The sequence below is a fragment of the Tritonibacter scottomollicae genome, assembly GCF_003003215.1.
In the GTDB taxonomy this organism is placed as follows: domain Bacteria; phylum Pseudomonadota; class Alphaproteobacteria; order Rhodobacterales; family Rhodobacteraceae; genus Epibacterium; species Epibacterium scottomollicae.
The window spans coordinates 1-55,047 of record NZ_PVUF01000017.1 but is presented as its reverse complement, the minus strand read 5'-3'; the positions used below and the strand labels follow the sequence as shown (position 1 = coordinate 55,047).

Here is a 55,047-nt window from a genome sequence, read left to right as displayed (position 1 = left end):
AATGCTGGGCATCAAGGACGTGGTTTCCAAGTCCGTCGGCTCTCAGAACCCTTACAACATGATCCGCGCCACCATCGACGGTCTGAAGAAAGAACAGAGCCCGCGCTCTGTCGCTCAGCGTCGTGGCAAGAAAGTTGCGGATATCCTGCCCAAGCGGGACGAGGCTCCGGCCGAGTCCAGCCAAGTGGCTGAAGAAGCGTAAGGAGACTGATCCATGGCTAAAACTATCGTCGTGAAACAGATCGGCTCCCCGATCCGTCGCCCCGCCGACCAGCGCGCAACCCTGATCGGCCTGGGCCTGAACAAGATGCACAAAACCCGCGAGTTGGAGGATACCCCCTCCGTGCGCGGCATGATCAACAAGATCAAGCATCTGGTCGAAATCGTCGAAGAGCGCGGCTAAGCCTCTTTCTCGATTGACCGAAGTACTGAACGCCTCCGGAGAGATCCGGGGGCGTTTTTTGTTGCACGCCTCGGCAGTCAGCCTGGATGGATGCCCGCGTGGGTCGCGGTGATGGCCAATTCAGATGCCACCGGTGCGGTTCAAAGACCTCCTGGCATTCTGCAGCCCGTGATGTTGCGCAGTATCGGGAGGGCGTTTCCGCGGTGCGGGTCTATGCTGCAGGTGCATAGCGGCTGTTCCGAACTGTCAGTTGTTAGCGCCAACGACCTGCCTTATCTCTCCAAGTGTCAAAAGAACACAACAGACAACAAGAGCCGCGGAAAACCGTCCCGGCTAGAGATTAAGGATCATACAGATGGCACATGCACTGAACACCACCACCACCGCGACTTCCTCCCTCATGGCCCGCCTGCGCGGCGTCGCCGAGAGCGCACGGACGTCCTGGGCGCTGCATCGTGAATACAAACGCACATTCAACGAGCTCGATTCGCTGACCGACCGTGACCTTGCCGATATCGGCGTCCGCCGGTCCGACATCGTGGACCTGGCCCGGACACACGTCTACGGCGCCTGATACCAACAGCAGACAGTGGCGCGACCCTTCCTCCTCCCTCGGGGTTTGTCGCAGGCTGACGAAAACGCCTCCACATCGTGGGGGCGTTTTTTGTTGCATGGGCAGCGGGCGCTCCGGCCACCGGATTTTCATGCCGGAATGGCATTGTGTTCGGCGAGTTGCGCAACTCGCGGGCCGGTGTGGCAAGTCGGACCCAAATGGAACAGGGCCTTGGGGGTGACGCCCCGGGGTGCGAAACAGATATCTGGTCTTCGCGGAGGGTGACGCCTCCAACCCATTCCGATCCGGCGGCGCCGCCATTCTTTCCATCCGTGAGGCAGGCAAGGCAGATCATCGAAATTGCGAAGACGTCATGAGCCGGCGGGGCAGGGGCCTCATCCGGGCCGAAGCGCGTGGCTAGATCCTGTGCCATTTGCGAGGCGTGGCGCTCGTTTGTCGCAACGCTGGCCTGCGTGTTGTCGCGATATGCGGCCAGTTTCCCGCACGGCAGGGCGGGGCAATTCCCCTGGCCACTTGATCCGGACCCGCATCCCGTCTATACGCCCACGGTGGCCTCAAAAGAGGCACAGAATCAAAGTCAAAAAGTGCCGTGTCTGACCCGCTTCGCTTCATGGGTCACTTCCGGCTGTAGGAGAAGCGATATGAAACTCAATGAACTGCGCGACAATCCCGGCGCAACCCCGAAACGCACACGCGTTGGCCGTGGCCCCGGCTCCGGCAAGGGTAAAATGGGTGGCCGTGGTATCAAGGGTCAAAAATCTCGTTCCGGCGTGGCCATCAAAGGCTACGAAGGCGGCCAGATGCCCCTCTACCAGCGTCTGCCGAAGCGTGGCTTCAACAAGCCGAACGCCAAGAAATACGCTGTGGTAAACCTCGGCCTGATCCAGAAATTCATCGACGCCGGCAAGCTCGACGCTGCTTCGATCACCGAAGACAGCCTGGTTGCATCTGGTCTCGTCCGTCGCAAACTGGACGGTGTCCGGGTTCTGGCCAAAGGTGAGTTCTCCGCAAAAGCGACCATCGCGGTGACCGGTGCCTCCAAATCTGCCGTTGAGGCAGTTTCCAAGGCAGGCGGCGCCCTGACCGTGGCATCTGAGGCCGCAGCTGAGTAACGGCTTGTGAGCGGCACGTAAGCCGCTTACATAAGTCATCAGTTTTCCCATACGCCGTCCGAGCCGGAAAACGGTTCCGGGCGGCGTTTTCGCAAGAAGAGACCTATTTCATGGTATCAGCAGCAGAACAAATGGCGGCGAACACCAGCTGGGCAGCGCTCGGCAAGGCCACGGATCTGCGCAACCGCATCCTGTTCACGATCGGACTTTTGATTGTCTATCGTCTGGGCACGTGGATTCCCGTGCCGGGAATCGACACCGTTGCGCTGCGTCAGTTCATGGACTCCGCAGGGCAGGGCATCGGCGGTATGGTGTCGATGTTTACCGGTGGCGCACTTGGGCGCATGGGCATCTTTGCCCTTGGCATCATGCCCTATATCTCGGCCTCCATCATCGTGCAGCTGCTGACCTCCATGGTGCCTGCGCTCGAACAGCTCAAAAAAGAGGGCGAGCAGGGCCGCAAGAAGATCAACCAGTACACGCGCTACGGCACTGTCGTGCTGGCGACGGCACAGGCCTATGGACTTGCCGCCTCGCTCGAGGCGGGCGATCTGGCCCTGGATCCCGGCCTGTATTTCCGCATGGCCTGCATGATCACTCTGGTGGGTGGCACCATGTTCCTGATGTGGCTGGGTGAGCAGATCACCAACCGCGGCATCGGCAACGGCATCTCCCTGATTATCTTTGTCGGCATCATCGCCGAGGTTCCCGCCGCCATGGCGCAATTCTTTGCCTCTGGCCGCTCCGGTGCGATCTCTCCTGCGGTGATCATCGCGGTGATCGTAATGGTGATTGCGGTGATCATGTTCGTGGTCTTCATGGAGCGCGCGCTTCGCAAGATCCACATCCAGTACCCGCGTCGCCAGGTCGGCATGAAGGTCTATGACGGTGGCTCCTCGCATCTGCCGGTCAAGGTCAACCCGGCGGGCGTGATCCCGGCGATCTTTGCCTCCTCGCTGCTGCTGTTGCCGACTACGATCTCCACCTTCAGCCAAGGCTCCGCGTCGAGCCCGGTGATGAGCTGGCTGCTGGCCAACTTCGGTCCCGGTCAGCCGCTCTACCTGCTGTTCTTCACGTCGATGATCGTGTTCTTCGCCTATTTCTACACGTTCAACGTTTCCTTCAAACCGGATGACGTGGCGCAGAACCTGAAGAACCAGAACGGCTTTGTGCCCGGTATCCGTCCCGGCAAGAAGACTGCGGAATACATCGAATACGTGGTGAACCGCATTCTGGTTCTGGGCTCCGGCTATCTGGCGCTTGTCTGTCTGCTGCCCGAGATCCTGCGCGCCAACTTCGCCATTCCGGTGTATTTCGGCGGCACCTCGGTCCTGATTGTGGTCTCCGTGACCATGGACACGATCCAGCAGGTTCAGAGCCATTTGCTCGCGCATCAGTACGAAGGCCTCATCGAGAAGAGCCAGCTGCGCGGTCGTAACAAGAAACGCACCAAACGGGGACCTGCTCGTCGATGACCAACATCATTCTCATGGGCCCGCCCGGCGCGGGGAAAGGGACGCAGGCGCGTCATTTGGTTGAAACCCGCAACATGGTTCAGCTCTCGACCGGGGATATGCTGCGCGACGCGCAGGCCTCCGGCACCGAGATGGGCAAGAAAGTTGCGGCGATCATGGCCGAGGGCAAACTGGTCACCGACCAGATCGTGATCGGGCTGATCCGTGAGAAGCTCCAGGATGGTTCCGAAGGCGGGTTCATCTTTGACGGTTTCCCGCGCACCCTGCCGCAGGCAGATGCGCTGGAAAAGCTGCTGGGCGAGATGGGCATGAAGCTCGACGCGGTGATCGAGATGCAGGTCGATGACGAGGCGCTGGTTGCCCGCATCACCGGCCGCTCCACTTGCGGCGATTGCGGCGAAGTCTACCACGACCAGACCAAGCCGTGGCCGGCCGATGGCAAATGCGCCAATTGTGGCGGCACCACGCAGAAGCGCCGTCCCGACGACAATGAGGACAGTCTCAAGACTCGTCTGATGGAATACTACAAGAAGACCTCGCCGCTGATCGGCTACTACTGGGCCAAGGGCGATCTGCAGCGCCTGGACGGTCTGGCCTCCATCGACGAGGTTCAGAAGTCCATCGGCTGGATCCTCGGCGATTGACATAAGGTCACGCTCGCAACAAAGTTGAATTGTCCTGCCGCGATAACAATCGTGGCGGGACTTTTTGTTTGACTTGGAGATTGCTATGTTGGGACGGCGCTTTACCTGCGAATTCTCGGTGGCGGAGGCCATCGGTCAGCTCATCATCTGGATCATTCTATCCATTGTTACACTCGGGCTGGCGCTGTTCGTGCTGCCGTATTATTTCCTCATGGCGCCGGTGAACCGAACCTATGTGCTGGACGCGGAGGGCGCAAAGATCGCCAAGCTCTCTGTCGAGATCGGCTTTGTTGATATCTTGGGGCACGCGCTCGTGTGGTTGCTTCTGACGATTGTGACTTTCGGACTTGCGTATCTGATATACTGGCCAGCGGTGATAAAGCGTATCCTGAACGCAGTAAAAACAACGGAGCTTTAGCAGGAGATCGGCTTTGGCGCATTGAGGGTTGACCCTTCGGTCAAATGCCAATACGAACCGACATCCCTGCTGGGAATCATTCCAGGCGGGCAATTTTTGTTGTCCACCTGACTACCTCGATACATGCTGGACCCTCGCGCCCTGTGCCGATGGTTGAGTGTTGTGAAAAAAGGTTCTGGAGTTACGGAACCGCAACCAAAAGGAAAGTGACACGTGGCACGTATTGCCGGCGTTAACATCCCGACTTCCAAACGGGTCCCAATCGCCCTCACCTACATCACGGGCATCGGCCCGTCCTCTGCCAAAGCGATCTGCGAGGCCGTGAACATCGACGAAACCCGTCGTGTGAACGAACTCTCCGATGCAGAAGTTCTGGCCATCCGCGAACATATCGACGCAACCTTCACCGTTGAAGGTGACCTGCGTCGCGAAGTGCAGATGAACATCAAGCGCCTGATGGATCTCGGCTGCTACCGTGGCCTGCGCCACCGTCGCAACCTGCCGGTCCGTGGTCAGCGCACCCACACCAACGCTCGTACTCGCAAAGGCCCCGCAAAGGCCATTGCTGGTAAGAAGAAGTAAGGGAGGGTCCTGACAGATGGCACGTGATAAAACCCGCACGAAGCGTAAAGAGCGCAAGAACATCGCCACCGGCGTTGCACATGTGAACTCTTCGTTCAACAACACCAAGATCCTGATCTCTGACGTTCAGGGCAATGCGATCTCCTGGTCCTCCGCAGGCACCATGGGCTTCAAGGGCTCCCGTAAGTCCACGCCCTATGCTGCGCAGATGGCTGCAGAAGACGCAGGCCGCAAGGCACAGGATCACGGCGTAAAGACCCTCGAGGTCGAAGTTCAAGGCCCCGGTTCGGGTCGTGAATCCGCCCTGCGCGCGCTGGCCGCGGTTGGCTTCAACATCACCAACATTCGTGATGTGACCCCGACTGCCCACAACGGCTGCCGCCCACCGAAGCGCCGCCGCGTCTAAGCGACAGTAAACTCACTGGGGCCTTGCCGCATGCAGGGCCCCAGTACGTCATTAGAAACCTCGGGCGTCTGATCCTTTGGACATGGGGTTCAGACAGGAATGGAGGGAACGCATGATCCATAAGAATTGGGCCGAATTGATCAAGCCCACACAGCTTGAGGTCAAGCCGGGCAATGATCCGGCACGCCAGGCGACTCTCGTGGCGGAACCGCTGGAGCGTGGCTTTGGCCTGACGCTCGGCAACGCGCTGCGCCGTATTTTGATGAGCTCGCTGCAAGGTGCGGCCATCACTTCCGTTCAGATCGACAACGTGCTGCACGAGTTTTCCTCCGTGGCCGGTGTGCGTGAAGACGTCACAGACATCATCCTGAACCTCAAGCAGGTTTCCCTGCGCATGGAAGTCGAAGGGCCCAAGCGCCTGTCGATCAATGCCAAAGGTCCGGCAGTCGTCACCGCAGGCGACATTGCCGAAACCGCTGGCATCGAGGTTCTGAACCGCGAGCATGTCATCTGCCACCTTGACGATGGTGCGGATCTGTTCATGGAACTGACCGTCAACACCGGCAAAGGCTATGTCTCTGCCGATAAGAACAAGCCCGAGGACGCGCCGATCGGTCTGATCCCGATCGATGCAATCTATTCCCCGGTCAAGAAGGTCTCCTACGACGTGCAGCCCACCCGTGAGGGCCAGGTGCTGGACTATGACAAGCTGACCCTCAAAGTTGACACCGACGGCTCCATCACGCCCGAGGATGCGCTGGCTTTCGCAGCCCGCATCCTGCAGGACCAGCTGTCGATCTTCGTGAACTTTGACGAGCCGGAATCCGCAGGCCGTCAGGACGAGGACGATGGTCTCGAGTTCAACCCGCTTCTGCTGAAGAAAGTGGACGAGCTGGAACTGTCCGTGCGTTCGGCAAACTGCCTGAAGAACGACAACATCGTCTATATCGGCGATCTGATCCAGAAGACCGAAGCCGAGATGCTCCGCACCCCGAACTTCGGCCGTAAGTCCTTGAACGAGATCAAGGAAGTGCTGTCTGGCATGGGTCTGCACCTCGGTATGGATGTCGAGGACTGGCCGCCGGACAACATCGAAGAGCTGGCCAAGAAATTCGAAGACAGCTTCTGAGGCTGACTTCGACAGGGGAGGGCCTAGGTCCTCCCCAATGAATTCCCGGACCTGCCGGGGAAAATTCGGGCCTTCCGCCCCAAGGTGAGCAGCCGACACGCATCAGCTGCCTGACAAAGCAAAACGCAAGATAAGGATTTAGAAAATGCGTCACGCACGTGGTTATCGCCGCCTGAACCGTACTCACGAGCACCGTAAGGCCCTGTTCTCCAACATGGCCGGCTCGCTGATCGAACACGAACAGATCAAGACAACCCTGCCCAAGGCAAAAGAACTGCGCCCGATCATCGAAAAGATGATCACGCTGGCGAAACGTGGTGATGTCCACGCCCGCCGTCAGGCCGCGTCCAAGCTGAAGCAGGACAAAGACGTCGCGAAACTGTTCGACGTTCTGGGCCCGCGCTACAAGGATCGCCAGGGCGGTTACGTCCGCATCCTGAAAGCCGGTTTCCGTTATGGTGACATGGCGCCGATGGCGATCATCGAATTCGTCGACCGCGACACTGCCGCCAAAGGTGCTGCCGACAAGGCGCGTCTGGCAGAGTTCGAAACCGCAGACGAAGAATAATATCTCGCGGTCAAGCGACCGTCAGACTTTACCCCGTCCTGGAAACAGGGCGGGGTTTTTGCTTGCGTACTGATGCCGCGCTGATCGGCCAGGCCGATGCCGGGTCAAGCCCGCGCGTCTCTGTGCCGATGAGAGCCTAGTTCTGGTCGGGAGCTTACTCCGTGACCTTCTTCACGAATTGGCTTTTCAGCCCCATCTGTCCGATGCCCGGAACCTTGCAGTCGATGTCGTGGTCGCCATCGACCAATCTGATGCCCCGCACCTTGGTGCCGACCTTCACGACGGTCGAGGACCCTTTGAGCTTCAGGTCCTTGATCACCGTCACCGTATCCCCATCGGACAGGATATTGCCCACGCTGTCGCGCACGGTTGCGGTGTCATCGCCTCCCTCGGCTGATGCGGACCATTCATGGCCGCATTCGGGGCAATTCAGCAGCGCATCCACCTGATAGGTATAGGTGGAGGAACATTCGGGGCAGGGGGGGAGTGTATCGCTCATGGGGCTCACTTCAGGAAAGGAATAGGATGCAGGGTGGCGGCGTAGGTTCTGTCGCCCAGACGAATGCCAAGGCCGGTGGCCGCTTCCGCCAGATCACTGCGAATCAACGCGTGACCAATGGTCGTGCCGACGCGCGGAGAGTAGGCAAACTCGGCCACATGTCCCACCTGCTCGTCGCCTTGCCACAGCGGGATGGGCTGTCCGGACAGCGGGGGGCGATCGGCGATCAACAGGCCGACCCTCTGGCGGGCAGGAGGATCCGCCGCCATCCGCTGCAACGCGGCACGACCAACAAAGTCATGGCCGCCCTGCAGGTCGATGAGCGGTCCAAAGCCCATCTCAAACGGGCTGGCGTGAAAATCCTGCCAGCGCATGTCGGCGCCATAGGAGATCAGGCCGGTTTCCAGACGCTCGATATCGTTTGGGGCGCCGGGGCCGATATCAAACGGCGCGCCAGCCGCCTTGACCCGATCCCAGAGCTCCACGCCCCGCGATCCGTCCTGCAAGTAAAGCTCGAACCCACCCTGTTTCGACCAGCCGGAGCGCGCGAGAACCAGCGGAATGCCGTCCAGTTCGGTTTGCCGGAAGCCGAAATAGCGCAGGTCCCGCACCCAGTCGCCAAAGAGCGCGGCGGTGACCTCCTCCGCTTTGGGGCCCTGAATGGCCAGAGGCGAGACATCCGGTTCGCTGACCTCGACGCTCCAGCCGCGTTCACGCCCGATGGCGGCGGCCCAGAGGTGAATGTCGCTGTCTGCCACCGAGAGCCAGTAGCAGTCGTCCGAAAGCTTCAGTAGCACAGGGTCATTGATCAGCCAGCCCGCATGGTCACAGAGCGGCACATAGCGTCCCTGACCCACCTTGGTTTTGGACAAGTCGCGCGGGGTCAGATATTGCGCCAGTCGCCCCGCGTCCGGCCCCTGCAGCTGCACTTGTCGTTGTGCCGCGACGTCCCACATGGCCACGCCGTTGATCAACCTGTCATATTCCCCATCCGGATCGCCGAAATTGCCCGGGATATACATGTGGTTGTAGACCGAAAACCCACGCACGCCGTCGCGCACGGTGGCGTCGAAATAGGCGGATTTGCGGATGTTCGGTCCAATGTTGATCGAAAATGACATGGAAGCCCCCGGTGACGACAGGAAATGTTGCTCCTGCATTCCACCGGGGCCTGCCAAGCGCAAGGGGTTTCGACGCGGTCTCAGACCTCGCGCGGGTCGTCGAGGTACATGCGCCAGTTGTGCTTCGGCGCAAATCCAAGCATTTCACGGGCCTTTTTGATTGAATAAAAGGTCTCACGCGGGCCCATGTCGCGGGCCGGAACGCCCTGATAATAGCGCGCGATCAGCTCTGTCGTCGGCCAGTTGACCGAGTGATCGGGATTGGCGACGTTGAAGATCTGATAGCCCAGACCGTCGGTCTCCAGACAGCACTGCACCATCTGGCCGAGGTCACGGGCGTCGATATAGGCAAAGATATTGCGTCGCCGCAAATCGGGGTCCGCCATATAGGCTGGAAAGTTCGCCTTGTACTCGTGCGGTTCGATCACATTGTTGATCCTGAGCCCGTAGATGTCTGCGCCCGTGCGCCGTTGGAAGCATTGCGCGGTGACCTCACCTGCGACCTTGGACATGGCATAGGAATCCTCCGGCACCACGGGGTGCTCCTCGTCGATGGGCAGATATTCCGGCTTGCGCTCGCCGCCCGCGAAGCAGACGCCATAGGTGGTCTCGGAGGACGCAAAGATCACCTTGCGCACGCCCGCCTTCAACGCCGCATCGATCACATTGTAGGTGCCGATGGTGTTGATCCGATAGCATTCGTTGTCTGATTTCATCAGCAGGCGCGGTACGGCGGCGAAATGCACCACCGCGTCAAAGGGGGGCGGGCTGCGGTGGTCGTCCATTTCGTCATATCCGGCCCAGGCGTGCATCACGTCATGCATCTGGCCCGCGTCGGTCATATCGGCGATGCGATTGTCGACGCCGGGCAGGTCCAGTGGCGTGAGATCGACGTTGACCACCCGATGCCCCTGGGCCAGCAGGTATGCGATGGCGTGGCGCCCGGCCTTGCCGGACCCTCCGGTGAACAGAATGCGCATGAAAATCCTCCTCGTTTGTCGTGCAGGATAGCGGTAACGGGCGCCGCGTCCAGCGCCGGTAGGTTTACTGGCTGTTTCTGGCAGGCGGGCTGACGGTAACGGGATGACGCGCCGGATGGCGATCGGGTTGCCGGGGGAGGGGAGATGTTTTTCCGGGTGACAGATGTGCGAATCTCCGCTAGCGTCCGCCCCATGACCCAACAGTTCGCCCAGTTCTGGTATTACTTTTATCCGCGCCACATGGCGGACGGAGGGTCTTCGCGTTTCTGAATTGAACTGACAGAAACACCAGAATACCGCACCAAACCGCCCCGGGACCAAGGGCGGTTTTTTGTTGTCCAGAGGTCCGACAGGGGCACCCGCCAAAGGATCCACGCCCATGACCACCCTGTCCCAGACACCCACCAATGACCTCCGGATTACAGATATGCAGGAATTGATCTGCCCCGAAGCCCTCGCGGTGAAGCATCCGCTCACCGATGCTGCGCGCGACACCGTTTTGAAATCCCGCGCCAGCATTCAAAAGATCCTGCATGGCGCGGATGACCGGCTGGTCGTGGTGGTCGGCCCCTGTTCCATCCACGACCCAGAGGCCGCACTGGACTACGCCCGCCGCCTCGCCCCATTGCGCGCCGAGCTGGGCGACCAGCTTGAGATCGTGATGCGGGTCTACTTCGAGAAACCCCGCACCATCGCGGGCTGGAAGGGTCTGATCAACGATCCCAACCTCGATGGCTCCTTCCGCATCAACAAGGGGCTGTCGACCGCGCGCAAACTCTGCCTCGACCTGAGCGAGATGGGCCTGCCTGTGGGGACCGAATTCCTCGATGCCTCGGTACCGCAATACATCAGCGACCTGGTGAGCTGGGCCGCAATCGGGGCGCGCACCACCGAGAGCCAGATCCACCGCGAGATGGCCTCGGGCCTAAGCTGCCCGGTGGGGTTCAAGAACGGCACCCGCGGCAATGTGCAGATCGCCATCGACGCGGTGCGCTCTGCCGCAACACCGCATCATTTCATGGCGCTGGCGCCCTCAGGCCTCGCGGCGATTGCGGCCACTGCGGGCAACCCCGATTGCCACATCATCCTGCGCGGGGGCGGTGGCACCAACTATGACGCGGCCAGCATCGATGCCGCCTGCCAGAAGGCCGACGCAGACGGTATTCGCCCGCAGGTGATGATCGACGCAAGCCATGCCAACTCCGCCAAGGACCCGGCCAAACAGCCCGAGGTGCTCACGGATGTGGCCGATCAGATGGCGCAGGGCGAAACCCGCATCACCGGTATCATGATCGAAAGCCACCTTGTGCATGGCCGTCAGGATCTGCCCAAGGACGGGGATCTGTCGAAACTCACCTACGGCCAGTCGGTGACTGATGGTTGCATTGGCTGGGAGGAAACGGAAATCCAGCTGCGCAAACTGGCGAAAGCGGTGGACACCCGTCGCACCCGCGGCGCGCGCCTCGCAGGATAACCGCGCAGGGGGCGGCGACGCACCGCCCCCTGCTCGTTCTGCCAACCACACATGCTTGCAATCACCCGCGCGCCTCCGCATATCATCGGGACCAGAGTAAATTGTTCGGAGGCCCCATGGTCCGCAGTCTTGCCCTTCCCCTGACCCTCGCACTTGTGACCAGCCTGCCGCTTGCGGCGCAGGCCGAAACACAAGTGCCGCAGAGCCAGGCCGAAATCTCGCTGGGTTTTGCACCATTGGTCAAAGAGGCCGCGCCAGCGGTGGTGAACATCTACGCCAAGATCATCCGTCAGGACCGCGCCCGCAGCCCCTTTGCGGATGATCCGTTCTTTGATGATTTCTTCCGCCAGTTTGCCCAGCCCCGCCCAAGGGTGCAGAACTCGCTGGGGTCCGGCGTGATCCTGTCCGATGATGGCATCGTGGTCTCGAACTATCACGTGGTCGGAGAGGCGTCCGATATTCGCGTGGTGACCAATGACCGGCGGGAGTATCAGGCGGAGGTGATCCTTGCCGATCAGGCGTCGGATTTGGCGATCCTGCAACTTAAGGACGCGGAAGGGCTGCCCTCCCTGGGTCTGCGCGACAGTGACGAGGTCGAGGTGGGCGAGCTGACACTGGCCATCGGCAACCCCTTTGGGGTCGGGCAGACGGTGTCGTCAGGCATTATCTCGGGCCTTGCGCGGACGGGCACCGGCGGAGGGCAGGGGTTTGGCTACTACATCCAGACCGATGCGCCGATCAATCCGGGCAACTCCGGCGGTGCGTTGATTGACGTGAATGGTGACCTCATTGGCATCAACACCCGGATCCTCAGCCGCTCTGGCGGGTCGAACGGCATTGGCTTTGCCATTCCCGCCAATCTGGTACGTGAGTTCGTACGCCAAGCGCGTGAAGGCGAAGGCGAATTTCAGCGCCCCTGGGCGGGGATGACAGGCCAGCCTGTGGATTCCGATCTGGCCGAGGCGCTGGGTCTGGGCCAGGTGGATGGCATGCTGATCTCCGAGTTGCATCCACAAAGCCCCTTTGTCGAGGCGGGCTTTGAGGTCGGCGATGTGGTGCTGGAGGTCGATGGTGAGCCGGTGAACTCCCCCTCGGAGATGGCCTTTCGCCTGTCAGTCGCAGAGCTGGGAGGCACCAGCGCTGTGACGCGGGTGCATCAGGGCGAAACAGAAACCGTTGAGGTCGCCTTGATGGAGGCGCCCAACTCTCCGGCCGCCGATCCGATCACGCTGAACGAGCAAACCCCTATGCCGGGGCTGGTGGTGGGGCAGGTGAACCCGCAGGTGATCACGAAGATGCAGCTGCCGCTGTCGACCGAAGGGGTGGTGGTGATGGACCCCGGCCCCTATGCGGGGCGCGGCGGCGTGCGCGCGGGGGACTTGTTGCTGGCCATCAATGGCGAGGAGATCGCCGCGCCTGAGGATGTGGCGAACCTCTTGATGAATAGTGGCCGCTGGATGCGACTGGATCTGATGCGACAGGGCCAGCGCGTGTCGCTGCGGTTCCGGCTTTAAAGCGATGGCGGATCTGTTTGACAGCGGGGATGCGGGCGCTCAGAGCGAGCAGGGCGGGCCCAATGACGCTCCGCGCCCGCTCGCGGACCGGTTGCGGCCCCGCACGCTTGCCGAGGTGATCGGTCAGGAGCAGGTGCTGGGCGAAGAGGCTCCGCTGGGTGTGATGCTGTCCTCCGGCAGCCTGTCGTCGCTGATCTTCTGGGGGCCGCCGGGGGTGGGCAAGACCACCATCGCACGGCTGTTGGCGCAGGAAACCGACCTGCATTTTGTGCAGATTTCGGCTATTTTTACCGGCGTGCCGGATCTGAAGAAAGTGTTCGAGGCCGCCAAGATTCGCCGTCAGAACGGGCAGGGCACGCTGTTGTTCGTCGACGAGATCCACCGTTTCAACAAGGCGCAGCAGGACGGGTTCCTGCCGTATATGGAGGATGGCACCATCCTTCTGGTCGGGGCCACCACGGAAAACCCGAGTTTTGAGTTGAATGCCGCGGTTCTGTCCCGTTCGCAGGTGCTGGTGCTGGAACGTCTGAGCCTTGCGGATCTGGAGCGGCTCACCCAGCGCGCGGAGCAGGCGCTGGAGCGCCGCTTGCCGCTTCTGCCTGAGGCGCGCGACGCGCTGCATCAGATGGCCGATGGCGACGGGCGGGCGCTCTTGAACCTGATCGAGCAGATCGCGGCCTGGAAGGTGGAGCAGCCTCTGGGGCGAGAGGCCCTGGCGACGCGGCTGATGCGGCGGGCGGCGAAATACGACAAATCCGGCGATGAGCATTACAACCTCATCTCGGCGCTGCATAAATCCGTGCGCGGCTCCGACCCGGATGCAGCGCTGTATTGGTTTGCGCGGATGCTGGAGGGTGGCGAAGACCCCAAGTATCTCGCCCGGCGTCTGACCCGGATGGCGGTGGAGGATATTGCGCTTGCCGACCCGCAGGCGCAGGCGATCTGCCTTCAGGCCTGGGAGACGTATGAGCGGCTTGGCTCGCCCGAGGGCGAGTTGGCGCTGGCGCAGGCGGTGATCTACCTCGCGCTCGCGCCCAAGACCAACGCGGGCTACATGGCCTACAAGGCGGCGCGACGTCTGGCCAAGGAGACGGGGTCCGAGCCGCCGCCCAAACATATCCTCAATGCACCGACCAAGCTGATGGAACAGCAGGGCTATGGCAAAGGCTATGACTATGACCACAACGCTGAGGATGGGTTCTCGGGGCAGAATTACTTTCCTGACGGGGTGAAGCGGCCTGTGCTGTATCAGCCGGTGGAACGCGGGTTTGAGCGCGAGCTGCGCAAGCGCACGGAGTTCTTTGCCAAGAAGCGCATCCAGCGGCAGGGAGAGTAATTCAGGCTTTGCGGGCAAAACCTGAAGGCCTCCGGCGGGGATATTTCGCTCAGAAGCGGAAAGGCTCAGGCGGTAACCCGCACCCATGTGCCCATGCCTGCGGCGTGATGCGACAGCATATGGCAGTGAAACAGCCAGTCGCCCGGATTATGGGCTTGAAAAGCGATCTCGCGGGTTTCGCGCCGCAGCATCAGGAGCGTGTCGCGCAACGGGCCGAGCGTACCATCCGGCAGGACTTCGGCGAAATGCATGCCGTGCAGATGCATGGCGTGCGGGAATTGGGTGTCGTTCACCATGCGGATGCGGATGGTCTCGCCCAAGCGTGCCGTCACCAGCGGTTCGATAGGGCGGCCGGCGGAGCCGTTGAAGGACCAGAATTGGCCGAGTTTGGCGAGTTCTTCGCCCGAGAGGTCTTCGCCTTTGAAGCTGGCGCTTTGCAGCCACGCCATCGCGCCGCCCTCGGTGATCAGATCGACGCTGCGGGCAGATTTCAGGTCGATGGGGAAGTCGGGGTTCGGCGGTAGCGCATCGGGCGTGGCACGGCGCGTGCGGGTGCCTGCGGAGACCGGAAAACGGGCCAGCTCGTAGCCACCATCACGTTCGAACTGCACGAGAAAGGCCTCTTCTCCCGCCGCGGCGGTCACGTCGACAAGCAGATCAATGCGCTGGGCCGGGGCGAGGACAAGCTGGTCCGGCAGCGGTTCCGGTGTGGCCAGCGGCATGCCGTCATAGGCCATCACCCAGCCCTCAAGCCCCTGTAGCCCGAGGGTGAAGATACGCGCATTGGCACTGTTGATCAGACGCAGACGCAGCCGGTCGCCGGATTTGACGGGGTGGTCCGCCACCATCTTGCCATTGCACAAAAGCACATTGCCCATCCGCCCCGCATGCGACAGGTCGTGCGGGGCGTTGAACCCCGCGTCCACTGCGGCATCGGACGTGACGCGCAGATCGTCGATCACGAGCGGCAGGTCCTGATCCACATCCGGGGTGTCCGGTTCCTCGACGATCAACACGCCCTGAAGGCCGCGTTCGACCTGTTCCACCGATTGCGCATGGGAGTGATACCAGTAGCTCCCCGCATCAGGCAGGGCGAAGTCATAGGTGAAGGTCTCATTCGGTTGGATCGGGTCTTGGGTGACGCCTGGCACCCCGTCCATGGCGTTCTCGATGCGGATGCCGTGCCAGTGCAGGCTGGTGGCTTGCGGCAGGCGGTTCTCCACCTCGGCGATCAGTCGCGCCCCCTGTTTTAGCCGCAGTGTCTCGCCGGGCATGGAGCCGTTGACGCACCACAGATCGGTGGCCGGATAGGTGGCGGGGGCGATCTGCTGTGTGGCGGGCGCAAGCGTCAGGCGGCGGGGGCTGGCGGCGCTTGCCACGCTGGGCAGGGCGGGGAGGGCCGAGAGGGCGGCAATCTGGGAGAGGACCTGGCGGCGGCTAAGGGGCATGGCGTTTGTCTTTCGTTGCTGTTGCCCGACCCTAGCCGGGGGACTTGGTCGCACAAGTCCTCCACCCACTGGAAGCTTGCGCGATTGTGATCGACTACTGCGCGATCTAGCGCGGTCCGTCCCGCGCTCTGCCCTGCACCCGGTGCAGAGCGGCCATGGGGCAGCAAAACTTGACATCCCGCGCGCTCCGCGCGAAGGGAGCGTGCATGTTGTTGAACGTAATGAATGTGGCGCTTGGAGGCGCGATCGGCGCGACCTGCCGCTATCTGGCAGGATTGGGCGTCATGCGCCTGATGGGGCCGACTCCGTTTCCGCTGGGCGTGCTGGGGGTGAACATCCTCGGCTCCGGCCTGATGGGCGTCTTCGTGGTGCTGGCGGCACACAAGGGGCTGACACCGATGGCGCCCTTCGTGATGACCGGCGTGCTGGGCGGGTTCACCACATTCTCGGCCTTCTCACTGGAGGCCGTCACCTTGATCGAGCGTGGGGCCATCGGGCATGCCGCGCTTTATATTGGCCTCTCCGTAGGCCTGTCCATTGCAGCCCTTGCCCTTGGCATGATGGCGGCCAGAGGAGTGCTGACATGAGCGGCGTGCAGATGATCACCGTCACCGAAGACGACGGCGGCCAGCGGATCGACCGCTGGCTGCGGCGTCTTTTCCCCCATGTAAACCAGGGCCGCATCGAGAAGATGTGCCGCAAGGGCGAGCTCCGCGTCGACGGAGGCCGGGTCAAGGCCTCCTCGCGCGTGGAGACCGGGCAAGTGGTGCGTATCCCGCCGCTGGCCGACAGCGACATGAAACCGGCGGAACCGCGCGCGGTGCAGGTTTCCGAAGCAGATGCCAAGATGATCCGCAGCTGCGTTGTCTACAAGGACGACGATGTGCTGGTGATCAACAAGCCAGCGGGGCTGGCGGTGCAGGGCGGCTCCGGCACCACCAAACACGTTGACGGCCTGTCCGAGGCGCTGCGCTTTGACGCTGAAGAAAAGCCGCGGCTGGTGCACCGGCTGGACAAGGATACCTCCGGCCTGCTGGCGCTGGCGCGCAATCGCAAGGCGGCGCAGGGCCTGACAGCGGCCTTCCGGCACAAGAACACCCGCAAGATCTACTGGGCGCTGGTCGCAGGTGTTCCCACACCTTACCTCGGTGAGATCAAGACCGGGCTGGTCAAAGCCCCCGGTCATGGCAAATCCGGCGAAGGCGAGAAGATGATCCCGGTCGAGACGCGCGACATCGATTCGACGCCGGGCGCCAAGCGGGCGCATACCTTCTATGCCACGCTCTACCGGGTGGCGAGCCGCGCCAGCTGGATCGCGATGGAGCCGGTCACCGGGCGCACGCACCAGCTGCGTGCGCATATGGCGGGCATGGGGCATCCGATCATTGGGGATGGCAAATACGGCGGTTCCGGTCAGGAAAACCTCGGCGACGGCTGGGGCGCGCAGATTGGCGGGCTGATCTCGAAGAAACTGCACCTGCACGCACGCCGCTTGCAGTTCGCACACCCGGTGACGGGCAAAGTAGTGACCGTGACCGCCGCGCTGCCGGATCATATGAAAGAGAGCTGGGACACCTTTGGCTGGACCGAAGATCTGGCCGCCGACGATCCCTTTGAGGCGTTGTTTTGAGCGGAGCCACCACCGGGCCCTTGCGGCTGATCCTGTTTGATGTGGATGGCACCCTGGTGGACAGCCAGGGCACCATCGTCGCCTGCATGACGGAGGCCTTTGTGGCCGAGGGGCTGGAGCCACCGCAGCGCGCGGCGATCTTGTCCATCGTGGGCCTGTCGCTACCGCAGGCGCTTGCGCAGCTGGCGGCCGCGCAGACCGTCCCGGTTCAGGAGGCCTTGGTCGCCGGGTACAAACGCGCCTATCAGGCGGCGCGGCTGCGCGAGGGGGCGGCGCATTCGCCGCTTTATCCCGGGGCGCGGGCCGCATTGGATACGCTGCATGCGGTGCCGGAGTATCTGCTGGGGGTGGCCACCGGTAAATCCCAGCGCGGGCTGGATGCGCTGATCGAAGGGCATGATCTGACGATGTTCGTGACCCGTCAGGTGGCCGATCATCACCCGTCAAAGCCGCATCCCTCAATGATCCTGACCGCCATGTCGGAGACCGGAATTCCACCGGCGGATACGGTGATGATTGGCGACACCACATTTGACATGGAAATGGGCCGCGCCGCCGGGGTGACGACCATTGGCGTCGACTGGGGCTACCATGCGGCTGCGCATCTGCGCGCCGATCACATGCTGTCGGATTTCGGCGCGCTGCCGGATCTGTTGCGCCGGATCTGGCCGGACTGACGCTGTTGCGACAGCGCCCGAGACGAAGAAGGACTGACCTAGATGAGTGAATGGAAACAGAAGCGATTCTGGAAAGAGGTGAGCGTCGAGGACGACGACGCAGGCTTTGCCGTGGCGCTGGACGGGCGACGCGTGAAAACACCGGCAAAAACCGCGCTGTTGGTGCCGACGCGGGCGCTGGCTGAGGCGATTGCCGCCGAGTGGGACGCGCAGGACGAACAGATCGACCCGCTGTCGATGCCTTACACACGGTCGGCCAATGCGGCGATCGACAAGGTGGCAGTACAGTTCGCCGAGGTTGCGGACATGCTGGCGGAATACGGCGACAGTGACTTGCTGTGCTATCGCGCCGAAAGCCCCGAGGGGCTGGTGCAGCGCCAGAGCGAATCCTGGGACGCGGCACTGGACTGGGCCGAGGCTGCGCTGGGCGCACGTCTGTTGCCGCGTGCCGGCATCCTGCATGCGCCACAAGACGGGGCTGCGTTGGAGGTCCTGCGCGGGCGGGTGCATCAAATGACGCCGTTCCAGCTGGCGGCGTTTCATGATCTGGTCGGGCTGACCGGCTCGCTGGTGCTGGGGTTTGCCACGGCCGAAGCCTGGCGACCACTGGATGAGATCTGGGAGATTTCCCGCATCGACGAGCGCTGGCAGGAAGAGCTGTGGGGCGAAGACGAAGAAGCCCAGGCGATGGAAGCGCAGAAGAAACAGGCGTTTGAACATGCGGCGGCCTTCTACGGGCGGGTCTGATTCCGCGCCACGTCTCTTGCGTCTGTCGGACCAATCGGCGGACCGACTGCTGGCGTGAGTAGTCCGCGTGCCTCATGCGAATATCGGCCAGTGTGAGTCGGGAAACCGGCCAACCCCTGCGCAATAATACTGCGGCGTCCAAGGCGGGCGCCGCATGTTATTTTTGCGACATGCAGAATCGCAAAGCCGATGCCACAAAAATACCAAACCCACGTCGATCTAGGTGAACTGCCCATTGAATTTGGTGATCCTGCACTTGACGTACGTTGATGAATCCGCCCAAACTCGACCTCGAAAACGGGGTGAAGCCCGTTTCAAACAGCCCGCACCGTGACGGGGTGGGTGATAAAGAACCACCAACTCAGGTGGATATTCAGGAAGAGGTAACTATGAACAATTCCGTATTCTTTGGCGCGCTAACCGTGGCCGGTCTTGCAGCTGGTGCTGCAGCTGCTGGCACGCTGGATGACGTCAAAGCACGCGATCAGCTGAACTGTGGGGTTTCAACCGGTCTGGTCGGCTTCTCCGCTCCGAACGCCAACGGCGAGTGGGAAGGCTTTGACATCGCAGTCTGCCGCGCCGTCGCAGCAGCCGTTCTCGGAGATCCGAACAAGGTCGAGTACGTGCCGACCACTGGTAAAACCCGCTTTACCGCGCTGGCCTCCGGCGAGATCGACATGCTGGCCCGCAACACCACCTGGACGTTCTCTCGTGACGTCGACCTGAAGTTCGAATTTGCCGGCGTGAACTACTACGACGGCCAGGGCTTCATGATTCCGAAGGAACTGGGTGTGTCCTCCGCCAAGGAGCTCGACTTTGCCACGGTCTGCATCCAGACCGGCACCACGACCGAGCTGAACCTCGCGGACTTTTTCCGTGCCAACAACATCACCTATGAACCCGTTCCGATCGAGACCAACGCAGAAGCGCGTCAGCAGTACCTCGCGAACGCCTGTGACGTTTACACCACGGACGCGTCCGGCCTGGCCGCAACACGTGCCACGTTCGACGATCCGGGCAACCACGTGATTCTGCCGGAGATCATCTCCAAAGAGCCGCTTGGTCCGCTTGTCCGTCATGGTGACAACGAGTGGGGCGACGTCGTGCGCTGGACCCTGAACGCGCTGGTTGGCGCCGAAGAGCTGGGCATCACCTCCGCCAACTTGGCTGAAAAAGCTGCTGGCACCGAAAACCCGGAAATCAACCGTCTGCTTGGTACCGAAGGCAACCTGGGCGAGATGCTCGGTCTGGACGCCGACTGGGCGCAGAACGCTCTGTCCGCTGGTGGCAACTACGGTGAGATCTTCGCCAAGAACATCGGTGAGGACACGCCGGTCGGTCTGGCCCGTGGTCTGAACGCTCAGTGGACCGATGGCGGCCTGCTCTACGCACCGCCGTTCCGCTAAGTTACGCAACCGGAAAGGGCGCGGGGAGATCCTCGCGCCCTTCTTCCCAGTAAAATAACGAAATCTGCGACCAGTCACAGAGCGAGGGAAAACCTTGCCGGGAGGATTGGAACTGCAGGCCTCGGGGATCCCTACATATGTCGACTTTGTCTGACCCGCCGAAACAGAGTTTTCGGTTGTCGATGCTGATTTACGATACCCGCTATCGTTCGGCGACCATTCAGGTGGTTGCGATGATCGGGTTTCTCATCCTCGTTGGATGGGTGATCAGCAATACCGTTCAAAACCTTACAGATCTGGGCAAAGAGCCTAGCTTCAGTTTCCTGTCAGAGCCCGCCGGCTATGACATCAACCAGCGTCTTCTGGACTATGACAACCAGGACAGCCACATGCGGGCCGCCCTGATCGGTCTGCTGAACACGCTGCTCGTTGCCTTTCTCGGCTGTATCACCGCGACCGTTCTTGGTGTGATCATTGGCGTGCTGCGCCTGTCCTCGAACTGGCTCGTCGCACGGCTGATGACTGTCTATGTGGAGATGTTCCGCAACGTGCCGGTCCTGCTCTGGATTGTCTTCATCATGGCGATCATGATCGAGACCCTGCCGGCCCCAAGCGCGTTCAGGGGAGACAACTCTGATGCGGCCATGCATGTTATGGACAGCGTGGCGCTGACCAATCGCGGCGTCTATGTGCCCGAACCGCTGTTCCACAACTCGCTGGGCAATGTCTCGGTGTTTGGTGATGCCGCCGTTCGTTTCGATATCTCGCTTGATCTCATAGCGTTTCTGATCGTGTTGGGTGGCAGCCTCTTTGTGTCCACGAAGATCCGTCAATGGGCCGATGCAAAGCAGGAGTCCACCGGGTTGCGTCCAACCATATGGCACATCCGTGCCGCGGTTGTTCTGCTGCCCTCTGTGCTGCTGCTGTTGGTCTTGGGTTTCCATCTTGGCTATCCGGAGCTGAAGGGCTTCAACTTCCAAGGCGGCACCCATATGCGCAACTCGCTGATTGCGCTGTGGCTGGCCTTGTCGCTCTACACGGCAGCCTTCATTGCCGAGATCGTGCGCTCTGGTATCCTTGCGATCTCCCAGGGGCAAACAGAGGCGGCTGCGGCCCTTGGCCTACGTCCCAAGCGGATCATGAACCTCGTGATCCTGCCGCAGGCGCTGCGGGTCATCATTCCGCCGCTGATCTCCAACTATCTGAACTTGACCAAGAACTCCTCGCTGGCGATTGCCGTTGGCTACATGGATTTGACCGGTACATTGATGGGGATCACCATGAACCAGACCGGACGGGAGTTGGAAACCGTCATGCTTGGTATGCTCGTCTATCTGACGATCAGCCTGCTGATCTCCAGCTTCATGAACTGGTACAACAATCGCGTTAAACTGGTGGAGCGGTAATATGAGTGACATTTCTTTCGTACGCACTGAGATGCTGCCGCAGAAGGATCCGCCAGCCAGTGCTGTCGGTGTGGTGGGCTGGATGCGCGCCAATCTGTTCTCCGGTTGGTTCAATTCGATCCTGACACTGGTTGCGTTGTACTTCGTGATCCAACTCTTGATGGGGCTGTTTCATTGGGCTTGGGTGCCGACATGGTCGGCGGCCTCGCTGCCCGAATGCCGCGATATCTTTGAGCAGCTGGGACGGACCGGGCACAATGCCGGGGCGTGCTGGGGCGTGATCGCCGAGCGCTGGCCGCAGTTGCTGTTCGGCTTCTATCCAAACGGAACGGAAGAGGGGACAGTGGATCAACGCTGGCGTCCGATTCTGGCCTTTGTGTTGCTGGCCGTGGCGCTGGCCCCGATCCTCTACTCGGACCGGGTTTCGGGCAAGCTGATCTATTTCTCGGGCGCCTATCCTTTCATCATGCCATGGCTGCTGTGGGGCGGCACGATCTGGACGCCAGTTGCGGTTGCTCTGGGGTTCGTGGTGGGCTTTGTGGTCTACAAGTGGCTCCTCAAGAGCACTTCGGAGTTGATCGCGCTGATCGTCGGTGTCGTATCGGCGGTGCTTTGGTGGATGTTTGCCGCGTCATTGCTGTCTTCGGGGCTTGCCTCGATCATGCCGCTCGCGTTGGAACCGGTGCAATCGCGTGCCTTTGGCGGCTTCATGCTGTCGATTACCATCGGGGTGGTGGCCATTGGCCTGTCGCTGCCGATCGGGATCGTGTTGGCACTGGGCCGGCAATCGGATCTGCTGATCGTCAAGACGCTTTGCGTGTGCTTCATCGAGTTCATCCGCGGCGTGCCGCTGATCACGCTTCTGTTTGTGGCCTCGACGCTGTTGAACATCTTCATGCCGCCGGGCACCAACTTCGACATCATCATGCGCGTGTTCATCATGGTGACGCTGTTTGCCTCCGCCTATATGGCCGAGGTGATCCGGGGTGGTCTCGCCGCTCTGCCGACGGGTCAGTATGAGGGCGCCGACAGTCTCGGTCTCAACTACTGGCAGGCGCAGCGTCTGATCATCATGCCGCAGGCACTGAAGATCTCGATCCCGGGCATCGTTTCTACCTTCATCGGCGTGTTCAAGGACACCACCCTTGTGTCGGTCATCGGTCTCTTCGACCCGCTGAACCTCACCAACGCCATTCGTGCTGACGCCGATTGGAACGGCCTCGTGTGGGAGCTTTACGGCTTTATCGCGTTCCTGTTCTTCGTCTTCTGCTTCGGCATGTCCCGTTATTCCATGTATCTGGAGCGCAAACTCCAGACTGGCCACCGATAAGGAGTTCAACAGATGTCTGAACTTGCTCTCGACCGTCAAATCGATCGCTCCAAGATGAAAGTCTCGGATGAGGTCGCAATCCAGATCTCCGATATGAACAAGTGGTACGGGTCTTTCCATGTGCTGCGCGATATCAACCTGACGGTAAATCAGGGTGAACGTATCGTAATTGCCGGGCCTTCGGGCTCTGGCAAGTCCACCCTGATCCGCTGCCTGAACGCTCTTGAGGAGCACCAGGCGGGGAATATTCTGGTGGATGGGACGGAACTGTCGAATGACCTCAAGAATATCGACAAGATCCGCTCCGAGGTTGGCATGGTGTTTCAGCACTTCAACCTGTTTCCGCATCTGACGATCCTGGAAAACTGCACGCTGGCGCCGATCTGGGTGCGCAAAACGCCCAAGAAAGAAGCCGAGGAGCGCGCGATGCATTTCCTCGAGAAGGTGAAGATTCCAGAGCAGGCCGACAAATACCCCGGCCAGCTTTCGGGCGGACAGCAGCAGCGTGTGGCGATCGCGCGCAGCCTGTGCATGATGCCGCGCATCATGCTGTTCGATGAGCCGACTTCGGCGCTGGATCCGGAGATGATCAAAGAGGTGCTCGACACCATGATCGAGCTGGCCGAAGAAGGTATGACCATGCTCTGCGTGACCCATGAGATGGGCTTTGCCCGTCAGGTGGCGAACCGTGTGATCTTTATGGATGCCGGGCAGATCGTGGAACAGAACGAGCCGGAAGAGTTCTTCAACAACCCGCAGAGCGAACGTACCAAGTTGTTCCTCAGTCAGATCCTCGGTCACTGAGGACCTGCTTTTGCTGCTGAATTGAGAAAAGGCCGGGCATTGCCCGGCCTTTTCACTTGTCTGGTGATGGCAAGGGGGCGCTGCCCCCTTGTCGGCCCCTGCGGGTCCGATCCCCCGAGATATTTTTGAAAAGCTGAAAGATAGGCCAAGCGCGCGCCCAAGAGTGGCACGGAAATGCGCAATGGCGCGGAAGCGGGCAGCACCACATGGATGCCACCCGCCTGCCGCCCTTGAGCCCGTTAGCAGCGTCGACGCATTACAATCTCTGGGTGGCCGAAGAAGTCGTTGAGCCGTTCCTCTTCCGCCTCAAATCCATACGCCGTATAAAAACCGCGGGCGGCGTGATTTGCGGAAAAAACGCACAGGCTTAGCTGTGCGCGGGATTGTGCGGCGTGGTTCAGCAGGGCACGGCCAAGGCCCTTGCCTTGGTGCGCTGGAAGCACAAAGAGCCCACCGACCTCCGTGCCGAGCAGGGCGATGAAGCCGACCGCAGTGCCGTTGGCTTCGATCATCCATGTTTCTGCAAGGTCGAGGAATTGGTCGCGGATCATGGCTTCTGCCTGATCCGTGTGTTCGGTGCTCAGAAACGGGTGAGCGATTGCGCTTGCGCTGCGCCAGATGTGGAGGACTGTCGGTTTGTCCGACGATGTGTAGGGTCTGATCATTGTCAGGGATATCCCGTCGTAGACCGCGCTGAGGCGGCGAATGAATTGAGTGTGAGAAGCGCACATTAACAGGAGCGGCCTAGGCAGCGACCGCTTGTGTGTGTTTAAAAGTGCGTCAGCGGCGCCGCAGCGCCCACATCAACGGGACATCAAATCTCCTGTTTCGATGTGCGATAGATTACGCGCGGGCAGGGGGGGGCGCAATCACTATTCGCCCAGAAGTTCGCGGGGCACCACGAAATCGAGCACCCTACCGGATGCGGTTTGCAGCTGATCCCAGGAGGCGATCTCGAACTGCACCATCAGTGTGGCGCCGGTCGGATAGTCCTCAAAGCGGGAATGAGCGGGCGGGTGTTTCACGATGTCATGGGCGAACTGCATCAGGCCGGGATTGTGACCGAGCAGTAGCACATTAGGTTTCGAGGCCTCGCGCAGGACGTCGAGAATGATCTGGGCGCTGGCGTGGTAGAGACGCTCGGTGAAGGTCGCAGGGGCGGGGAGTTCCATCAGCTCATAGGTTTCACGGGTGCGCTGTGCAGAGGATGACAGGACCTGTTGCGGCTGCACGCTCTGTTGGTGCAACCAATTGCCCAGGGCGCCGGCAGAGCGACGGCCCCGTTTGTTGAGAGGTCGTGCATGGTCGCTTGGTGCGTCGGTGTTCCACGCGGATTTGGCATGGCGGGTCAGAAACAAGGTGCAGGTCATGGGCGATGAAAATATCTCATGTGGTGGGTATTTTGCGCTGTTGGGCGCCCGGCACCGGCACTGAGCGGGCAGGCCCGGCGCGCAATGCAGCCCGATGCCATGCACTCCGCTCCCTGCGGCGTATCAAGGTGGTCGTGACAGGCTGCCAGCTTGTAGGGGCCGGCGTCAACCAGTGCGTGTGCCGGGCATGTAGCAAGGCAAGGGCGGGCGACACAGGTTTCACAGGGCGAGCGCGTGTGCCGGGGCGTCGGGAGGGCAAATATCTCGTCAAAGTGAAGCGCTCCTCGATAGGAAATCAGCATGCCGACCTCATCATGCACCAGCATTTGCGACGGGGATGTGAAAGCACGACCGGAGGCCAGCGCCCAGGCGACGAACGGCGCGTAAGGCGGCTCACCGAAGGGAAAATATACAGTGATCGCCTGCAGCTGCTCTGCCAGGGCGGTCAGCACGCGGGTGGAATAGCGATCAATGGGGTCGGGGGACGTGTCGGTGCCTTCGGGCGCAGCGCAAAACTTGTCCCAAAAGGTGCTGGCTGTACCGATCAGAAGCAGCGTTCCATTGGCAACTCCGGGCACCGGCACACGCTCTGGGTGAATGCCACCATAGATCATCAGGCCACGCCGGCGAAGCACAGCCAGGATGCGGTGGTAGCGATCTGTCGCGGCGGAATGTTCTGGTGGCGGGACATCAGTCATACCCCCAGCAGACGCGGAATTGGCCGCCCGTGGCAAGCGCGCAAACGACAGTCGGCCTGTCGTCTTTAACACTGGCAATTTTAGTTGCGGATCATGGATCCGGCGCCATGGTCGGTGAACAGTTCCAGCAGAACCGCGTTTGGCACCCGGCCATCAACGATGGTGCAGGCCCGCACGCCACCGCGTACCGCGGCCAGCGCGGTTTCGGTCTTGGGGATCATCCCACCGGCGATCACGCCCTCGGCGGTCATGGCATCCACATCCGCGGCCGTGAGCTCTGTCACAACAACGCCATCCGAGTTCTTGACCCCGGCGACATCCGTCAGCAGCAACAGCCGGTCGGCGCGCAGCGCGGCGGCCACGGCCCCGGCGGCGGTATCGCCGTTGATGTTGAACGTGCCGCCCTCGGCGCCGGAACCGATCGGGGCGATGACGGGGATGAACTCTTTCTCGAACAGGTTCTTCAGCATGTCGGCGTTCACCTCCGACGGGGTGCCGACGAAGCCAAGCGCGGGGTCGGTCGGCTCGCAGGTGATGAGATTGGCATCCTTGCCCGACAGGCCGATACCCTTGCCGCCCTGCGCATTGATCGCCTGCACAATGCGCTTGTTGACCATGCCGGACAGGACCATTTCGACCACTTCCATGGTGGCGGCATCGGTCACACGCTTGCCGTTGACGAATTCGGAGCGGATCTGCAGCTTGTCCAGCATCGCGTTGATCATGGGGCCGCCGCCATGCACGACAACCGGGTTCACCCCGACCTGACGCAGCAGGACCACATCGCGGGCAAAGCTCTCCATGCCCTCGTCGCTGCCCATGGCGTGACCGCCGAGTTTGATCACCACGATGGCGTCGTCATAGCGCTGCAGATAGGGCAGGGCGCTCGAGAGGGTTTCGGCAGTGGCAATCCAGTCGCGGTTCATGTCTTGGGTCTTCATCGCTGTCAGGTCCTGATGCCCCGGACTGTGCCGGGGTGGGGTGTTACAAGGGTGTTACGCATTTCCGCAGCATCTGCCAAGGATGATCTGGCACGGGATGGTCTACGCGGCATTGCCGTCACGGGTGCGGGTGCTAGTGTCGAGGGCATTGAGTCACCCGCGAAAGGATCCGCGCCATGCGTCGCAAAACCCTGCTTTTGACCGGCGCAAGCCGCGGTATCGGCCATGCCACCGTGCGCCGGTTCAACGCCGAGGGCTGGCGGGTCATCACCTGTTCGCGCCAGCCGTTTCCAAAGGAATGTCCCTGGGGCGGCGGCGAGGAAAACCATGTGCAGCTGGATCTGTCGGACCCTTCGGATACCATCAACGCCGTTGGGGTGATCCAGGAACGGCTTGAGGGCGGCAAGCTTGATGCGCTGGTGAACAATGCCGGCGTCTCACCCAAGGGGCCGGAGGGGGAGCGGCTGAGCACGCTCAACACCGATCTGATGGATTGGGCCAAGGTGTTTCACGTCAACTTCTTTGCCTCGGTCGTGCTGGCGCGCGGCCTGAAGGAGGAACTGGCAGCGGCGAAGGGATCGGTGGTCAACGTAACCTCGATCGCTGGCAGCCGGGTTCATCCCTTTGCGGGTGCGGCCTACGCCACCTCAAAGGCGGCGCTGGCGGCGCTGACGCGGGAGATGGCGCATGACTTCGGTCCGCTTGGGGTGCGGGTGAACGCGATCGCGCCGGGCGAGGTGGAGACCTCCATCCTCAGCCCCGGCACCGACAAGATCGTCGAGCAGTTACCGATGCGCCGTCTGGGGCAGCCGTCGGAGGTGGCGGATGCGATCTATTTCCTCTGTTCGGAACACAGCAGCTATATCTCCGGCACCGAGATCGAAGTGAACGGTGCGCAGCACGTCTGACGCGGCCTTTATTGGCGGGCCGCTGAAGGTCCATCGTGTGGGAGATCCCTCCGCAGCGGTGAGACTGCGGAGGGCAAACCGTCAGCTGACCACGCGCTTCAGGCGGGGCAGGTTCGACAGGATCAACACATCCAGTGCAAGCACCGCCAGCAGCGTCAGACCCACCAGCGGGAAGGCCAGTGAGGCAAAGAGCCCGATCAGGACTGCCCCTTTCCAGAACGGCAGATCCTGCGGTACCGGCGGCGCTGCAAGGCGACCGGCGCGCGTGGGGCGGCGTTTTAGCCACATGACCACGCCTGAGACACAAACAAAGATCACTGACAGGCAGAACACGGTGTTCAGCACAATATTCCACAGACCCATGTCGCCTTCGTGGAAGGCGATGCCCACGGCCATGGACTTGCCCGCCAGCGAATAGTCGGAGAATTGGACATCGGCGAGGATCTTGCCGGTGAACTGGTCGACATGCACGGTACGGTCACAGGTCGGGCAGGCGCTGTCGTTGCTCATGCTGTCCTGGTTGAGAGTGAAAACACCGGCGTCATCGCGCGGGAACACGATGCGGAAACGGCCCTGATAGCCAAGCGCGCGGCCAAGCGCGTAGATGCTGTCTGCCGTGGCCACGGTGCCTTCGGGCAGGCCTGTGATCCCAGCGTCTGATCCGGATTCGGGCATCGGAGTTTGCTCCAGCGCCCAAGGTACGTCCTTCATGGCGCCATGGTTCATGTGACCGGCATGGGTGTTGTCCGACAGGGGCACCGCGTCCCATTTCTGCGCGGGAAAGGTCGACCAGGCCTGCACGAACCGCTCGCCCCAGATGCCCGCCCAAGACAGACCAGAGACAAGAAACACCACCAATATCAGCGAGATATAGACGCCGATCACCGCATGCAGGCTCTTCCACAGGGCGCGGCCCTTCGCGGCAAGCCGGGGAACAAAGGCAGAGGTCCAGTCCCCACGCGGCCACCAGAGGTAGAGGCCAGTCAGCACCAGCACGATGGCCAGACCGGCCGCGATTTCGATCAGCCGGTCACCTGTGTCGCCGATCAGCAGGGTGCCATGGATGTCGGATAGGAAATCATACCACCCGGCGCGGCGATCCCAGCTTTCCACGACCTCGGTCGTGTAGGGATCGACGGCGACCATGCGGTTGCCGCCTTCCACGGCGACCCGCACGACGGCGGCGCGGTCGTCGGCCTTCGGGCCGATCCACTCAATCAGTGTGGCGCCGGGAATGGCATCCACTGCAGCTTGGGTTTGCAGCTCGATGGGCTGCACGGTCTCGCCGACAGGCACGGCGACATACTCGCCGTCACGCCCGTCAAAGACCGAGATATACATCATGCCGAGGCCGGTGAGCGCCAGCATGATGAGGAAGGGGATCACGTAGAGGCCAGCGTAGAAGTGCCAGCGCCATGCGGCGAAATAGAATTTTTGCGACAGGTTCGGGGCGGCAGGACGGCTGTCCATGCCTGCGGTTTGGCTCAGTGCCATTGAGAGAGATCTCCATACCAAAAAGGGGCCGGGCCCTGGGGCTCGGTGCAGTCAAGATGACGATGTTTTGGAATCAGGAGAGGGCGGGCGGACCGCGAGCATCATAGCGCCAGTGAAACCCGGCGGTGTGATGAGTGAAAGGGGCGCGGAACCATAGGTCCCGCTCCGGCCCCATCAGGGGCAACGGCAACTCGACCGCCTGATGTGCCGCCAGCGGCGGGTGTGAGGCGAAGGGGCAATGTCGATTGCCGTGGTCGTCCTCCTCATGCGCTGGCGTATCATCATCGAGTTCGACCCACATCTCCTGTGGGCCGTCCCCGGTACAGAGCACAAGTAGCAGCTTGCCGTCCTGCGCCGACATCGGCATCCAGCCCGCCGGAACCAGTCCGGCGATCAGGATGGCCAGCAGGCCCAAGTATGGCACAAGGCGGCGCAGAGGCTTAGTCCAGATGCGCGATGATGGATCGAAGGGTGGCGATGCCATCGCCCTTTTCCGAGGAGGTCAGCACGATCTCGGGATAGGCTGCGGGATGTTTGGACAGCGCCTCGCGCACCTGATCGAGGATCTTGGCGCGGTCCTTGTCCTTGACCTTGTCGGCCTTGGTCATCACCACCTGGAACGTCACGGCAGAGGTGTCCAGCAGCTTCATGATCTCTTCATCGACCTTCTTCACGCCATGGCGGGTGTCGATCAGCACAAAGGCGCGGCGCAGGGTTTGGCGGCCGGAAAGATACTGTTTCAGAAGGCGCTGCCATTTCTCCACCACCGCCAGCGGCGCATTGGCATAGCCATAGCCGGGCAGGTCAACGAGGTAGAGCTCGGGCCCTTGGGTGAAGTAGTTGATTTCCTGCGTGCGTCCCGGTGTGTTCGAGGCACGGGCCAGGCCCTTGGTGCCGGTCAGCGCGTTGATCAGCGAGGATTTCCCGACATTGGAACGCCCGGCAAAGCAGACCTCCATCCGGTCTGCAGGCGGCAGGCCGGACATGGCGACCACGCCTTTTACGAACTCCGATTGCCCGGCAAAGAGCTTGCGCCCTGTTTCATGGGCGATGGCTTCGGGCTCTTCAGCGAGGGGGAAGGGCAATTGCATCAAAGAACCTCTATGGTGTCGGCGAGAGCGATTTCGCCATCGCACAGGACCTTGGCACGGATGCCAAAATCGGTGTGACCCCAATGTTCGCGCAGGGCCTTGAGCGTATTGGCATCGCGCGCGCCGGTGTCGGGGTTTGTTTCCGTGGCGCGGCAGCGGGTGATCCGGTCGACCACCTGAAGACGCACTGCGCCGATTTGCAGCGTCTTGCCAATCCAGTCGAATTCGGCGAACGGCTCGGTGCCATCAATCCAGAGATTGCCGCGAAAGCGACGCGGGTCCAGCTCTTGCCCCAGAGCGTCGCCAAGGGCGCGCAGGGAGGCGAGAGACAGAATAGAGAGTGCGGGAAAGCTTGCATCGGCCATGCCGCCCTCCGGGGCGGAAATCAGGCTGTGCGGCTGCGGACGCTCCGCCGGGTAGATCGGTTGGAGCCATTCCACAAGCTGGTCGCTGTCGCTGGCAGGGTTCAGGGTGATCTCACCCTGTTTCGGGTGGCGCAGGGTAATCCTGGTGCCCTCGGCATCGGTGCGGGTCTCGGCGGTCACGGCCATCAGTTCCGGACCGAAACAGCCCCGCGCAAAGTTGCGACAGGGCTGCCATGCGCCGGTATCTTCTGCATTGCCCGTCAACACGGCCCAGGCCCTGTCCAAAGGCATGGGTCCGCCTGTTTCCAAACGGACCCCTGTGAGTGGTTCGGCCCCGATCCCCTTGATCGGGTGCCGCCACATTTGTTTGACAGTTGCTGTCATTCTTTCTCTGCCTTGGGCTTCTTCTTGAAGCTGGACTTGATGTTGCCAAAGACATCCGGCGAATACCCGTGCTTGCGCATGATCAGATACTGCTGGGTGAAGGTAATCACGTTGTTGGTGATCCAGTAGACCACGAGGCCCGACGCAAAACCACCCAGCATGAACATGAAGACCCAAGGCATCCAGGCAAAGATCATCGCCTGCGTTTCATCCGTGGGTGCCGGGTTCAGCTTTTGCTGCAGCCACATGGAGACACCGAGCAGGATCGGAAGGACGCCGATGAACACCAGCGCAAGGATCGAATCCACAGGCGGTGCCCCCCAGGGCAACAGGCCGAAGAGGTTGTAGAGCGACGTCGGATCGGGCGCAGAGAGGTCGCGGAAAACACCAAAGAAGGCCGAGTGGCGCAGCTCCAGCGTCACGAAGATAACCTTGTAGAGGGAGAAGAAGATCGGGATCTGGATCAGGATCGGCAGACAGCCTGCCGCCGGATTGACCTTCTCGCGCTTGTAAAGCTCCATCATCTCCTTCTGGACCTTCTGGCGGTCGTCACCCGCGCGTTCGCGCAGCTTTTCCATCTCTGGCTGCAGTTCTTTCATCCGCGCCATGGAGGCGTAGGATTTATAGGCCAGCGGGAAAACAAGGATCTTAAGGAGGAAGGTGAGCGCGATGATTGCGACGCCCATGTTGCCGATGGCAGCGTTGAGCCAGTGCAGCACCGCAAAGATCGGCTTGGTGAAGAAGAAGAACCAGCCCCAGTCGATCGAGTCGAGGAAGCCGTCGATTCCGCCGCGCTCGTACTCGCGGATGGTGGCCCATTCCTTGGCGCCGGCAAACAGCTGCGTGCTGGCAGCGGTGCTCTCGCCGGCGGCGAGCGTGACCGTCGGCAGCACCACATCGGTCTGATAGATGTCGCGGCGCTCGTCATATTTGGCAATGGAGCGGAAGGCGTCGCCGGGGCCAGGGATCAAGGTAGACATCCAGTAGTGACCGGTGAAGCCGATCCAGCCATTTTCGGTGACGGGCGTGACCTGAGCCCGCGAGCCGTCGCGCGGATCCGGGTCAAAGTCGGCCATGTCGTCATAGTCGATCTCGGCGAGTTCACCATCGGCCATGGCGACCACACCTTCATGCAGAATGAAGAAGTTTTCGAGGTTCGCCGGCAGGCCATGACGGGCAAGGGTGCCGTAGGGGGCCAGTGCGACAGAGCCGCCGGTCTGGTTGGTGACCGACTGGGTGATCGAGAACATGTAATCCGCGTCGATGGCGATTTCGCGGGTGAAGGTCAGCCCGTTGCCGTTGTCCCAGGTGAGGGTCACCGGGGTCTCCGGGGTCAGGGTCGCGCCGTCCTCTGCCTGCCACTCGGTATTTGCTGTGGGCACGTCTTCGATGCCAAGACCGGTGCCGGGGGCCCAGCCATAGAGCGCGTAGTAGGCATTTGCGTCGCCTGCGGGCGACAGCAGGGTCACGATGGGCGAATCATCGTCCAGCGTCTCGCGGTAGTCTTTCAGCTTGAGGTCATCGATGCGTCCGCCTGTGAGCGAGATGGAGCCTTCGACACGGGGGGTGTTGATCTCCACGCGCGGTGTGTCCGCAACGGTCTGCGTTTCGGTGGCGGCCGCGTCGACCTCACCGGTTGCCGCACCTGCTGCGGGCGCGGCCGCAGGGGCCGATGTCCCGTCCGGGGCCGCGATGGTCTCTGCCACCTGGGCCTCCGGTTGCGGAGCCTCTTCCGGGGGAGGAAAGAAGAAGTACCAGCCGAGAATCACGAGGAAACTCAGAGCGGTTGCGAGCAGTAGATTCTTGTTCTGATCGTCCATCTGGACAGCCACCTCATGCATGCAAAGACAGGGTGTGGTTCAACAGAGGTCGGTCATGAAGGTCAAGGGAAATCCGGGCACGGCAAGGGTTGCAAGGGGGCGAATCCCCAAAAAACATTGGGAATCACGCGTCGAGCCGCATCAAGGCAGGTTTAGTGGCTCTGGCGGCCAATCACTGGAGCGTCCTGCAGTTTCGCCTCATGCGCCACCACCCAGTCCAGTGTTTGGTCGAAGGGCATCGGGCGTCCGATGCCAAAGCCCTGCACATGATCGCAGCCCAGTTGCGCCAGCAAAGCATGCTCGCCTGCGGTCTCCACCCCTTCACCAAGGGTTTTCAGCTCCAGCCGTTCAGCCATGGTCAGAATCGCGGCAATCAGCTTCTGTTGTTCGGGGTCATGATCGGCCTTGGTCACGAAACTGCGGTCGATCTTGATTCGCGACACCCGGAACCGGCGCACGGATGCGATGGAGGCATGGCCCGTGCCAAAGTCATCGAGGTCGATCTGGCAGCCCATCTCTCCCAGCGCGGTGATGTTGCGGGCGACCACCTCGTCTGGTTGATCGGTGACCACGGTCTCCAGCACTTCGATCGTCAGCCGATCCGGGGTAAGGCCGAACCGGTCCAGCTCCCACCGGATGCGGTTTACCAGCGCCGGGTCACGCAACTCGTCAGTGGCGAAATTTACCCCGACGGAAGGCACATCCAAGTCTGCCGCATCCCAGGATTTGATCGCGATCAGCGCCTGCTGCACCATTTGCTGGCTCAGTTTCGGCAGCAGCCCGGCCTCTTCCAATGCAGGAAGGAAGACAGAAGGCGCGATCATGCCCTGGACCGGGTGAAACCAGCGCGCCAGCGCCTCAAAGCCAGAGACGCGACCTGTGTCAGTGCTGAGCTGCGGTTGGAACCAGGCCTGGATCATGCCGGATTCGAGAGCCTGTGCGGCTTCTTCCTTCAGCGTGTCGCCATGATTGAGATGAATGTGGGTGTCGCTGGAGAAGGCGCGGATGCTCGATGGTCCGACGCTGAGCGCCTCGTTCAGTGCGGCGACGGCACAGTCGAGCCAGCTGCTGGTTGCCCCCTTTGGGACGCGGTGACGCTGGCAGATGCCGATGGAGCAGGACACAAACAGCGAGGATCCGTCGAACGGAACAGGTTCCTCGATGCGCAACTGCAGCCGGCCGGCGAGCTGTATACAGAGTTCCAGATCCAGTTGCATGATCGGGGTGAGGCAAATGGCAAACCGGTTGCGGTCCAGGCGCGCCACCGTATCGCGGTGACGCACGACAGCGCCGATCCGTTCCACCACGCGCTGTACAACAACATCCCCGGCGTCTTGACCATGGGCAGCCAACAGTTCGTCGTAATCGTCGATCTCGATCACCAGCAGGGCGGATTTCAGTCCGCAGTCCTCGGTGCGGGCAAACAGGTCCTTCACATGGCTGTCAAACCCCGGTGCCATCAGCAGGCCAGTCAGACCGTCGCGACCGGGGGCAGGCCGCGTGGCGCGGGTGAAGCTGCCCAAGAGCGCCAGCGCAACCGGCAATCCCAAGGCAACCATCATCAGCGCGCGTTCGCCACCGAACCAGAAAGCCCCGAGTGTCATTGCAGGCAAGAAAGCCAGCATAGGCGGGCCGAACACCACCTGCGAGATTCCGTCCCTGGCCCGCTGAAGGAGACGTGAATTCGGGAGTTTCATAGCAGTGGGACCTTTCGACTTCGCCGGTGGCTCTGGCTTAGACTAGGGTCCGGGTCTGACCGAGGAGTTAACGCAGTTGCGGGATTTCCTCAGAATCGTCCATATCGTCGAAATTTTTAAGGGTCAGCCCTGTGAAATCAAAGAGTTTTGGATCCAGAAGATGCGACGGACGCGCATTCATCAGCGCTCGGAACATCACCTGACGACGTCCGGGGCTGTTTGATTCCCAACCATCGAGGATCTGTTTCACCTGCTGGCGCTGCAGCCCGTCCTGACTGCCGCAAAGATCGCAAGGGATGATGGGATAGTTCATCGACCGCGCAAATTTTTCGCAATCGGCCTCCGCCACATGGGCGAGCGGGCGGAACAGGAACAGGTCGCCTTCTTCATTGACCAGCTTGGGCGGCATGGTGGCGAGACGGCCGCCATGGAAGAGGTTCATGAAGAACGTCTCCAGGATGTCATCCCGGTGATGGCCGAGCACAACCGCCGAGCAGCCTTCCTCGCGCGCGATGCGATAGAGGTTGCCGCGCCGTAGCCGCGAGCACAGCGCACAATAGGTCCGTCCGGCGGGGACCTTGTCGACAACGATGGAATAGGTGTCCTGATACTCGATCCGGTGCGGGACCTGCATTTTCTCCAAGAACTCCGGCAACACTGTCGCCGGGAACCCTGGCTGGCCCTGATCGAGGTTGCAGGCCAGGAGATCAACAGGCAGCAGTCCGCGCCATTTCAACTCATGAAGTACGGCGAGCAGCGTATAGGAGTCCTTGCCGCCAGACAGGCAGACCAGCCACTTGGGAACGGAGCCGTCCTCGCGGTGTTCGACCATGCCATATTGCTCCACCGCCTCGCGCGTCGCGCGCACGATCCGCTTGCGGAGCTTCTTGAACTCGGTGGTCTGTGGCGCGCCGTGAAACAGCGGGTGAATGTCGTCGTGATCCTGATCCAGCATATTTGCCGCGTAGCGCCTGTCTGGGCGCTTGCCAAGTAAAACCTGCATGGCTCGCTGAAAACTGATGCAAGTGTTTTCGATCCGGGGCGGGGTACCAAGCGTATCATTGGTATCAAACGCAAGGAGGGGTCAGGATGAAACTGCTATGGCGCGGCGTGGCTGCGAGTGTTGGTGTGGCTGCGCTCTTGGGGCTTGGCAGCTGCGGGCGGCCCTCTCTGGAGGATGCCAAGCTCAGCGATCGCCAGCTCAATCTTGAGGAATATTTCGACGGAAAAACAATCGCATATGGGCAGTTCAAGGATCGGTTCGGCACCGTGCGCCGCCGCTTCAAGGTCGAGATCGACGGGGCGTGGGATGGCAAGACACTCACGTTGAAGGAACAGTTCGCTTATGCGGATGGAACCGCAGAGGTCCGCAACTGGAGCCTCACCAAGACCGGTGACGACAGCTGGACCGGAACAGCGCCGGGCGTGCAGGGGCAGGCGACGGGGCGCGAAGTGGGCGATACCTTCAACTGGACCTACACCATCGACCTGCCCATGCCGGACGGCGAGACTATGCGGGTCGCGTTTGATGACTGGATGTGGCTGCAGGAGGATGGGCGGTTGTTGAACATCGCCTATATGGAGCGGTTCGGGGTGACCCTCGGCGAGGTGACGATCTTCTTTGAGCAGCGCCCTTGAGGTCCCCCTTGATGTCGGGGTGAGAGTTGATCTTTAGGAATCGTGCTTGCAGCTGCAGTCATGGTCCGGATCGGCCCCCGGAACCGGATCATAGCCGGAGCTGCCAAAGGGGTGACAGCGCCCGATGCGGCGCAGCATCAGCCATGTGCCGCGAATAGGGCCGTGGCGCTCCAGTGCTTCCAGCGCGTAGGCTGAACAGGTGGGCTGATAGCGACAGTTGAAGCCCACCCAGGGACTGAACAACAGCCGATAGCCGCGCACGGGCAGTGCGATGAGATGAGCAAGAAAGCGCATGGGGTCTGACATAGGGGGCTGCCGACGGGCGTGCAACCGCGCTTGATCGCGGCGTCTGGGTCTACATAGCCCAATGCTGGCGGAGACATGTCAATGCAGCAGAGGCGTGCGGAAGCGCGCGCGTGCGCCGGATGCGTTGAGGCGTTAGGACCTGTGGATCTTGCGCAGGGCGTAAAGGAAGTCTTTTTGCATCTGCTCGAAGGGACGCGTCGTGGTTTCTCCCGCGCGACCGATCAGCACGTAGTCCCAGCCGGGCTGGCCGTGATCCTGCAGAAGAAGTCGTGCGATTTCGCGCAGGCGGCGTTTGGCACGGTTGCGAGTGACCGCGTTGCCGACCTTCTTGGAGCAGGTATAACCCACGCGAAAGGGGCCGTCGTCATCACGCCTGCGCCCCTGCACCATCATCGACTGAGTGCCCTGCTTGCGCGCCCGGGCGGCAGCGATGAAATCACCGCGCTTGGTCAGAATCTCCATTCCCGCCCGCACCTTGGCCGGTCGGGCTGGGCGCGGCGCGCGCGTGGTCTCGGTAGGGGATGCAACAGATGCGCAAACGGACACCGCCGGAGGCTGTGTCCCCTGGTCAGCAATGCCATCCATGGGAGCCTCCGGCGGTGTCATGTCCGTCAGAACCTGTCTCTGGGCGCGGTATTATGCGCTCAGGGACTTGCGGCCACGTGCGCGGCGCGAGTTCAGAATCTTGCGGCCGCCTTTGGTGGCCATGCGCGCACGGAAGCCGTGACGACGTTTGCGAACCAAGTTCGAAGGCTGAAAGGTGCGTTTCATCGCTCCGGTCTCCAATTATATATCATCGGGTACGGCGCGGAATGGCCCCCCGGGGTCTATCTCGAAGCCCGGTCTCTAGACGCCTGTCGCCGCTCTGTCAAACCCAATGGGCGCAATTTCCGCCCTGCCTGCCATATTTCCGTTAAAAAACGCGTTCTGCCACGGATGCGTCGCGGTAAATCATCAGGAAGCTGGCTGATATCACCTGCGCGGAGGGAATCACCAGCATGGAAATGTTTCAGTTTTGCTGCTCCCGGGGCCAGACGATCACGAAACAGCGGATTGCCTTCAAGCGGGCGTGAGAGAGGCTGCGCCGCTCTCGCCAGCACCACATCTTCGACGCTAGAGCAATGGGCATGATGACCATTCGGGGTAGCCCAGCGTACGGCCCCCATCCCTGCAAGGATCTGACGACGATGGACGAGACACCAAGCAACCTTTCCCGCAAAAGCTGGCTTCGGCATGTGCCACTGGCGCTGGTGGGCCTCGTCGCTATCGTCGGAGCGGTCACATTGGGGGATGTGCTGTCCTTTGACACATTGCGCGACAACCGCGAGGCGCTGCTGGCGTTCCGGGACCAGAATTATGCGGTCATGGCACTGAGCTTCCTTGCCGCCTATATCGTGATTGTTGCCTTTTCATTGCCGGGGGCGGCTGTGGCCTCAGTCACTGGCGGTTTCCTGTTTGGTCTGGTGGCAGGCACAGGAATCAACGTGCTTGCCGCCACCATAGGTGCGATGGCAATCTTCCTCGCCGCCCGCTGGGGGCTAGGGGCGACGTTGTCGGCCAAAATGGAGGCAAGCGAGGGCCGTATCCACAAGCTCAAGACTGCGCTGCACGATGCAGAGGTCGAAGTGCTGCTTCTGTTGCGACTGGTGCCGGCGGTTCCCTTCTTTGTAGCCAACCTGCTGCCGGCGCTTGTTGGGGTGAAGATCTGGAATTTCTTCTGGACCACGGCGTTGGGGATCATACCCGGCGCCATTGTCTTTACCTGGATCGGGGTCGGGCTGGGCGAGGTGTTTGACCGTGGTGGCAGCCCGGATCTGAGCCTGTTGTGGGAGCCGCATGTGATGGGGCCGATCCTCGGACTATGTGCATTGGCGGCTCTGCCCATTCTGGTCAAAATGTTGCGCGGCAAGAAGGAACTTTGAAGAATGAAGTCGATTACCTGTGATCTCCTCGTCATCGGCGCAGGCTCTGGCGGGCTGTCTCTGGCTGCAGGGGCCAGCCAGATGGGCGCTGATGTGGTTCTGCTCGAAGCGCATAAGATGGGCGGTGATTGCCTGAACTACGGCTGCGTGCCCTCCAAAGCGCTTCTGGCCAGTGGCCATGTCGCCCATGCGCAGGCGCATGGGGGCGCCTTTGGTATAGAGGATCATGCGTCAGACGTGGATTACGCCGCCGCAAAGGGGCATGTGCAAGAGGTCATCGACACCATCGCGCCGGTGGACAGCCAAGACCGGTTCGAGGGCTTCGGGGTGCGCGTCATCCGCGAGACAGGGCGCTTTGTCAGTCGCACGGAGGTCGAGGCCGGTGATACCCGTATCCGGGCGCGCCGGATCGTCGTGGCCACCGGGTCAAGCCCGTTTGTCCCGCCGATTCCAGGGCTGGAGGATGTGAACTACCTCACCAACGAGACGCTCTGGTCCCTGACGGATCGCCCGGACCACCTGATTGTCATCGGCGGCGGTCCCATCGGCATGGAAATGGCGCAGGCGCATCATCGCCTCGGCAGCAAGGTCACGGTGCTGGAGGCGCAAGACGCGCTGGGCCGGGATGATCCGGAGGCCGCGGCCTTTGTGCTCGACCACTTGCGCGGCGAGGGGGTGGACGTGCGGGAGCAGACCTCGGCAGAGGCTGTCCGTCAGCAGGGCGGCCAGATCGTGGTGGAAACCAGCGCCGGGCCTGTCACCGGCTCGCATCTGCTGGTGGCAGTCGGGCGCAAACCCAACACGGAGGGGCTGAACCTCGACGTGGCAGGGGTGGAAACCACCAAAACCGGCATTCAGGTGGGCGCAAACCTGCGGACGACCAACCCAAGGGTCTATGCCATCGGCGATGTGGCGGGGCAGGGGCAGTTCACCCATCTGGCGGGGTATCATGCCAGCGTTATCATCCGGTCGCTGTTGTTTGCGCTGCCTGCAAAGGCCAAGACGGCGCATGTCCCGCGCGCCACTTATACCGACCCGGAAATCGCGCAGGTCGGCCTCACGGAGGCAGAGGCGCGGTCAGAATATGGCGGCAGGTTGGAGGTGGCGCGGTTCGATTACGGTCACAATGATCGCGCCATTGCCACCCGGCGGGCGACGGGGCTCATCAAGGTGATGGTGGTTGCGGGCCGCCCGGTCGGGGCCACCATTGCAGGTCATCAGGCGGGGGAGTTGATCGCCACATGGTCGCTGGCCATCGCCAATCGCCTCAAGATGAGCCAAATCGCCGCAATGATTGCACCTTATCCGACCATCGCGGAGCTTAACAAACGGGTCGCAGGCGCGTATTTCTCCCCGAGACTATTTGAGAATTCCGTCATAAAGCGGGTTGTCCGGTTCGTGCAGCGCTGGATACCCTGAGGCGAAAACGGGGACGCATGTTAAACACGCTTTCGGGCCGATTTTTGATCCTGACGACGGTCTTCGTGATGTTGGCCGAAGTGTTGATTTTTGTCCCCTCCATTTCCCGTTTCCGCCAGGACTATCTGGAGGACCGCCTGCAACGCGCTCAGATCGCCTCTCTGGCGTTGCTGGCAGACGATATGATCGAGAGCGATCTGGAAAAGGAACTGCTGGAAAACGCAGGCGTCTATAACGTGGTGCTGCGGCGCGACGAGATGCGCCAGTTGGTGCTGTCCTCGCCGATCCCGCGCCCCATCGGCGCGACATTCGATCTGCGTGACGCCGGAGCGCTGACCCTGATCGGGGATGCGTTGGCGCGCCTTTACACACCACAAAACGATATCATTCGGGTGATCGGCGCGCCGGTGCGGGATGCGGGGCTGCTGATCGAGATCACCATGCAGACCGCGCCGCTTCGGGCCGAGATGATCGACTACGGCTTGCGCATCCTGCTCCTGTCGGCGGTCATCTCGGTGCTGACGGCTGTCCTGCTGTTCATTGCGGTGCGCATGGTGCTGGTGAAACCCATCAAGGGGGTGATCGGCTATATGCAGCGCTATGCGGCGGCACCTGAGGATGCCCGCGGCATCATCACGCCCAAGGCCGGTGTGATCGAGCTGCGCGAAGCCGAGGAGGCGTTGCAGAAGTTGCAGATCGAACTGACCCATGCGTTGAAGCAGCGGGAACGGCTGGCACAGCTCGGTGGTGCCGTGGCCAAGATCAGCCATGACTTGCGCAATATCCTGACCTCTGCCCAGCTGTTCACGGACCGGATCGAGATGAGCGATGACCCTTTGGTGCGTCGTCTGGCGCCAAAGCTGGTGAACTCCATCACCCGCGCGGTCTCCCTATGTGAAGGGACGCTGGCGTTTGGCCGCGCGGAGGAGCCGTCCCCCACCTTCGGACGGGTCTGTCTGAGCGAGGTCGTGGATGATGTGGCCGAGAGTGAAAACCTTGCAGCCTCGGATGTGACGGTGGAAATCGTGAATGCGGTGCCGCTGCCAACTATGATCCGCTGTGACAAGGAGCAGATCTTCCGGGTGATCATGAACCTCGTGCGCAATGCGCGCCAGGCGATCATTGCCACCGGTCGTGACGGGCGCATCACGGTGTCCTTGCGCGAAGACGAAAACGACTGGTCGATTGTGATTGATGACACCGGTCCGGGGCTGCCGAAGAAAGCGCAAGACAATCTCTTCACGCCGTTTCAGGGCGGTGCGCGCAAAGGCGGCTCCGGTCTTGGTCTTGCCATCGCGGCGGAGCTTGTCAAAGGGCACGGCGGACAGCTTGCGCTGATTGCAACGGGGGGCGAGGGGACCACCTTTGAGGTCTGCCTGCCAAAGGGCGATGGCGCAGTCTGAGAGTGTTCGCAGGCCTGCCGATTTTTTTCCATTTTGGGGTTGCACCTCCCTTGGGCCAAGAGTAAACCCCGCAATTAGTGGACCGATAGCTCAGCTGGATAGAGTACTTGACTACGAATCAAGGGGTCGGGGGTTCGAATCCTCCTCGGTCCGCCACTTCCCCCCTGTTGAACGTCAGACGAAATTGACCTAGGCGTCATAAACTGACCCAATCCGCTGTTTTTGCCGTGTGGCTTGTTGCGTTGATCTGACCTTCCATTCGGAAAATCAGGGCTGATTTGCAGGTTCAGTCGGCGAAGCCGCCTGTTCCTGCTGATCTGCCACGTGGCGAACGCGGGAGGGGGCGAGGCAATGCTATTCGACCGGGTTGGTGCGGCCCGCAGGCGTAGCCGAGGACACGGCCCGGTCTAATCGGATTGCCCGAGGGGGAGGGTAGCACCCTCTCCCTGACGGCCAGGGGCGTTTGGCTTGTCCAAATCCCGCTGGCCCACAAAACAGAAGCGGTGGGGCCATCAGCCCCGCCTCCGTGTTGCGGTCATTCAATTTTTAAAACGGAGTTCACTAGTTTGAGATAAAGCACCAATTCACTGCGGCTGTGCAAGCGATTGAGGCTGGTAGCATGGAAAGTGGTGCCGTTTTGGGATTGACCGTGCCGCCGTCCGAACCCATTTTAGTGCAGCAATCGAGGGTTTTTATGCGCCTACTCGCTGTTATCGTCCTGACCAGCCTTATGATGCTGGCTGCCTTCCCGCAAAAGTCTGCGGCAGGGTCTGCGACGCATGACTGTGCGTCTTGTCCAGAAATGATGATCTCTGCAGATCAGCACGCCCTGGCGAACCAGCCCCAAGCCGACGCGCCTTGCGCTGAAATGTCGATCTGCGCATCCTATGCCCTTCTCGACAACAGGCAGCCTCTCCTTGACGAAGATTTGCTACGCTTTCGTTGTGCGTGGCCGGAGCCCAGAAATGGCACGGCGATAAGTCTGTCTTTAGACCTCCCTCCTCCTCGCGTCTGACCCAGCTCCAGTTGAACCTAGGTCGATTTCGCTCGACCCATCATCAGGGCGCGCGGCCGGCAATGCCGTGCAGGACAGGATACTCCCATGAACAAATACACTCTCGCCGGGGCCGCGGCTCTTGCCGTGGCGCTTGGAGCTTATGCTTTCACCCGCACTACTCCTCAATCTGCCTCTGTGGAGGACATCCCCGCACCTGTGGAAGGCGCGCCCATGGTCGCCGTCACGCTACCCGTAATGTTGTCGACCGAGGGCACGATGGGTAAGCGGGCTTTCGATGCGGTCTGCGCTGCATGCCATGGCGAAAATGCCGCTGGGAGAATGGGTATCGCCCCTCCGCTGATTCACAAGATCTACGAGCCGTCGCATCATGGTGATATGGCCTTCCAGATGGCGGCTGCGAATGGCGTGCGCGCGCACCATTGGAAATTCGGAGACATGCCGCCGCAGCCTGAGGTGACGCGTGCGAATGTGATCTCGATTACCGCCTATATCCGAGAAGTACAGCGCGCCAATGGGATCAACTGACATGACGATGACGCGCCGCGCCTTCTGCGCAGGGCATACCTCTGTTCCACTGGCATGCCCTGCACACACTCATGAAGTATCGCTACTGACAGCCAAGGCGGTGACGGTCCAGCTTGTGCCGGATGGCTGTTGTCACATGCTGGATCACGCTGCTTCGGGCGTGACAAACTGGGTCATGGTGAAATGAAGGGTCTGGTTGCACTCGCAGCAACTCTTGCAGGCTGGGCGCACGCCGTCGTGGCAGAGGAAAGCATGGATGGCGCAGCGCTTTATCAGCAGAACTGCGCATCCTGCCACGGGGCGGAGCTTCAGGGGCAACCGGACTGGCGCAGCCCTGGCCCTGAAGGGCGTCTGCCTGCGCCACCCCATGATGCAACGGGCCACACTTGGCATCATGGTGACGACATCTTGTTCCGTATCACGCGGGAAGGGACGGCCGCAGTGGTCGGCGGGGGCTATGAAAGTGACATGCCCGGCTTTGGCGACAGCCTGAGTGATGCGGAAATTCGAGCGATCCTCGACTACATCAAGTCCACATGGCCCGAGCGCGAACGCACCTATCAACGTGAAAGAACTCGGCAGGAATAGGCCGAGAAAAGTCAACTTTCAGGGAACATGCACCCACTGGAAGGTTGTTATTCCTCTACACGCACTTGGAGGTGACGATGGCGTGTTCTCGCTTTTTCCTGATGGTCGCCGTGTCTACGGTTCTGGTGTTCGGGTTGGTGTACCTGAACACTTATCTGTTCGGCCATATCTTCTGGTCGGAAACACGAACATTCATGGCAATCGTCATGGGGGCGGTCATGGCCTCGTCCCGCGCAGAAATTACTGATGAAAACGACACTGCTCTGGACAAGATCAGCGGGGATTTGATCCGCTTCGACCGCGAGGGAGCAAGCTTCACGGCTGACCCGATCACGATTCAGGTGCGCGACACGGAAAATGACAGCGTTCAGGACCTCGTTATCAGCGCGGTCTCTGACTACGAGGCCGGTTTTCGCGGTCTGTACGACAGCACTAATTAAGGAATATAATTATGGCACAGGATATCACGAAAACCGCCGTTCTCTATCGCATGGTCATGCCTGAGCATACCTGCCCCTTCGGCCTGAAATCCAAGGATTTGCTGGAGCGCAAGGGTTACGTTGTCGAAGACCACCACCTGAAGACCAAGGAAGAAACAGAAGAATTTAAGCGCGAGCACGATGTCAAGACAACGCCCCAGACCTTCATCAACGGGGATCGGATAGGTGGTCATGACGATCTGCGCATCTTCCTTGGGATCGACCCGCCAAAGGAAGAGCAGAGTGACACGACGTACCGTCCCGTCATCGCGATCTTTTCGGTTTGTGCTCTGCTGGCGCTTGGGTTGGCATGGCACCAATACGGGACTATCCTGACTTGGCAGAGTTTCCAGTGGTTCGTCTCACTTTCGATGACGATGCTTGCAATCCAGAAGCTTCAGGACGTCGAGCAGTTCTCAACCATGTTCTTGAATTATGACCTGCTGGCGAAACGCTGGGTGCCTTATGGCAAAGTCTATCCCTATGGTGAGGCTTTGGCTGGCATCCTGATGACCGCGGGCGTCCTGACATGGCTCTCTGCACCCGTTGCTCTGTTTATCGGGACCATTGGGGCGGTCAGCGTGTTCAAGGCAGTCTACATTGAGAAACGCGAGCTGAAGTGTGCCTGTGTGGGGGGGAATTCCAACGTGCCGCTTGGGTTCATCTCTCTGACCGAAAACTTGATGATGATCCTTATGGGGCTCTGGATGGGTCGGCTAATTGTTGGGGGCTGACATGCGTTGAAATGGCTATTTGGCCCTTTCTAAAATGCAACTTCAAGGTCAAGTGGTCCCCAGGTAAAAGTCTCGAATGTAGGTCTGTCAACCGAGCACCGATGTGCGAACTTGACAGATCAAGTGTCTCTGCCTGCATGATTGGCAAGCCACTTTCGACAATGCCTTGGCCAAAGGCACCCTTGTAGAATAATTCGCCACTAGAGGAAGCATCAGAGGAGATACCTTGAAGGAATACGTCTTGGTAAGAAAAGTTATTAATTATGAAAGTTACTGCCGCATTCTCCCCTCGTTTGCCTTGAGTAACATTCACGTTTTCGATTGTGACGCCATAAAACGCTTCTGCAAAAGTTGGCAGGCCGTCGGCGAGTGCTGTTTGAGCAAGAAATCCGGCCCCACCCACAAGCGCAACTAAAGTCCTCGACCGAGCCTTGTTCATTTTTGCTACTCCTTTCCAAAAGCATGTCGTTGCGTCGAAGCTGAACCAAAGGCCAAGCTTACCCAACGTGTTCTGGCGCTACAGTTGAGGTGAAGGTTGCAGTGACAATCAGGATTAGAACGAAAGCAACCGCTTCCCACCGGATCGAAGACTGCAATGGGTTGCCATCCCCGGTTTTTTCCAGAGCGGGGGTCAACCGCAGCTTGTTCAGCCCGGCAAGCCCAAGAAGCAGAGCTACCACCGCAAGTTTCAGCATCAGGAATTGCCCCCAGGGTTGGGTCAGCGCCGCGACCGGATTACCCGCAAGGATCACCAAGATTGCGACACCTGCAGTGACAAGCAGCCCTACCATAACCAGCGCCGCCTGCCCGAAACGTTTGACAGTGCGGGCCGCCGCCTCGTTACCGCGCCCAGCCATGTCATAGAGGGGGTAAAAACCTCCGATCCAGAAACTGGCGGCAAGGATGTGGATGACGAATAGTGTCGAGAGCGCCAGCCTCGGATCTCCAGTCGCGTGACCGCGCAGCGCGAAACTGATGGCAACAAGGACAACACCAAGGACAGCCACAGGTCGTGTCCAACTGCGATTGAGCACGATGGTCGCGATTGCGAGAAGACCAAGAATGTCGGCCTCTATCGACAACCCAAATGGGCTGAACAGCGCAATCTGAAGCATCATCGGATCAAACACGCCAGCGAACCCCCCGTAGAAAAAAGCCGCCCGCAGCGGAATATTCAATGCACTGAACACGATGCCAACTATGGCCGACCATGCTGCCAGCCGCCTGAGACGACGGCTTGCAGCGGCATCCAGCTCGGTCAGGAGCCAGAGGTTGAGGACGGAGCCCGCCGCAAGCAGGACACTGACATACATCCCCGCCTTGACGAGGATCGAGGCGATTTGCACCGGTTCCAGTGCGGCAAGAACTCCGCCCATGATCAGTTCGCGACCTTGAACGCAAAGCTACCGCTCATAGGGTGACCGTCCGGCGACATGCCGCGCCAGTCGACTTTGTAATTGCCCTTTGCGAGCTCGGGCAGCTTGCCTTCCCAGGTTTTCACGGCCTCGTTCGCAGCCGGACCGTTGATCTTGTAGGACTTACCGTCCGGCGCTTTCATCGTGACGGTGGTGATCTGCATGGGATCTTTGAACATTAGGTGCATGACCTTGGTGTCTGCGCCGACCGTCTGGCCGTTGCCCGGCATGGTCATCATGCCCTTGCCGTGAGCCAATGTAGCGCCTGCACTCAGGGTAAGACCGACCGACAGCGCGGCGGACGTTAGGATAGTACGAAGTTTCATTGGGATGCTCCCTTGGTTGGTTCAGGTTGAAAAGGTTGCGCCCTCTTGGCTGTCCGTCGTGTAGAAAAGCTAATGCCGAGAGGGCGCAGAAAGATCAGAACATGAAGTTGATGCCGACCACGCCGGTCAGTTCGTCGACCTCATGACCGTGATCGCGCAGGATGTCGGCTGTTCCGCCAAACGCGCGCTCGTAATTCACGCCGAAATACGGAGAGACATTGCGACCGATCAGGTCGTAGCTCAGACGCAGCCCCAGCTCGAAAGAGCCGCCGCCCGCCGCGATTTCGCGCTCGGGGTCATCCGCCAGCGGAAGAGTGACCTCGAAAGAGGGTGTCAGGGTCAACCGGTTGGTCAGCAGGGCTTCGTACTCCACTTCCGCCCCGATGTAGGGATATTCCGAAACGTAGAGTGCCGCTTCGACTTCGAACCACTGCGGCGCGAGGCCGGTCACGCCGAAAGCGCCATGATAGCGCTCAGGAGCGCCGTCCGGCGTCGACGCTGCGACCCCGACGAAACCATCGAAGAAATCAGTAATCGGTTTCTGGAGGCGAATCTGGTTGTCCATCTCTTCGAAATCGCCGCCTTCGATCTTAGCGCCTTCGCTCTTCCAGACGAGCCGCAGCTCGTCATTGCCCGTCCAGGCCGCGAACCCCCAGGCAAAGGAGTTCTCCTCATCGCCCATCCGGTATTCGAGCTTGTCGGTCCGCACGCCCCAGACTGTCGGGGAAACGCCCACCTCGGCCATCGCGACTGAGGTGAAAGTCAGCGCAAGCGGAAGCCCGAGGGCCGTTCCAAGCAGCAGATTTTTCATGTGATTGGTTTCCTTGAAATACGCGCCCATCAGGACGGGCCGCCTTCGACGATGACCTTGCGGAACATGCCGCCCCCCGCGTGATAAGAGAGGTGGCAATGGAACGCCCACTGACCGGGAGCGTCGACTTCGGTCTCGGTGTAGAGCGTCGTGCCGGGGGCGACGCTGACTGTATGCTTCACGGGGTCGTAGGCCCCTTTGCCAGTGTCGATGATCGTCCACATCCCGTGCAGGTGCATTGGATGCGCCATCATGGTCTCATTGACGAACTTGAATCGGACGCGCTCCCCGTACTTCAGGCGGATCGGATCGGCGTCCTCGTATTTCACGCCGTCGATCGACCAGATGTAGCGTTCCATGTTGCCAGTGAGGCGGATCTCGATCTCGCGGGTGGCGGGGCGATCACGGTAGAGCGGTTTGCGCGCCGTGAGGTCTTCGTAACCAAGGAACTTGCCGCCATTGGCCGCCGTCGGGATCAGCCCGCTGCCCGGTGCATAGAAGGCAGCGCCCGGCGCCCCTTCAGAAGGAACGACGGGCATGCCAGCGGACATGTCCATGCCGCCCATATCCATCCCGGAATGGTCCATGCCCGACATGTCGAAGCCGCTCATGTCATGGCCGGAGTGATCCATCCCGGACATATCGAACCCGCTCATGTCCATTCCAGAGTGGTCCATCCCGGACATCATACCGCCCATGTCGGCCATGGTCAGCAGAGGCTGAGGCCGCATCTTGTAGTAGGGACCGACCATACCTGCGGTAGGTGCCAAGGTGCCGCGCACCATCGCGGTGCGGCCCGCGCTCTCGCCGATGATCGAGTAAGCCTTGGCCTCACGCGGCTGGACAATCACGTCATAGGTTTCCGCCACGGCGATGCGCAGTTCGTCCACCGTGACTGGCTTCACGTCATTGCCATCGGCCTGCACCACCGTCATTTTTAGACCGGGCACGCGCACGTCGAAATAGGTCGTCGCCGAGGAGTTGATCAGACGCAGGCGCACCTTCTCGCCGGGCTTGAAAATGCCGGTCCAATTCTGCTGGGTGCTGGCCCCGTTGATAAGCGGTGTGAAGCCCTGAACATCCTCGATGTCCGTGGGCATCATACGCATTGCACCCCACATCTTCCGATCCTGAAGGGCGGCTTTCAAACCCTCGGCACCGGCGTCCTCGATTAGGTCCTGCGCCGTTCTCTGCGCGCGGTTATAGTAGTCCGCCGAGGCTTTCAGGTTGCGGAAAATCCGCGATCCGCTGTGCGGATGCTTGTCCGTCAGCTGCACCACGTAGTCGCGATCCGTGGGCACCGCCTCACCGCCTTTCGGGGAAATCACGATGGCGCCATAGGCTCCGTCGGGCTCTTGGAAGCCGGAATGGCTGTGGAACCAGTAGGTGCCTGCCTGTTCAATCGGAAAGCGGTAGGTGAAAGTTTCGCCCGGTTTGATGCCGTTGAAGCTAATACCTGGCACCCCGTCTTGCTGGAACGGTAAGATAAGTCCATGCCAATGGATGGACGTGCTTTCGCGCAGATTGTTCTTCACGCGGATGACGACGTCTTCACCTTCCTCGAAGTGCAGAATGGTCGGGGTCTGGCTACCGTTGTAGCCGATCCCGTTCTTTTTGAAGGTACCGGTGTCAATCCGGACCTTATCTACGGTGATGTCATAGGTGCCAGCATACGCTGGCAAGCCGAGTGCAAGCCCCAGCACTACGGCGAGAGGCCGCAGGAAATTCGTGTGTTTCATGTGTTTTCCGTGAACGCGGACCAAAAAGATGGCCCTGCAAAGAGGAGATCACTGCCAAACAGTGAAGGGAGGGAGAAAGATCAGATGGGCCAGAGGTTTGAGCCTGAAGAAGGCCGCAAATGATCGAATCGCCGTGCGTGGCCACTCAGGCGACGCCGGAATCAACGCCGGACAGGCGCGCTCAGGCCAGAGGAGGCCGAAGGTGGGAGAGAAGGACAGATTGCAGAGCCATGCTCGGTTCGGCGGGGATCAAGTCCGCGATCCGAAAGTTTTTGTGCAGGGCGACAGCAGACACATTTCCAAACTGATCAGTGCAAGCAACGCTAGAACAATTAAGCAGCCCAAATGGTTTGGATTGTTGCTCGGTCTCGAAGGCTGCGTCCACCATCTGATCCTGAAGAATGGATAATTCGTCACTATGCACATGCTGAGCAGCAGGCTCTACACCATGGTCGGCCATCGGCATCAAATGCGCGAATGCGCTCGTAACAACGAGCTGCAATGCAACAAGAATGATGAAGAACTTACCAAGCACATAGTTTCCTTTCGTCCATCGACGATAAACACTTCCCGGGGGCTAGTCGTCAAGTCCGAAGAAGCCCTCCAGTTGCTGGAATCTCACGACTACGTGAGAAGTGGCGTGCTAAGATCAGCATCCGCCATTATCTGCTTCGCTGCCATTCGAGCGAGGCGCAGCATTTGTTAAGTGGGCTCTGCGCCCTTCTTCGTTGCGATCCGCATGAATGGCCGCTGTCGAGTTTTGGGTCAGAAATGATTGACGTTTGGGTCAGAATTGAAAGACGCAGTCTTGCAATTTCCTGAAGTTTTGGCCGTTTATTGGGTCAAAGGTGTTCGATGTTCCACACCCCCTGTAGAACGTCAGACGAAATTGGCTTTTACGTCATAAACTGACCCAATCACCGCGAACCGGATGATTGTGGGCAAGCCGCGAGTATCCGGTTCGCCCCCCCTCTTACTGATGCTTCGCTAGATCTTTAGGGCGGCGATGCACGGAAAGCGCCTATGCTATGCTGGGATGGCGGCAGGACCGGTTTTGTACCATAAGGCCCAAATCAGCCATTGATCCTAGTGCGGGTTGCTGCTTTAGGCTGAACCAGCCAGCCAATCGTGCTCCGCGATTTTTTTAGCTCGTCCGCGATCCAACTTCGAAACGGATAGATCGAATGGTTCGGATCGCAGATCACCTTGAAGGTCACGCAAACTGCGTAGACGAGCGGCTAATATTCGGCGAGAATGACGTCTAACCAATGGCAGATAACAGTCTAGCCGAATGCGGCAGAGCAAAAGCCATGCAACAAATAACCGCCCCGGAACCATTCGATGTCTGACGAGTTGCCGGATCCGAGCACCGCAGCCCAGACACCGTCCGATGCTGAACTCGACGTGCTGGTCAGCGACCTGCAGCGTTCGATACAAGAGTGGGCAACTCGTCACGAGCTTTGGTTCGACTGCGGCTTCCAGTCCTATGCCGAGCGGGTCGGCGGAGAGCCTGGGGCGCCCCCCGTCGTCACGGTCCTGCACTTCGACGGCGACCTCGGACGCGCGCTCGATGGCGATTTCCACGGTCTCGACATCGAGTTTTTTGAGCTGCTTGAACGACAGGGCTTCTGGTATGAGCGCAATGACAGTGCCAGCGTCCATATATATCCAGAGGACGACAGTCCGTTTTTCCAACCGTTTCTCGACCGTGAGAATTGGCAGTGGGTATGCGGACTGGTTCAGCCGGACGTCGCGGAAGTGTATGAAGAATTGTATTCGTACTTCGCGAGACGCCCGGAGGATCTCCACCGCCTCACTTGGCGCGAATTTGAGACGCTACTATTCCGAATTTTCCAGGCTCAAGGGTTTACTTGCGAGCTAGGCCCGGGCTCGAATGACGGGGGCATAGACGTCCGCGTGCTCCAGCGCGACCCACTAGGCGACATACTGACGCTGGTTCAGGCCAAGCGCTACGCTCCTCGAAACAAGATCGACCTGGCGGCCGTAGCGGCACTGCATGGCGTCGCAGACGTCGAAGCAGCTCAGAAGAGCATGTTCGTCACGACCTCCGACTACCTTCCTTCGGCACGGAAGTTCGCGGGTCGGACCCGCATCCCAATGACGCTATCGACCTCTACCGATGTCAGAGAATGGTGCCAGGACGCCAGCGCCGGGATCATCCGCGATAAGTCAAAGCTGGTAACACCTCAAGCGGTCTCTTCGCTGCTTCAGAGCCTCACTTTTAAAGATCCCCGCATCGTCCACGCGCGCACAGGCTACTCTGTCCTCACGAACCAGTTTGCGATCATCCTTAAGGAGACGAAGCACGCAGCGCTGTTGATGGCCATCCCTGCGCGAACCATCGCGGACGATGGTTATGGGCAGAGGGGCAGCGAGGTACCCGAGATCGGCCCCGAGTGCCTCGATCGCCTGACGGCGGATACCGTCTTCCGCGCAAAACGGTCCATCCTCAGCGGCGAGGCAAGCTACTGGGACGGCCGGAACCTGTATTTGGCATGGGATGGGGCTCCCGCGCTCTTCGATCTTTACGATTAGCCAAGGAAAGATTGGTTCGGTCCTTACCGGACATCGGCGCACTGCTCCCATGCTGCATTGCAGCCTGATCAAGCGGCTACTTGTGCATCGTGCAGAATTTTCCAATCGGAACCTGCGGCTATTCAGACCTTCCCACATCTCGCGTCGCATGTTCAGGCTGTGATCTGGCGGCGAAGTCCATCAGGCGTGCGGACCTGCGGCACTATCGCACGGCATAGGGGGATGTCGCCAAGTAGCGGAGAATTCGTTTGCTGATTACCTGCAATGGAGGCAGGTTGTTGGGGGTAATTTCCCGGCGCAGGTGACGATAACATGAATGCCTTTCCCAAGACTGTGCGTGCAGCAGACGTGCCTTACACGGTCATACTTCGGAGCGGAGCAGAACTATCTGACGAAGAAGCGGCAGAAGTCGCTGAGCTTATTCACTCATGCGGAGCAGTCAAAGGGACTGTGGAGCAAATCGAAAATCGTGTCAGAAGAGCACATCTTCTCATCATCGCGCGTTGGGCCAAAGAGATTGCAGGCGTGGCGGCGCTAAAATCTCCGGAAACCACGTACAGAAAAAGGCTCCGTGAAAATGTGGGAGTAGATGTTCCAGAAAATGAGTATCCAACGGAGCTTGGCTATGTGGCGGTATCGAAAGCTAATCGAGGACGCCGCCTCTCATCACTTCTGATGAAAGAGCTGATGTCCCTACCCATAGGTGGCGATGGCGTTTTTGCCACCACAAAACGAGAAGGGTATCGGACGGCGGCGCTGCCTGATCTCGGCTTCAAGTGTCGAGGATCCTACCTGAACGATGAAGGAGAGACAGTGTATTTGCTGACCAAGGCGGGCTAACATTCAACACGGCTCCGACGTCCGTACCGCTTTTTCACGCAGCCTCGGCCCAAAGCGGAACTTGAGCGTAGTCATCCAGTGCCGTAGCGCAACCCGCCAAACCGGACTTGCACTGCAGAAGCGAGTTTGCATGCTATGCGAGAACGCGCACCGCATCTGTCTCGAAGAACCCCTTTGCAAAGAGAGCTTCACGCATCTTCGCCGTATCCTCTGCGAAGATGACGACGGTCAGGTCGGATAGCGCCCGGGAGCAACATACGTAGAACAAGCGGCGCGTTCGATCGATAACCGAATCTTTTCCGGCAGCAAGATTTTCACGGTCGGTATCTGATAGTGGTGTTACGCCGAAATACTTTCCGTAGGAGAAGGTGTTTGTTCGCCCTTCCTCATCGTCAACAACGACAATCACCTTGCCGAACTCCGCGCCCTTGATACCTTGCTGCGTGGCGAAAGGAGACATCTTCTCTATATATTTTCGGTATCCCCATAGCTCAGATGCATCGCACTGCATGAAACGAAGAGCGGCATTGTCGGTGGTGGGCTCGGCAACAGGTTCCGCCGCACCCACGTAGAGACCAATAAGCTCGACGTAGCGATCATCGAACCTCATCAAATTGTTGTCTCTCATGAAGCGGACGATATCGCCGACGCGCGCGTTACCCCCGGCGTCCAACATCGTGACCAGTTCGCCGATCTGTCCTTGCAGGCCATTCAGAAGTCCCGCGGTGTCGACGCCAGCAAGCGCATCCGGCTGCAACCGCGGGCAGTGTGTGCGAAGTAGGCGCATAATATCAAACTCTCGCCCTTCATGGCGCGCAAGCACCGCTGGAAGGACGTACGACAAAAACGGGCGCACCACCCAGGCAGTCCCGTCAATCAGGCCGCTACTAAGGTCCTCCGGCGATCTGTCATTGAGCGCGCTGTAGAGGTTTGGAAAACCAAGTCGGGTTGCCGCCATCCTGTGGACCAGCACCAAGAGCCGCAACGCTTCCTCGTCTTCTTCCTCTAACCAGCCTTCATCACCGTCCTGTTCTGTCAGCCAGCGACGTGCCTCTTCCAGACGTTCCTGTCGCCGATCATCGGCGGGCAGGATCAATACTCTGGCTGACCCTTCAACGGGAGCGCCTTCCCCGTTCACCACAACGTGGCGTCCGCGCGTTTGTTCAAGCTTGTCGTCTTCCGCCCTGATACGGTTGATGACGCGAAGTACGGCCTGCGGACACCGGAAATTTTCCGGTTTTTCAAGCGTCTTCCATCCCTCTTCAGGTGGAATAGGTCCGGCACCTTGCATGTAAATCTTCTGGACCGGATCGCCGAAGAAGCCGAGACAAAAGCCTAGCGGAACCGCCCGTGCCACTTCGCGGAGTGCATCAACAAATGCAGGGTCTGTGTCTTGACTTTCATCGACAAAGATGACCGGAAAACGACGTGTCAGGAGGATCTGCATCAATGCGTGTCCTGCGATAAATTCGGGGCCGATCTTGAGGATATCGCTATGGCCCAGAACGCCGTTCGCGTAGTCGCTGCCGGTCCCGTACCGGAAGCCCTTCACTGCATCAATTTCCGCTAGTTGTCGATTGTACCGCTCGATGTTATCCGCGGCGCGAGCTTTCGTGGCTTCTCTTGTTCGCGGTTTCTCGATTTTTTCTTGCTCTACGGCAATCTTCTCTTGCAAACGGTTGCTCACCCACTCCCGAAGATTGTTCTGGAATGGCTTTATGACAGTCCAGAGGAAGCTATGGATGGTCGAGACATGGAACAGTTCATCATTCCCGACGTCTCCGCGAATTTCTTCCACGGCCACTTCGGTGTAGGTAATGCAGGCGACTTGTTGCCCGTTGCGGCGCAGGGCAGGCCCTTGGGTGCGTTCGATTTGTGCTAGGGCTTTCACGAGCGATGTTGTCTTTCCCGAACCCGCTCCCGCCACCATCACAAAATGCCGATTGCCGTCCCCCGCGAGCCGCTCGTGAAGTGCCGTGTCAGTGTCTGTATTGGGCTTGCCTATGCGGCTTGTCATGCGGCGTCACCTTCTTGCTGATCGTCCTCTTCCACTGCTACGCCCAGAGTGGTTTCCAGCCATTTCAAGCCTTCCGCAACGTAGTGAGGGACGATCCAGGCGTCAGGGTCCTTGGCGAGCAATGCGAGCGCGAAATCCGTTTTCTTGTAGTTGGAACTATGGACTTTATCGTGGAGACGCCGTGCTAGGTCTTCCAGATCTTGGGGTGCGCGCACCCGGAGCCTCAACTCCCGATTGGCGACGTCCTGTGTCCATTCCAGATTGTCAAATGCGAAGGCGACTTCGAGCGTGCGACCGGCGCGCTCGATCTGTTCGCCGCCGAGCTCAAGACTGACGGTGCAGGGATAGGTGACACGGATGGCGCCCAGCCCAAAATCATCGGCCGCCACTGTCTTGGCAGCCGCACCAGCAGCTAAGAGCTCGTCAATCCTGTTTTTGCCTGGCAACCATTGGGCAAGCATCTGGTTCGACGTGACCGCATCCGGTGTTTCTGGCGTACAAGTGCTGCCTGCCACAACTTCATAATCTTCATCGTCTCCTTCCACCAGCTCGGCGTCATCATCGCCTTCCCCGTCGGCGGGTCCGTTCACGCTGTCCAGATCGGTAACGACGAGAGTGGTTATCCCGATAAACTCTACAAGGGATCGGAACAGGTGGGCGTGGAGTGCCCCCACTGAAGTGGTCCACCTTTTGGGATAGGAATATCCCGTTTTCAGGAGGACGACGAGATGTCAGGCAAACGAGAGAAGCCCGAGGACATCGTGCTGAAGCTGCGACAGGTTGAGGTGCTGCAAGGGCAAGGGAGCTCGGTTCAGGAAGCCGTTCGGCAAATCGGTGTGACGGTTCAGACTTACTACCGG

59 protein-coding genes, 1 tRNA gene and 1 pseudogene (1 of these 61 only partly in view) are annotated in these 55,047 nt (G+C 60.4%); 35 read left to right on the top strand and 26 right to left on the bottom strand.

Annotation, left to right across the window (positions count from 1 at the left end; genetic code table 11):
• The 11 genes from rpsE to rplQ all read left to right on the top strand — a co-directional run.
• Positions 1-202: the final stretch of a 30S ribosomal protein S5 gene (gene rpsE / locus CLV89_RS18930; RefSeq protein WP_106165223.1), read on the top strand. It extends 377 nt beyond the left edge of the window; only the last 202 of its 579 coding nucleotides appear in the window; the start codon falls outside the window, past its left edge; the stop codon is at positions 200-202.
• Between the two features lie 12 nt (positions 203-214).
• Positions 215-403, top strand: a complete 189-nt coding sequence (gene rpmD / locus CLV89_RS18925) for a 50S ribosomal protein L30 (protein ID WP_106165222.1) — start codon at positions 215-217, stop codon at positions 401-403.
• A gap of 355 nt (positions 404-758) precedes the next feature.
• Entirely contained in the window at positions 759-977 is a 219-nt protein-coding gene (locus CLV89_RS18920; protein WP_106165221.1) for a DUF1127 domain-containing protein, read from the top strand.
• Between the two features lie 641 nt (positions 978-1,618).
• Entirely contained in the window at positions 1,619-2,089 is a 471-nt protein-coding gene (gene rplO, locus CLV89_RS18915; protein ID WP_106165220.1) for a 50S ribosomal protein L15, read from the top strand.
• Positions 2,090-2,199: 110 nt separating this feature from the next.
• Positions 2,200-3,564 (top strand): preprotein translocase subunit SecY, encoded by a 1,365-nt coding sequence (gene secY / locus CLV89_RS18910; RefSeq protein ID WP_106165219.1) that lies wholly within the window; start codon positions 2,200-2,202, stop codon positions 3,562-3,564.
• Complete coding sequence (locus CLV89_RS18905; RefSeq protein WP_106165218.1) at positions 3,561-4,208, top strand: adenylate kinase; 648 nt, start codon at positions 3,561-3,563, stop codon at positions 4,206-4,208. The genes secY and CLV89_RS18905 overlap by 4 nt, the downstream gene beginning before the upstream one ends.
• An 85-nt stretch (positions 4,209-4,293) precedes the next feature.
• Entirely contained in the window at positions 4,294-4,626 is a 333-nt protein-coding gene (locus CLV89_RS18900; RefSeq protein WP_106165217.1) for a DUF6693 family protein, read from the top strand.
• Positions 4,627-4,839: 213 nt separating this feature from the next.
• The gene (gene rpsM / locus CLV89_RS18895; RefSeq protein WP_106165216.1) at positions 4,840-5,208 is read left to right on the top strand and encodes a 30S ribosomal protein S13; all 369 of its coding nucleotides are present in this window, start codon (positions 4,840-4,842) and stop codon (positions 5,206-5,208) included.
• A 16-nt stretch (positions 5,209-5,224) separates the two neighbouring features.
• Entirely contained in the window at positions 5,225-5,614 is a 390-nt protein-coding gene (gene rpsK / locus CLV89_RS18890; RefSeq protein ID WP_106165215.1) for a 30S ribosomal protein S11, read from the top strand.
• Positions 5,615-5,726: 112 nt separating this feature from the next.
• Complete coding sequence (locus tag CLV89_RS18885; RefSeq protein ID WP_005621805.1) at positions 5,727-6,743, top strand: DNA-directed RNA polymerase subunit alpha; 1,017 nt, start codon at positions 5,727-5,729, stop codon at positions 6,741-6,743.
• Between the two features lie 145 nt (positions 6,744-6,888).
• The gene (gene rplQ / locus CLV89_RS18880; protein ID WP_106165214.1) at positions 6,889-7,311 is read left to right on the top strand and encodes a 50S ribosomal protein L17; all 423 of its coding nucleotides are present in this window, start codon (positions 6,889-6,891) and stop codon (positions 7,309-7,311) included.
• Positions 7,312-7,465: 154 nt separating this feature from the next.
• On the opposite strand, the gene CLV89_RS18875 is transcribed toward rplQ, so the two are convergent.
• The 3 genes from CLV89_RS18875 to CLV89_RS18865 form a co-directional block, all read right to left on the bottom strand.
• Positions 7,466-7,810: a zinc ribbon domain-containing protein YjdM gene (locus CLV89_RS18875; RefSeq protein WP_106165213.1), complete on the bottom strand. Its 345-nt coding sequence runs from the start codon at positions 7,808-7,810 to the stop codon at positions 7,466-7,468.
• A gap of 5 nt (positions 7,811-7,815) precedes the next feature.
• Complete coding sequence (locus CLV89_RS18870) at positions 7,816-8,931, bottom strand: glycine cleavage T C-terminal barrel domain-containing protein (protein ID WP_106165212.1); 1,116 nt, start codon at positions 8,929-8,931, stop codon at positions 7,816-7,818.
• Positions 8,932-9,011: 80 nt separating this feature from the next.
• The gene (locus tag CLV89_RS18865; protein WP_106165211.1) at positions 9,012-9,911 is read right to left on the bottom strand and encodes an NAD-dependent epimerase/dehydratase family protein; all 900 of its coding nucleotides are present in this window, start codon (positions 9,909-9,911) and stop codon (positions 9,012-9,014) included.
• A gap of 379 nt (positions 9,912-10,290) precedes the next feature.
• On the opposite strand from CLV89_RS18865, the gene CLV89_RS18860 reads away from it, so the two are divergent.
• From CLV89_RS18860 to CLV89_RS18850, 3 genes are all read left to right on the top strand, one after another.
• On the top strand, positions 10,291-11,385 hold the full coding sequence (locus tag CLV89_RS18860; protein ID WP_106165210.1) for a 3-deoxy-7-phosphoheptulonate synthase: 1,095 nt from the start codon (positions 10,291-10,293) through the stop codon (positions 11,383-11,385).
• Between the two features lie 116 nt (positions 11,386-11,501).
• Positions 11,502-12,899 (top strand): trypsin-like peptidase domain-containing protein, encoded by a 1,398-nt coding sequence (locus CLV89_RS18855; RefSeq protein ID WP_106165209.1) that lies wholly within the window; start codon positions 11,502-11,504, stop codon positions 12,897-12,899.
• Between the two features lie 4 nt (positions 12,900-12,903).
• Positions 12,904-14,235: a replication-associated recombination protein A gene (locus CLV89_RS18850; protein ID WP_106165208.1), complete on the top strand. Its 1,332-nt coding sequence runs from the start codon at positions 12,904-12,906 to the stop codon at positions 14,233-14,235.
• 65 nt (positions 14,236-14,300) lie between these two features.
• Here the strand turns inward: CLV89_RS18850 and CLV89_RS18845 are convergent, their stop codons facing one another.
• The gene (locus CLV89_RS18845; protein ID WP_106165207.1) at positions 14,301-15,683 is read right to left on the bottom strand and encodes a multicopper oxidase family protein; all 1,383 of its coding nucleotides are present in this window, start codon (positions 15,681-15,683) and stop codon (positions 14,301-14,303) included.
• A 206-nt stretch (positions 15,684-15,889) separates the two neighbouring features.
• On the opposite strand from CLV89_RS18845, the gene crcB reads away from it, so the two are divergent.
• The 8 genes from crcB (at position 15,890) to CLV89_RS18805 (ending at position 23,683) form a co-directional block, all read left to right on the top strand.
• Positions 15,890-16,270: a fluoride efflux transporter CrcB gene (crcB, locus tag CLV89_RS18840; protein ID WP_106165206.1), complete on the top strand. Its 381-nt coding sequence runs from the start codon at positions 15,890-15,892 to the stop codon at positions 16,268-16,270.
• Entirely contained in the window at positions 16,267-17,313 is a 1,047-nt protein-coding gene (locus CLV89_RS18835) for an RluA family pseudouridine synthase (protein WP_106165205.1), read from the top strand. The genes crcB and CLV89_RS18835 overlap by 4 nt, the downstream gene beginning before the upstream one ends.
• Entirely contained in the window at positions 17,310-17,990 is a 681-nt protein-coding gene (locus tag CLV89_RS18830) for an HAD-IA family hydrolase (RefSeq protein ID WP_106165204.1), read from the top strand. Before CLV89_RS18835 ends, CLV89_RS18830 begins: the two co-directional genes overlap by 4 nt.
• A gap of 42 nt (positions 17,991-18,032) precedes the next feature.
• Complete coding sequence (locus tag CLV89_RS18825) at positions 18,033-18,737, top strand: ATP12 family chaperone protein (RefSeq protein WP_106165203.1); 705 nt, start codon at positions 18,033-18,035, stop codon at positions 18,735-18,737.
• A 389-nt stretch (positions 18,738-19,126) separates the two neighbouring features.
• The gene (locus CLV89_RS18820) at positions 19,127-20,143 is read left to right on the top strand and encodes an amino acid ABC transporter substrate-binding protein (protein WP_106165202.1); all 1,017 of its coding nucleotides are present in this window, start codon (positions 19,127-19,129) and stop codon (positions 20,141-20,143) included.
• A 137-nt stretch (positions 20,144-20,280) separates the two neighbouring features.
• Positions 20,281-21,549, top strand: a complete 1,269-nt coding sequence (locus tag CLV89_RS18815; RefSeq protein ID WP_106165201.1) for an amino acid ABC transporter permease — start codon at positions 20,281-20,283, stop codon at positions 21,547-21,549.
• 1 nt (position 21,550) lies between these two features.
• On the top strand, positions 21,551-22,879 hold the full coding sequence (locus CLV89_RS18810) for an amino acid ABC transporter permease (protein ID WP_106165200.1): 1,329 nt from the start codon (positions 21,551-21,553) through the stop codon (positions 22,877-22,879).
• A gap of 12 nt (positions 22,880-22,891) precedes the next feature.
• Entirely contained in the window at positions 22,892-23,683 is a 792-nt protein-coding gene (locus tag CLV89_RS18805) for an amino acid ABC transporter ATP-binding protein (protein WP_106165199.1), read from the top strand.
• 239 nt (positions 23,684-23,922) lie between these two features.
• Here CLV89_RS18805 and CLV89_RS18800 read toward each other — a convergent pair whose 3' ends face one another.
• The 4 genes from CLV89_RS18800 to argB form a co-directional block, all read right to left on the bottom strand.
• Positions 23,923-24,348: a GNAT family N-acetyltransferase gene (locus CLV89_RS18800; protein WP_106165198.1), complete on the bottom strand. Its 426-nt coding sequence runs from the start codon at positions 24,346-24,348 to the stop codon at positions 23,923-23,925.
• Positions 24,349-24,555: 207 nt separating this feature from the next.
• Positions 24,556-25,053, bottom strand: coding sequence for a SixA phosphatase family protein (locus CLV89_RS18795; protein WP_106165197.1), 498 nt, complete (start codon positions 25,051-25,053; stop codon positions 24,556-24,558).
• The gene (locus CLV89_RS18790; RefSeq protein ID WP_106165196.1) at positions 25,050-25,751 is read right to left on the bottom strand and encodes a ferredoxin; all 702 of its coding nucleotides are present in this window, start codon (positions 25,749-25,751) and stop codon (positions 25,050-25,052) included. The genes CLV89_RS18795 and CLV89_RS18790 overlap by 4 nt, the downstream gene beginning before the upstream one ends.
• A gap of 80 nt (positions 25,752-25,831) precedes the next feature.
• Positions 25,832-26,692 carry an acetylglutamate kinase gene (argB, locus tag CLV89_RS18785; RefSeq protein ID WP_106165195.1) on the bottom strand — a complete coding sequence of 287 codons (861 nt, stop codon included), beginning with the start codon at positions 26,690-26,692 and terminating at the stop codon, positions 25,832-25,834.
• A 176-nt stretch (positions 26,693-26,868) separates the two neighbouring features.
• On the opposite strand from argB, the gene CLV89_RS18780 reads away from it, so the two are divergent.
• The gene (locus tag CLV89_RS18780) at positions 26,869-27,600 is read left to right on the top strand and encodes an SDR family NAD(P)-dependent oxidoreductase (protein WP_106165194.1); all 732 of its coding nucleotides are present in this window, start codon (positions 26,869-26,871) and stop codon (positions 27,598-27,600) included.
• Between the two features lie 81 nt (positions 27,601-27,681).
• On the opposite strand, the gene CLV89_RS18775 is transcribed toward CLV89_RS18780, so the two are convergent.
• The 7 genes from CLV89_RS18775 to ttcA form a co-directional block, all read right to left on the bottom strand.
• Positions 27,682-29,094 (bottom strand): PepSY-associated TM helix domain-containing protein, encoded by a 1,413-nt coding sequence (locus CLV89_RS18775; protein WP_106165193.1) that lies wholly within the window; start codon positions 29,092-29,094, stop codon positions 27,682-27,684.
• Between the two features lie 73 nt (positions 29,095-29,167).
• Positions 29,168-29,578: a DUF2946 family protein gene (locus CLV89_RS18770; protein ID WP_243395079.1), complete on the bottom strand. Its 411-nt coding sequence runs from the start codon at positions 29,576-29,578 to the stop codon at positions 29,168-29,170.
• The gene (yihA, locus tag CLV89_RS18765; protein ID WP_106165191.1) at positions 29,535-30,185 is read right to left on the bottom strand and encodes a ribosome biogenesis GTP-binding protein YihA/YsxC; all 651 of its coding nucleotides are present in this window, start codon (positions 30,183-30,185) and stop codon (positions 29,535-29,537) included. The genes CLV89_RS18770 and yihA overlap by 44 nt, the downstream gene beginning before the upstream one ends.
• Complete coding sequence (locus CLV89_RS18760; RefSeq protein ID WP_106165190.1) at positions 30,185-30,934, bottom strand: MOSC domain-containing protein; 750 nt, start codon at positions 30,932-30,934, stop codon at positions 30,185-30,187. Before CLV89_RS18760 ends, yihA begins: the two co-directional genes overlap by 1 nt.
• Positions 30,931-32,754 carry a membrane protein insertase YidC gene (yidC, locus tag CLV89_RS18755; protein WP_106165249.1) on the bottom strand — a complete coding sequence of 608 codons (1,824 nt, stop codon included), beginning with the start codon at positions 32,752-32,754 and terminating at the stop codon, positions 30,931-30,933. Before yidC ends, CLV89_RS18760 begins: the two co-directional genes overlap by 4 nt.
• Positions 32,755-32,906: 152 nt before the next feature.
• On the bottom strand, positions 32,907-34,451 hold the full coding sequence (locus tag CLV89_RS18750) for a putative bifunctional diguanylate cyclase/phosphodiesterase (protein WP_207796974.1): 1,545 nt from the start codon (positions 34,449-34,451) through the stop codon (positions 32,907-32,909).
• A gap of 67 nt (positions 34,452-34,518) precedes the next feature.
• The gene (gene ttcA / locus CLV89_RS18745; protein WP_106165248.1) at positions 34,519-35,406 is read right to left on the bottom strand and encodes a tRNA 2-thiocytidine(32) synthetase TtcA; all 888 of its coding nucleotides are present in this window, start codon (positions 35,404-35,406) and stop codon (positions 34,519-34,521) included.
• A gap of 134 nt (positions 35,407-35,540) precedes the next feature.
• Here ttcA and CLV89_RS18740 point away from each other — a divergent pair, with 134 nt between their 5' ends.
• Entirely contained in the window at positions 35,541-36,089 is a 549-nt protein-coding gene (locus tag CLV89_RS18740; RefSeq protein WP_106165188.1) for a DUF3833 domain-containing protein, read from the top strand.
• Positions 36,090-36,122: 33 nt separating this feature from the next.
• Here CLV89_RS18740 and yidD read toward each other — a convergent pair whose 3' ends face one another.
• The 3 genes from yidD to rpmH all read right to left on the bottom strand — a co-directional run bounded on the left by yidD (position 36,123) and on the right by rpmH (position 37,166).
• Positions 36,123-36,383 carry a membrane protein insertion efficiency factor YidD gene (gene yidD, locus CLV89_RS18735; protein ID WP_106165187.1) on the bottom strand — a complete coding sequence of 87 codons (261 nt, stop codon included), beginning with the start codon at positions 36,381-36,383 and terminating at the stop codon, positions 36,123-36,125.
• Between the two features lie 144 nt (positions 36,384-36,527).
• Positions 36,528-37,001: a ribonuclease P protein component gene (rnpA, locus tag CLV89_RS18730; protein WP_106165186.1), complete on the bottom strand. Its 474-nt coding sequence runs from the start codon at positions 36,999-37,001 to the stop codon at positions 36,528-36,530.
• Between the two features lie 30 nt (positions 37,002-37,031).
• Positions 37,032-37,166 (bottom strand): 50S ribosomal protein L34, encoded by a 135-nt coding sequence (gene rpmH / locus CLV89_RS18725; protein ID WP_106165185.1) that lies wholly within the window; start codon positions 37,164-37,166, stop codon positions 37,032-37,034.
• 416 nt (positions 37,167-37,582) lie between these two features.
• On the opposite strand from rpmH, the gene CLV89_RS18720 reads away from it, so the two are divergent.
• The 8 genes from CLV89_RS18720 to CLV89_RS18680 all read left to right on the top strand — a co-directional run bounded on the left by CLV89_RS18720 (position 37,583) and on the right by CLV89_RS18680 (position 44,483).
• Positions 37,583-38,317: a TVP38/TMEM64 family protein gene (locus CLV89_RS18720; protein WP_106165184.1), complete on the top strand. Its 735-nt coding sequence runs from the start codon at positions 37,583-37,585 to the stop codon at positions 38,315-38,317.
• Between the two features lie 3 nt (positions 38,318-38,320).
• Entirely contained in the window at positions 38,321-39,736 is a 1,416-nt protein-coding gene (locus CLV89_RS18715; protein ID WP_106165183.1) for a dihydrolipoyl dehydrogenase family protein, read from the top strand.
• A gap of 17 nt (positions 39,737-39,753) precedes the next feature.
• Positions 39,754-41,139 (top strand): sensor histidine kinase, encoded by a 1,386-nt coding sequence (locus tag CLV89_RS18710; RefSeq protein ID WP_106165182.1) that lies wholly within the window; start codon positions 39,754-39,756, stop codon positions 41,137-41,139.
• A gap of 79 nt (positions 41,140-41,218) precedes the next feature.
• Positions 41,219-41,295: transfer RNA gene (locus CLV89_RS18705), tRNA-Arg, on the top strand.
• A gap of 946 nt (positions 41,296-42,241) precedes the next feature.
• Positions 42,242-42,682, top strand: a complete 441-nt coding sequence (locus tag CLV89_RS18695; RefSeq protein ID WP_106165180.1) for a c-type cytochrome — start codon at positions 42,242-42,244, stop codon at positions 42,680-42,682.
• A 183-nt stretch (positions 42,683-42,865) separates the two neighbouring features.
• On the top strand, positions 42,866-43,270 hold the full coding sequence (locus tag CLV89_RS18690) for a c-type cytochrome (protein ID WP_133166753.1): 405 nt from the start codon (positions 42,866-42,868) through the stop codon (positions 43,268-43,270).
• A 77-nt stretch (positions 43,271-43,347) separates the two neighbouring features.
• Positions 43,348-43,710 (top strand): hypothetical protein, encoded by a 363-nt coding sequence (locus CLV89_RS18685; protein WP_106165179.1) that lies wholly within the window; start codon positions 43,348-43,350, stop codon positions 43,708-43,710.
• 11 nt (positions 43,711-43,721) lie between these two features.
• Complete coding sequence (locus CLV89_RS18680; RefSeq protein WP_207796973.1) at positions 43,722-44,483, top strand: MauE/DoxX family redox-associated membrane protein; 762 nt, start codon at positions 43,722-43,724, stop codon at positions 44,481-44,483.
• Here the strand turns inward: CLV89_RS18680 and CLV89_RS18675 are convergent.
• The 6 genes from CLV89_RS18675 to CLV89_RS18650 form a co-directional block, all read right to left on the bottom strand.
• Complete coding sequence (locus tag CLV89_RS18675) at positions 44,443-44,922, bottom strand: copper chaperone PCu(A)C domain-containing protein (RefSeq protein ID WP_106165178.1); 480 nt, start codon at positions 44,920-44,922, stop codon at positions 44,443-44,445. The two genes, CLV89_RS18680 and CLV89_RS18675, sit on opposite strands and share 41 nt — an antisense overlap.
• Before the next feature lie 58 nt (positions 44,923-44,980).
• Positions 44,981-45,859 (bottom strand): CopD family protein, encoded by an 879-nt coding sequence (locus CLV89_RS18670; protein ID WP_106165177.1) that lies wholly within the window; start codon positions 45,857-45,859, stop codon positions 44,981-44,983.
• Between the two features lie 2 nt (positions 45,860-45,861).
• Positions 45,862-46,224: a copper resistance CopC family protein gene (locus CLV89_RS18665; protein ID WP_065330800.1), complete on the bottom strand. Its 363-nt coding sequence runs from the start codon at positions 46,222-46,224 to the stop codon at positions 45,862-45,864.
• Positions 46,225-46,318: 94 nt separating this feature from the next.
• Positions 46,319-47,035, bottom strand: coding sequence for a copper resistance protein B (locus CLV89_RS18660; protein ID WP_243395078.1), 717 nt, complete (start codon positions 47,033-47,035; stop codon positions 46,319-46,321).
• 29 nt (positions 47,036-47,064) lie between these two features.
• A complete protein-coding gene (locus CLV89_RS18655) occupies positions 47,065-48,774 on the bottom strand; it encodes a copper resistance system multicopper oxidase (RefSeq protein ID WP_106165175.1) in 1,710 nt (569 codons plus the stop codon).
• 181 nt (positions 48,775-48,955) lie between these two features.
• Positions 48,956-49,309, bottom strand: coding sequence for a hypothetical protein (locus CLV89_RS18650; protein ID WP_106165174.1), 354 nt, complete (start codon positions 49,307-49,309; stop codon positions 48,956-48,958).
• An 806-nt stretch (positions 49,310-50,115) separates the two neighbouring features.
• Between CLV89_RS18650 and CLV89_RS18645 the strand changes: the two genes are divergently transcribed.
• Both CLV89_RS18645 and CLV89_RS22440 read left to right on the top strand, forming a co-directional pair.
• On the top strand, positions 50,116-51,330 hold the full coding sequence (locus CLV89_RS18645) for a restriction endonuclease (protein ID WP_106165173.1): 1,215 nt from the start codon (positions 50,116-50,118) through the stop codon (positions 51,328-51,330).
• Between the two features lie 312 nt (positions 51,331-51,642).
• Positions 51,643-52,170 carry a hypothetical protein gene (locus CLV89_RS22440; RefSeq protein WP_133166752.1) on the top strand — a complete coding sequence of 176 codons (528 nt, stop codon included), beginning with the start codon at positions 51,643-51,645 and terminating at the stop codon, positions 52,168-52,170.
• A 133-nt stretch (positions 52,171-52,303) separates the two neighbouring features.
• Here CLV89_RS22440 and CLV89_RS18640 read toward each other — a convergent pair whose 3' ends face one another.
• Both CLV89_RS18640 and CLV89_RS18635 read right to left on the bottom strand, forming a co-directional pair.
• On the bottom strand, positions 52,304-54,187 hold the full coding sequence (locus CLV89_RS18640) for a UvrD-helicase domain-containing protein (RefSeq protein ID WP_106165172.1): 1,884 nt from the start codon (positions 54,185-54,187) through the stop codon (positions 52,304-52,306).
• Positions 54,184-54,861 (bottom strand): toprim domain-containing protein, encoded by a 678-nt coding sequence (locus CLV89_RS18635; protein WP_133166751.1) that lies wholly within the window; start codon positions 54,859-54,861, stop codon positions 54,184-54,186. Before CLV89_RS18635 ends, CLV89_RS18640 begins: the two co-directional genes overlap by 4 nt.
• A 54-nt stretch (positions 54,862-54,915) precedes the next feature.
• Between CLV89_RS18635 and CLV89_RS22965 the strand changes: the two are divergent.
• Positions 54,916-55,047 (top strand): annotated as a pseudogene (locus CLV89_RS22965) (IS3 family transposase); the annotation flags it as partial.

Coding starts and splice junctions, on each gene's coding strand:
- CLV89_RS18865 (WP_106165211.1), bottom strand. CDS start 9,911: ATGCGCATTCTGTTCACCGGAGGGTCCGGCAAGGCCGGGCGCCACGCC.
- CLV89_RS18870 (WP_106165212.1), bottom strand. CDS start 8,931: ATGTCATTTTCGATCAACATTGGACCGAACATCCGCAAATCCGCCTAT.
- rpmD (WP_106165222.1), top strand. CDS start 215: ATGGCTAAAACTATCGTCGTGAAACAGATCGGCTCCCCGATCCGTCGC.
- CLV89_RS18645 (WP_106165173.1), top strand. CDS start 50,116: ATGTCTGACGAGTTGCCGGATCCGAGCACCGCAGCCCAGACACCGTCC.
- CLV89_RS18825 (WP_106165203.1), top strand. CDS start 18,033: ATGAGTGAATGGAAACAGAAGCGATTCTGGAAAGAGGTGAGCGTCGAG.
- CLV89_RS18780 (WP_106165194.1), top strand. CDS start 26,869: ATGCGTCGCAAAACCCTGCTTTTGACCGGCGCAAGCCGCGGTATCGGC.
- rnpA (WP_106165186.1), bottom strand. CDS start 37,001: ATGACACCGCCGGAGGCTCCCATGGATGGCATTGCTGACCAGGGGACA.
- rplQ (WP_106165214.1), top strand. CDS start 6,889: ATGCGTCACGCACGTGGTTATCGCCGCCTGAACCGTACTCACGAGCAC.
- yihA (WP_106165191.1), bottom strand. CDS start 30,185: ATGCAATTGCCCTTCCCCCTCGCTGAAGAGCCCGAAGCCATCGCCCAT.
- CLV89_RS18900 (WP_106165217.1), top strand. CDS start 4,294: ATGTTGGGACGGCGCTTTACCTGCGAATTCTCGGTGGCGGAGGCCATC.
- CLV89_RS18845 (WP_106165207.1), bottom strand. CDS start 15,683: ATGCCCCTTAGCCGCCGCCAGGTCCTCTCCCAGATTGCCGCCCTCTCG.
- CLV89_RS18790 (WP_106165196.1), bottom strand. CDS start 25,751: ATGACTGATGTCCCGCCACCAGAACATTCCGCCGCGACAGATCGCTAC.
- CLV89_RS18695 (WP_106165180.1), top strand. CDS start 42,242: ATGAACAAATACACTCTCGCCGGGGCCGCGGCTCTTGCCGTGGCGCTT.
- CLV89_RS18675 (WP_106165178.1), bottom strand. CDS start 44,922: ATGAACAAGGCTCGGTCGAGGACTTTAGTTGCGCTTGTGGGTGGGGCC.
- CLV89_RS18640 (WP_106165172.1), bottom strand. CDS start 54,187: ATGACAAGCCGCATAGGCAAGCCCAATACAGACACTGACACGGCACTT.
- CLV89_RS18660 (WP_243395078.1), bottom strand. CDS start 47,035: ATGAAAAATCTGCTGCTTGGAACGGCCCTCGGGCTTCCGCTTGCGCTG.
- CLV89_RS18680 (WP_207796973.1), top strand. CDS start 43,722: ATGGCACAGGATATCACGAAAACCGCCGTTCTCTATCGCATGGTCATG.
- CLV89_RS18665 (WP_065330800.1), bottom strand. CDS start 46,224: ATGAAACTTCGTACTATCCTAACGTCCGCCGCGCTGTCGGTCGGTCTT.
- CLV89_RS18875 (WP_106165213.1), bottom strand. CDS start 7,810: ATGAGCGATACACTCCCCCCCTGCCCCGAATGTTCCTCCACCTATACC.
- rplO (WP_106165220.1), top strand. CDS start 1,619: ATGAAACTCAATGAACTGCGCGACAATCCCGGCGCAACCCCGAAACGC.
- CLV89_RS18710 (WP_106165182.1), top strand. CDS start 39,754: ATGTTAAACACGCTTTCGGGCCGATTTTTGATCCTGACGACGGTCTTC.
- CLV89_RS18920 (WP_106165221.1), top strand. CDS start 759: ATGGCACATGCACTGAACACCACCACCACCGCGACTTCCTCCCTCATG.
- CLV89_RS18775 (WP_106165193.1), bottom strand. CDS start 29,094: ATGGCACTGAGCCAAACCGCAGGCATGGACAGCCGTCCTGCCGCCCCG.
- CLV89_RS18905 (WP_106165218.1), top strand. CDS start 3,561: ATGACCAACATCATTCTCATGGGCCCGCCCGGCGCGGGGAAAGGGACG.
- CLV89_RS18750 (WP_207796974.1), bottom strand. CDS start 34,451: ATGAAACTCCCGAATTCACGTCTCCTTCAGCGGGCCAGGGACGGAATC.
- rpmH (WP_106165185.1), bottom strand. CDS start 37,166: ATGAAACGCACCTTTCAGCCTTCGAACTTGGTTCGCAAACGTCGTCAC.
- CLV89_RS18850 (WP_106165208.1), top strand. CDS start 12,904: ATGGCGGATCTGTTTGACAGCGGGGATGCGGGCGCTCAGAGCGAGCAG.
- CLV89_RS18760 (WP_106165190.1), bottom strand. CDS start 30,934: ATGACAGCAACTGTCAAACAAATGTGGCGGCACCCGATCAAGGGGATC.
- CLV89_RS18655 (WP_106165175.1), bottom strand. CDS start 48,774: ATGAAACACACGAATTTCCTGCGGCCTCTCGCCGTAGTGCTGGGGCTT.
- secY (WP_106165219.1), top strand. CDS start 2,200: ATGGTATCAGCAGCAGAACAAATGGCGGCGAACACCAGCTGGGCAGCG.
- CLV89_RS18690 (WP_133166753.1), top strand. CDS start 42,866: ATGAAGGGTCTGGTTGCACTCGCAGCAACTCTTGCAGGCTGGGCGCAC.
- ttcA (WP_106165248.1), bottom strand. CDS start 35,406: ATGCTGGATCAGGATCACGACGACATTCACCCGCTGTTTCACGGCGCG.
- CLV89_RS22440 (WP_133166752.1), top strand. CDS start 51,643: ATGAATGCCTTTCCCAAGACTGTGCGTGCAGCAGACGTGCCTTACACG.
- CLV89_RS18715 (WP_106165183.1), top strand. CDS start 38,321: ATGAAGTCGATTACCTGTGATCTCCTCGTCATCGGCGCAGGCTCTGGC.
- CLV89_RS18770 (WP_243395079.1), bottom strand. CDS start 29,578: ATGGCATCGCCACCCTTCGATCCATCATCGCGCATCTGGACTAAGCCT.
- CLV89_RS18815 (WP_106165201.1), top strand. CDS start 20,281: ATGTCGACTTTGTCTGACCCGCCGAAACAGAGTTTTCGGTTGTCGATG.
- CLV89_RS18835 (WP_106165205.1), top strand. CDS start 16,267: ATGAGCGGCGTGCAGATGATCACCGTCACCGAAGACGACGGCGGCCAG.
- CLV89_RS18855 (WP_106165209.1), top strand. CDS start 11,502: ATGGTCCGCAGTCTTGCCCTTCCCCTGACCCTCGCACTTGTGACCAGC.
- CLV89_RS18740 (WP_106165188.1), top strand. CDS start 35,541: ATGAAACTGCTATGGCGCGGCGTGGCTGCGAGTGTTGGTGTGGCTGCG.
- CLV89_RS18795 (WP_106165197.1), bottom strand. CDS start 25,053: ATGACCTGCACCTTGTTTCTGACCCGCCATGCCAAATCCGCGTGGAAC.
- argB (WP_106165195.1), bottom strand. CDS start 26,692: ATGAAGACCCAAGACATGAACCGCGACTGGATTGCCACTGCCGAAACC.
- CLV89_RS18805 (WP_106165199.1), top strand. CDS start 22,892: ATGTCTGAACTTGCTCTCGACCGTCAAATCGATCGCTCCAAGATGAAA.
- yidC (WP_106165249.1), bottom strand. CDS start 32,754: ATGGACGATCAGAACAAGAATCTACTGCTCGCAACCGCTCTGAGTTTC.
- CLV89_RS18860 (WP_106165210.1), top strand. CDS start 10,291: ATGACCACCCTGTCCCAGACACCCACCAATGACCTCCGGATTACAGAT.
- rpsK (WP_106165215.1), top strand. CDS start 5,225: ATGGCACGTGATAAAACCCGCACGAAGCGTAAAGAGCGCAAGAACATC.
- CLV89_RS18885 (WP_005621805.1), top strand. CDS start 5,727: ATGATCCATAAGAATTGGGCCGAATTGATCAAGCCCACACAGCTTGAG.
- CLV89_RS18820 (WP_106165202.1), top strand. CDS start 19,127: ATGAACAATTCCGTATTCTTTGGCGCGCTAACCGTGGCCGGTCTTGCA.
- crcB (WP_106165206.1), top strand. CDS start 15,890: ATGTTGTTGAACGTAATGAATGTGGCGCTTGGAGGCGCGATCGGCGCG.
- CLV89_RS18670 (WP_106165177.1), bottom strand. CDS start 45,859: ATGGGCGGAGTTCTTGCCGCACTGGAACCGGTGCAAATCGCCTCGATC.
- yidD (WP_106165187.1), bottom strand. CDS start 36,383: ATGCGCTTTCTTGCTCATCTCATCGCACTGCCCGTGCGCGGCTATCGG.
- CLV89_RS18800 (WP_106165198.1), bottom strand. CDS start 24,348: ATGATCAGACCCTACACATCGTCGGACAAACCGACAGTCCTCCACATC.
- CLV89_RS18685 (WP_106165179.1), top strand. CDS start 43,348: ATGGCGTGTTCTCGCTTTTTCCTGATGGTCGCCGTGTCTACGGTTCTG.
- CLV89_RS18810 (WP_106165200.1), top strand. CDS start 21,551: ATGAGTGACATTTCTTTCGTACGCACTGAGATGCTGCCGCAGAAGGAT.
- CLV89_RS18720 (WP_106165184.1), top strand. CDS start 37,583: ATGGACGAGACACCAAGCAACCTTTCCCGCAAAAGCTGGCTTCGGCAT.